The following is a 57671-nucleotide window of genomic DNA, read 5'->3' on the forward strand; positions in this document are numbered from 1 at the left end:
CGCTCCTTTTGGACAGGACGCCAATATCAAGAAGTTTCATGGTTGACCTCAAGTCGACTTAAAGTGGCAGGATAGCTCCTCACTGGCACATGAGACAAGAGAGCCTACGATGACTGATACAGTGCAGACGCAATCTTCCATTCCCATCCTGATCACTCTCGCTGCAGCGACATTGCGCGACAACCATAATGTGCAGATAGCCTGAAATGAGGTTATCCCCTTGGAATTGGCACATGAAAAGAGCTTGTCGGAGCGATCAAGTACCGAGAACAAAAGCGAATTCCGAGACTTCACCATGGCGTTCGCCAATGTTCTGATGAGATCAATCCGGCTCGGCCGTGCGCCTATAGACCTCTTTTCTAGTGTCGCGTACCCGGCACAACAAAACCCTCGCAGCATCACCTCAATGGAACGGCCTTACCGCGCTTCTTCGATCGCCGTACGCCGAAAAACTCACGGTTTGATCGCAACCATTCTAAATCGCCGAACAAACCTGTTTTCTATCAAAGGCGTATACGAGAAGCGTTAGGGCAGGGCACCTTTGATGCAAGAACTAAGATCCGAGCTCGAGCCGGAGCAGAACAATGAAATTGATCGGCTATTACTGCGGTTCCCGGCAAAGTGGTTTTGAAAACACAGGGCGGAAAACGGACTTTCGCAACGAGTGCTAACCAATGAGGGTGCTTTCAAGAAAGCCGACATTCAAATGGTGAACATTTCAGAATCTAAGCTGCACCATCGTAAGTCGGATCTTAACCCAAATGCGTACTAAAACTAGCGAATGACTGACTTGCAGGTTGTTTGCGGAGGAGATCATCAACACTAAACCTTTTAGGTTTGCAGCATGGAAATGGCTCTCGAAAACAAACGAAATGACTCTTTGATTGCTAGGCATTCGATTAGCTTGCAATGTTGCGTGGCAGCTCTTTTATCGGAAAAGGACCTCCCATGTCTCGACTTTCAAAACGCAAAGATTTTGCCATCGAAGTTTGTGAGGAGGCTGGGGCAATTGCCGAAGAGTATTTCGCGGATAGGGGTAATCTTGTCGTTGATCAAAAAGGCGCTCAGGACTGGGTTAGCGAGGCGGACAAGAATGTTGAAACCTTTATTCGTAAGAGGATTGCAGAGGCGTGGCCCAACGATGGAATTTTTGGTGAAGAGCACGGCGCTACCGTTGGTAAGAGCGGTTTTGACTGGGTGATTGACCCAATTGATGGGACAACAAATTTCGTCAACGGCATACCTGCATGGACTATTGTTCTGGCTGGCGTAACGGAAGGGCATACTGAGATCGGTGTGATACGTGATCCAAATGTGGATGAGACCTTTGTAGCGATGCGCGGAGAAGGTGCGACGCTTAACGGATCACCAATGCGCGTCGCGTCAGGGGTGGCGCTGCGGGACGGAACAGTCGCCGTGGGATATTCGAACCGGATTGAGACCCGGCATATTTTACCTATTGTCGAGAACCTAATCGAGTACGGGGCTATGTTTCACAGAAACGCCAGCGGAGCGCTATCATTGGCCTACGTCGCTGCTGGGCGACTCTTGGGATACATGGAAGAACACATGAATGCCTGGGATTGTCTGGCTGGGCAATTGCTGGTCTCGGAAGCGGGTGGCGTTGTTGAGGATCAGAACGCCGATGTGATGATCCGCGAAGGTGGGCGCGTAATCGTGGGTACACCAGATGTGTTTGAGACCTTGGTTGAAATCGCTGAGAACGCTTGGAACGACTAGGGTTTATGCCAACGAAACCCAGCCCGAATAGGGTTTGAGTGTCAATAGATCTGCCTGCCAGAAATGGCCTTGTGAGGGCTGATCGTACTTGCGGTCTATCGAACAATCCGAGAGTGCGCACCACAGCAATGTGCCGACCGCGCCGTGTGTCACGATTGCAATATCTCCCGCGCCATGCATCTGGACAATCTCGGTGACTGTCCGATGAATACGACTCTGCGCCTCGACAGCTGTTTCCCAACCGCGATAGCTAACTTCCGGCTGAGCAAAGAAAGCATCAGCTGCTGCCTCGAATTCGTCCCGAGGCAAATAACCGGTGCCGCTGCGGTCGTTCTCACCAAGACCCAAGTGGTAATTTACAGGTAGCGTTCGGGATGCAGCAAGAATCTCGCCTGTTTCGCGGGCCTTTCGCTCACCACTGGTCCAAATTTGTGTGACTTTCGATAAGACTTCATTGGATGCAAATTCAGCAGCGCGTTTGCGGCCCGTCGCACTCAAGCACCACTCTGTTATCGGAATGACCGGATCGATAGAGACCTCGGGGTGTGTGATGATCGTAAGATTCGGCATTTAGTCAGGCAAAAGCACGGGCCCTTTGTCAGCAAAACCCATCATGATTTCAGTGCCGGGTTCTAGCGGTGCATCGACATCATCTTGAACGGCAAAAACCTGACCGAATGCACCTTTCAATGTGTATTCCATCCGAACGCCAACATAGGTCGCCTTGGCCACTGAGGCTGGAATACCTTGATCTGAACCGATCACCAAACGTGAGGGTCGTACGGCGATCGTTGCCGGTCCTTCGGACAGACCGCGGCGTGGCAGCGTGTGGCGATAGCCTTCGACTTCGATGGTTGCCATATCGCCATCAATATTTACGATTTGGCAGCTCAGAAGGTTTGCCTCACCTATGAAATCGGCGACAAACCGGTCATTCGGCGCATCGTAAAGCTGGCGCGGAGTGCCTATTTGAGCGATCGCTGCGTTACGCATAACAACTATCTCGTCCGAGACTGCCAGTGCCTCTTCCTGATCATGGGTAACGTAAACAACTGTTAAGCCAAGGTCTTGCTGAATTGCCCGAATATCTTCACGAACTTGACGGCGAAGCTTGGCGTCGAGGTTGGATAGCGGCTCGTCGAACAACAGCACTTGCGGCTCAAGAACCAGTGCGCGCGCGACGGCGACACGCTGCTGCTGGCCGCCCGATAACTCTGAGGGAAGGCGGTTGTCGAACCCCTGCAGGCCAACCAGTTCCAAACCATGCAAGGCGCGACTGCGGGCCTCGTCCTTCGCAAAGCCCGAGAATGTGAGGCCATACTTCACATTCTCCAACACGCTCATATGAGGGAACAACGCGTATGACTGAAACACCATAGATACATCACGGTCGGTAGCTGGCAGTTTGGTCACGTCCCGATCACCGATCAGGATCTTGCCCGAACTTGCCATCTCCAACCCTGCAATCATGCGCAGTGTCGTTGTTTTTCCGCAGCCTGACGGGCCAAGCAGCGTAACGAGCTTTCCTGCGTCTACGTGAAGGTTGATGTTATCGACGGCGACCACATCCTTGCCGAACACTTTCGACACGTTCTCAAACCGTACCGGGGCGGCCTTGGAACCGATTTTGGTGTCGGTCATGGCGATGTCTCCGTTCCGTGCTGGGTGCGTCGACCAATCTGAACCCGGCCAACGAGAAGTTGCAATAAGCCGACCGTCGCGAGCATCACGAAGATCAGCGTCGTCGAATAGGCGATAGCAAGGCCATAGTCGTTATTCTCGACCCGGCCGATGATATAGCTGGTTGCCATGTCATACTCTGCGCTGACCAGAAAGATGACGGCTGAGATTGCCGTCATGGCACGAACAAAACTGTAGACAAGTGCAGCAAGTATCGCAGGGCGCAACAGCGGCAGGATGACATTCCGGAACGTCTGCCACGAGTTTGCGCCAAGAGTAAGCGAGGATTCATCAAGGCTGCGGTCAAGCTGTGACATGCTCGCGATGCCAGCGCGAACACCAACTGGCATATTGCGGAAGATGAAGCTGACAACGAGGATGACACCTGTGCCGGTGATTTCGATTGGCGGAACGTTGAAGGCAAGGATGTAACTAACGCCGATGACCGTGCCGGGGATGGCGAAGGACAACATTGTTCCAAATTCGAAAGCGTTCTTGCCTGCAAAGCTTTGCCTGGTCAGCAGATAGGCAGTTACTAGCCCAACAGCGGCAGTCAATGGCGCTGCTATGGCCGCGATGGTTATTGTGGTCCAGAAACTGTCCCAAGCGGCCCCAGTCCAGCGTATACCCTCTTCTTCGAAGCGGACTGAGAATGCAGTGATGTAGTGCTTGATCGTCAGCGAATTATCGACTCCCCACAGCTCAACCACACTGCCGTAGATGATCATTGCATAGACAACAATGGTGAACAGCGCCCACCCCAAAGCGATGAGCAGAACGGGAACCGATAGGCCCGTTGGCATTAGAGGATGCACCCCCGCATCACCCTTGCCGGTGACGGTAGTGTAGCTCTTCTTTCCCAGCCAGACACGCTGCGCGTAAAAGGCGGAAAGGGTAAAGAACAGCAGCACCATTGCCAGAACCGCAGCACGGCCTTGATCGTATTGAGCGCCGACAATTGCGAAGAAAATCTCAGTCGACAGCACGTCGAAATTTCCACCCAATACAAGCGGGTTCCCAAAGTCGGCCATGCTTTCGATGAAGCCCAGAAGAAATGCATTTGCAAGACCGGGCCGCATCAGGGGCAGAGAAACCGTTTTGAACGTCTGCCACTTGCTGGCCCGCAGGGTCTGGGCCGCTTCCTCCATCGAAGGTGAAACACCTTCCACCACGCCTATTAGTACGAGAAATGCAATGGGAGTGAACGCGAGTGTCTGCGCGATCAGAATGCCTGGCATTCCGTAAAGCCAGCGTGTCGGTTGTGTGCCAAATAGCTCGGCAAAGAACCGGGTTACAGAACCGGACAAGCCAAAAAGTAGGATAAGCGCCAAGCCGATCACGAATGGCGGGGTGATTATTGGAAGAACAGTCAATGCTCGCAGCGCCCGCTTATAGCGAAAGCCTGAGCGCGTCACGACCAACGCGAAGCACAGACCCAGACCCGTGGTGATGACGCCTACAAGGATGGCTAGGAACAGTGAATTCCACGCAGCACCGCATCGCGCACCTTGTAAACACCCCAATCCCCACAACCGGTCGTCGAAGAACTTCGAGAAGAAAACCGCAATGGAATAAGCGCCGTCTTCGGTGATGAAAGCAGCAAAAAGCATCTTGGCGATGGGGAAAAAGACAAAAGCGGTAACGATGGTAATCACACCGCCAATAGCGCTTACGACGAAGACATCACCATTAATAGCACCCCTCGCCGCGATGCCTTGAGTGAGCAGGAACAGAAAGCTTGATGCGCAGATCATCGCGCCATAGCCCATTCCGAACTGACGGTCGCCAAGCTCACCAAACAACGCGTCCAACCAATCGAAGTTGAAGCCTCTGATACCGATGCTGAACCCCTGAGCGATCAGCCAGCCGAACCCCAGCGCTCCGGACAGTATCAGCATACGGGCGTAAAGCGGATCAGATTTGGTACGCTTCAACACCAAAAGCGGCAGGGCGAGGGCGATAAGGAGCGGAGCGAGCCACAGCTTCTCACCTTGTCCAATCAAAAACGCAGCGGGGGCATAATCCTCATCGAACGGGTAGCCGTCCACGAGCCACCCGAACGACCACAGGCCGCCGTCGACCATGTACCAGGGCAGCAGGCAGAATCCGACCCACCCGGCGATGATCCAGAAGATCAGGACCGGATGGGTCGTTTTTGATGTAGTGTCAGCCATTTACTGCGGCAGAACCGAAACCTCTTCGTCCCATTTCTGCAACAGACGCTTCCGTTCGTCTGAGGAGCCATATTTTTTGAAGTCATAATCGATCAGCTTGATCTGACTCATGTCAGGCGCGCTATCCGAAGTTTCCGCGCCCTTGTTCGATGGCACCTGAAACGCGTTTACCTGAAGAGCAAGGTTCTGAGCTTCGGGCGACAGGGCCCAGTCATAGAACTTCTTCGCTTCTTCTTCGTTACGAGCCCCGTCTATAATCGACATTGAGCCAATTTCGTAACCGGTGCCTTCGCATGGCGCGACGACTTTGATCGGGAACCCCGAAACGGCCTGCTTTACGGCGTCATGCATAAAGACGATACCAATCGTGTTCTCGCCACGACCGGCGGCCTTGATCGGCGCCGAGCCAGACTTGGTGTACTGGTTGATATTCGAGTGCAGGCCCTTCATGAACTCAAAGCCTTCATCCTCGCCGAAGATCTGCACCATTGAGGCCAGCGTCGTATAGGCCGTACCCGACGAGTTCGGGTTCGCCATCTGAACGTGTCCTTTGTATTCGGGCTTCAAAAGATCCTTCCAGCAGGCAGGTTCGGGCAGGTTGTTTGCAGCGACAAGGTCGGCATTGTAGCCATACCCAAGCGCGCCTGAATAAATGCCGATCGTCTTGTTGCCAGCACTTTCAGCCTGAGATATCGCCCAATCATGAAGCTGGTCGCGCATTGGGGACATGTATTCCATCGTCAGGCCTTCTTCGGCGGCCTGCAGATGCGGGTCGCCCGTACCACCCCACCAAACGTCACCTTTCGGGTTCGAGCTTTCGGCACGGATTTGCGCAAATGTCTCGCCCGAGGACTTTCGGGTCATGTTAACGTCGATGCCAGTTGCATCTTCGAAGCTACGTGCCATCAGTTGACACCAATCCTCTTGAGCTGAGCAATAGAAAGTCAGCTTATCGGCATGCGCTGCGGACAATGACGCGGTCAAGGCAATCAGTGATCCCACGGCAGTGGATGTCAATTTCTTCATTATTTTTCCTCCCTTAGGGTTTAATTCGTCCGGGTTTCCCGGATCTATTTTGCCCTTCCTCATGCAGCCTTACGAAATTTTTCTTAGAGTGTTGAGGCTTCCTAATTATCTGTCAAAACCTTTGGAAAATGCGTCCGGATACTTTTACAACCACCAACTTCACCAAGAGAAAACCAACGATGCGCCCAGCCTTTCTTTTTGAAATTGATCAGCCTGCGTATATTGCTCTGTCCCTTGAAATCTTTGATGTCATGTGAATTTTCACAACGGAATGAGGATTATGCAACAAAAAATATTGCAAAATGCCCGAAACCCCACAAAATTAAATTCTGAAAATATTCGAGTCGTTGAATGTCCAAAACCAAAACGCGCGGCAAGAAATCTGAAAAGAGTCCGGGTCGGGTAAAAAAATCCGACAGACGCCAGCAAATCCTGCTGGAATTGAAACTGCGCCCGCACGTTCGCATCAACGAGTTGGCACAGCGTTTCAACGTTTCGAATGAGACCGTGCGCCGGGATTTCGAAGCCCTGTCCAATGAAGGCCTGATCGCGCGTGCGCACGGTGGGGCATCAGCCCCAGTGCAAGGGCATTACCCAAGTCTGGAAGAAAGGACCAGCGCGAAGATCGAGGAGCGCGAGCGTATAGGTATCAGCGCGGCGGGACTTGTTCAGGACGGCGAAACGGTCATGGTCGATTCCGGCTCGACGACTGTCGAGATGGCACGCGCGCTGGCATTTCTCGATATCCATTGCACGGTGATCACGAATTCAATCCCCGTAGCGATGACCCTTGGCCATGGTACTGCCCAGGTCTTGCTGTGCCCCGGAGAATACCTGGCAGCTGAATCTGCAACGATCGGAACCGAGACACTGGAATTCCTGTCTCGTTTCAACGTTGACAGGTGCATGATCGGTTCTTCGGGTTTCTCAGTAGAAGGCCCGTCAGAGACGGTAAGGGGCTTTGCGGCGATCAAGAGGATGATGCTGACGCGTGCTGCGAAACGCCACCTTCTTATCGATTCCGGGAAATTTGGTCGCAAGGGTCTGGCTCAGGTAGGTGATCTTGCCGAGTTGGATTCCATTGTCACCGACACAAAACCAACCGGGGAACTGCTCAATGTAATAGATGGTGCCGAGGTCGATATTCTCGTCGCCGGTTAAGAACGAAAAGGAATGACTAACAGCGGCTGATAAAAGCCGCACATAACTGGGAGGAAAACATGAAGATTGACATCAAACTATTGGTTGGGGCTTCCGCAATTGCGCTACTGTCGCTGTCGGGGACAGCCTCGGCGCAGGATTGTCCACGCGGTGACCTAGACGAGCGTTTTTGTGACGCCGATGGGGATTTGATCGCGGATATTCCAACAGATGCCTCCGAGCAAATTGATCCAGACACCTTGATTTTTGCATATACACCAGTCGAAGACCCGGCCGTTTACAAAACCGCATGGTCAGACTTTCTTGAGCATTTGAAGGCGGAAACCGGCAAGGACGTCGTCTTTTTTCCGGTTCAGAACAACGCAGCTCAGATCGAAGCGATGCGTTCGGGGCGTCTGCATATTGCGGGCTTCAACACCGGTTCCAACCCACTGGCTGTAAACTGCGCCGGGTTCCGGCCATTCACGATCATGGCTTCGAAAGACGGTAATTTTGGCTATGAGATGGAGATTATTACCTTTCCTGGTTCGGGCATCGAAAAGGTTGAGGACATCAAAGGCAAGCAACTGGCCTTTACGTCCCCCACATCCAACTCAGGTTTCAAAGCGCCATCAGCAATTTTGAAGAGCGACTTTGATCTTCTGCCGGAACGCGATTTCGAACCTGTCTATTCGGGCAAGCATGACAACTCGATCTTGGGCGTGGCCAACAAGGATTACCTGGCGGCTTCGATTGCAAATTCGGTAAAATCACGGATGATCTTGCGTGATGTCATCAACGAAGACGACGTTGTTACGATCTATAAATCGCAGACTTTCCCGACCACAGGATTTGGCACCGTTTACAACCTGAAGCCCGAGCTGCAGGAGAAAATCCGCAATGCTTTCTTCAATTTTGACTGGGAGGGCACGACACTTGAAGCTGAATTCTCGAAGTCGAACGAAGGCCAGTTTCTTGAAATGACCTATCAGGAATTCTGGGATGTCATTCGTAAAATTGACGCAGCAAATGGCGTCTCCTACGCCTGCCAGTGACCCTTGGCCAATACTGCGGGCCCGAAAGGGCCCGTTATTCAACCTAATCTGGGGCATTTTATGCTGCGTCTTCAAAAGCTGACGAAAACATACAAGACCGGAGATCAGGCGCTAAAGGCCATCGATCTTGAGGTGCCCAAAGGACAGGTGCTTGCGTTGATCGGACCCTCGGGTGCAGGCAAGTCGACCATGATCCGCTGTATTAACCGCTTGGTCGAACCCACAAGCGGTGGTGTCCTTTTGGATGATGTGGACCTGACCAAACTCGGATCGGGCGCTCTACGTAAAGCGCGCCGCGAAATGGGCATGATCTTTCAGGAATATGCCTTGGTAGAACGCCTCACAGTGATGGAAAACGTATTGTCGGGACGGCTGGGATATGTGGGATTCTGGCGCAGTTTCCTACGGCGATATCCGCAGTCGGACGTTGACGAGGCTTTCCGCCTGCTTGATCGGGTGGGGTTGTTACACATGGCTGACAAACGCGCCGACGAGTTGTCAGGGGGGCAACGCCAAAGAGTCGGCATCTGCCGCGCCCTGATTCAAAACCCAAAATTGCTGCTGGTCGACGAGCCAACAGCATCGCTCGACCCGAAAACCAGCCGTCAGATCATGCGACTAATAACCGAGCTGTGTCAGGAGCGCGGATTGGCGGCGATCATCAATATCCATGACGTGGCGCTTGCCCAGATGTTCGTTCCTCGCGTCGTGGGCCTCCGCTTTGGCGAAATCGTTTATGATGGTCTTCCAACAGGCCTTACCCCCGAAAAGCTGACTGAAATCTATGGCGAGGAAGACTGGGAAGCGACCATCGAAAAAGTGGACGAAGATGAAGATATCGAGGCTGCAGAATGAGCCATCGAGAGTTAGACGACATGCTGGGAAAAGGCTGGCGTAAACCTGCCTTTGTAAAAAAGCCGTTGCTCCGCTGGGCATTGATCTTGGGCTTTTTCGCCTACCTGATCGCGGCTTTCATGACCATCGATGTTGATTGGGGCCGTGTCTATGAAGGGCTGGATCGGGGGTGGGCATTTGTACTTGCGTTTACCAGCCCGGACTTCGTTTCGCGGTGGTCAGACATTTGGAGCGGTCTTCTGGAGAGTATCATTATGACCGTGGCTGCGTCGGTCGTGGGTATCTTGATCTCGATCCCAATAGGGTTGGGCGCGGCACGAAATATCGCCCCTTTGCCAGTCTACATGATTTGCCGGGGCATTGTTGCCATCAGTCGAGCCTTGCAAGAAATCATCGTCGCCATTTTGCTGGTGGCTATCTTCGGTTTTGGTCCGCTGGCCGGATTTCTAACCCTTTCCTTCGCCACTATCGGATTTCTCTCAAAACTTTTGGCCGAAGACATCGAAGCGATGGACAAGGTTCAGGCCGAGGCGATCAAGGCCTCTGGTGCGCGTTGGCCGCAATGGATCAACTATGGCGTTCAGCCACAGGTTATGCCGCGACTTGTGGGCCTTTCCATGTACAGGATCGACATCAATTTCCGAGAAAGTGCAATTCTTGGTCTGGTCGGTGCCGGCGGGATTGGCGCGACGTTGAACACTGCGTTCGATCGATATGAGTACGACACAGCGGCGGCCATTCTCATCCTGATCATCGGGATCGTCATGGCACTTGAATACCTTTCGGGAATTATCCGCGCGAGGGTTCAGTAATGCCTGTTCTTGAACAAAACGATACGCAAATCTGGCGCAGACGGACGACGGGTCAAAGTCTTGTTCGCTGGTTTGGCTGGCTTTTGGGTGTGGCTGTCTTTGTTTATTGCTGGCAGTTCATCTCGGAATCGACGACCTGGTTTTTCGTTTGGGATGCCCCCCGCATTGCCAACGATATCTGGACCCGCGCAACGCCTCCCAAATGGGATTACATCACACAACTGGGCCGCCCGATTTGGGATACGCTGAACATCGCCACCCTAGGTACAATCATCGCCTTGTGCATGGCAGTGCCTGTTGCCTTCTTGGCCGCGCGCAACACCACACCGTCGACATTAGTCATTCGACCCATAGCTTTGTTGATCATTGTCTCGACCCGCTCTATCAACTCGCTGATCTGGGCGCTTCTATTGATCGCAATTATTGGCCCAGGCGTCTTTGCTGGTGTAATTGCAATTGCCATCCGTTCAATCGGGTTCTGCGCAAAGCTTCTGTATGAAGCCATAGAGGAAATTGATCACACTCAGGTCGAAGCGATCACGGCGACCGGTGCGTCGCGCTGGCAGGTCATGGCTTACGGGATTGTTCCACAGATCCTGCCCGCTTTTGCAGGCATTGCCGTTTTTCGTTGGGACATAAATATCCGCGAGTCCACGGTTCTGGGCCTGGTTGGCGCCGGAGGTATTGGATTGCAACTGTCAGCTTCGCTCAACGTTCTGGCTTGGCCACAGGTCAGCCTTATCCTGATTGTAATTCTCGTCGCGGTTTTGATCAGCGAATGGGTCTCGGCAAAAGTTCGAGGGGCGATCATTTGACCGGGTTCTCTGCGCAGGAGGCTTTTGATGCCTATGAAGCTGTACGACATCGCCTTCCGGAAGCCAGACCTACTGAAGTGACATATCGTCAGGTTGAAACGCTCGATGACATAGCTCATGAGTTCGATGTATTCCTCCTCGACGCCTTCGGGGTTCTTAATATAGGTGACACGGCAATCCCGGATACACCGGATCGGGTCAGGTCGCTGAAAGCCGCCGGCAAACGTGTTTTGGTCGTTTCAAATGCTGCTGGGTTTCCTCACACAACTCTGTTGGAAAAATATTCTAGGCTTGGTTATGACTTCGCGCCCCGAGACGTGATCACCAGCCGGGCCACGTTGCTATCAGAAATAAACGGTCAAAGTGGGTTGCATTGGGGCTTGATGGCGACCCCCAGCGCCGGTCTTCGCGATTTGGAAGAGCTGAAACTATCCTACCTCGAGGATGACCCGGAGCCCTACGAAACCGTTGACGGGTTTCTAATGATAGGATCAGCGGTTTGGACTGAATCGCGTCAAGCTATGCTAGAGACTGCCTTGCTTGAACGGCCTCGTCCGGTAATGGTCGGCAACCCTGATATCGTCGCGCCCCGCGAATACGGGTTTTCAAAAGAGCCCGGTCTTTTCGCGCACAGGCTGGCAGACCGGACAGGTGTTGTTCCTCAGTTCTTTGGAAAGCCTTTCGCCAACATCTATGATCTTGCTTTCCAACGTCTCGGGCACATCGACAGGTCCCGGGTTCTGATGGTTGGCGACAGCCTGCACACCGACATTCTGGGCGCATCCAGCGCTGGCATAGATTCGGCACTCATTTCAGGATATGGATTCTTCGCAGGGCATGATGTTGAAGCAGCGATCAAGAAGGCGGGGATAGTGCCAAACTTTGTAGTAGGCCGGCCTTGAGTCTAGAGCATTCGTTTTCGATAAGTATCCCGTTCAAATCGAATGTCCTGCAAGCCCGCATTTCGAACATGCTGACCATGGAAATACTGCGCTGTGGACCAACGGCAGCTTTGCCCCCCTCGCGGCAATGCGACCCCCGGTCTAAAGTCTGGATTGGGCTGTGATGCGACGTGTCGGCTCAGCCGTTGAACCAAATCGGAGCATCGCCTTCTGACCAAGTTGTGTACTTTCGCATCACTAGCAAAAATACTTCACTGTCCAGGAATTGATCTAGCCACGCCACTAAATTCGGCCACTCCTGTGCGTCAAACCGCGCCCGGTCTATATGCGCAAACTGGCGAACAAATGGTAGAATCGCCAAATCGGCGAGAGTGGGGCGATCTCCAAAAAGCCAGGCCCTCCCGACTAACCGCTCGTCGAGGTTGAGCAAGTAGCTCGCCGCTTTCCTGCGCTCCTTTTGGACGTCTAAGTCCGGATACCGCACGACGTATTTTGTGTGATCTAATGCATCCTTGAATGGGCCATCATTTGCCGCGATTAGGCCCCAACCTTCTTGAGGCATATCCAAAAGTCGCTGCGGATCATTTTGTTGAAGCGCCCAAATCATGATTTCCAGGCTTTCATCTATTACTTTGTCTGGAAGTCGAAGCGCGGGCACTGTTCCGGACGGGGATGTTTGTAAGAAAGCCTCAGGTTTGTCCTGCAAAAGAATCTCGCGCAGCTCGACTGTGACTCGTGAACTCGCCAATGCGAGACGGGCCCTTATGGCGTATGGGCAGCGACGGAACGACCATAAGATAGGGTATTGAGCCATACGAAGATATATCTCCAATCTACCAGCGTGGTTAAACCTCCCGTCGTTTCCCAACTGGTACTTCTGCTTGAACGCTGTCTGATACTATCGGATGGGCCATTGCTTCACAAACATCGGCCTCAGTAGCCGTCTGGTTTGGAGATTCAGAACGAGAAAATGCGGAATTGAGTACAAGTGACTTGTCTTGCGAAGTTGCAACGCGAAAGTCCCCGAGATCTTAGAAATTGGCCCTGGGCCGGTCGCGGTGGTTATGGATTGATCGAAGAATTAGTCTATCATAGCTTGCAGCATATGCCCAAGTTTCTCCATCTTGTCGTCTTAGAGCGCCACAGCGCTCATCGCCGAAAACGTTTTGCCGGATAGCTGGTCTTCCATTTGTGACTTAGCCAATAAAACAATTTTGGAGACCTCAGATGACTGAATTCACTGAAATCCCGGTGCTTGATCTTGCACCGCTGATCAATGGAGAGGATACGTCCAACCTCGCCTTGGAATTCGCCGAAGCCTATGGAAAAACCGGATTTGGCTATGTTGTTAATCACGGCGTTGATCCTGACTTGCGCGCTGCCGTGTTTGCCGCCTCGACGGAATTTCATGCACTGCCGGAGATCGAAAAACAGGCAATTGCACTAAATAAATGTCATCGTGGCTACATCGCGATCAACACCTCCACGGACGTGAACTCTGACCTGGCCAAGGTGACTAAACCCAATCAGTCCGCATCGTTCATGATGATGCGCGAGGATGCAGAGGTCGACCCTGCCGTCTATCTGTCCGGACCAAATCAATGGCCTGCTCTGGAAGGTTTCCGAGAGGCCTGCGAGGCTTATGCCGACGCGATGACAAACCTGGGTTACAAACTCATGGGTCTTGCCCTTGACGCTATTGGCGCCGCGGATCGTTCGATCCTCAGTGCATTCCAGACGCCAACGATTTGGCTGCGCCTACTCCACTATCCACCACAACCGCCACAGGCTTTGGGTGATCTTTACGGATCTGCACCCCACAAGGACTTTGGATGTCTGACATTGCTCGCACAGGACAATGTTGGTGGTTTGCAAGTCCAGACGCCTGAGGGTCATTGGGTGGATGCACCGCCTATCGACAATGCCTTCGTGGTCAATGTAGGCGATATGCTGCACCGACTCTCCAACGGAAAGTTGTTGTCCACCCCGCACCGGGTTATCAATGCGACTGGACAACAGCGCTATTCCGTACCGTTCTTCTTCGACCCACATGTCTCTGCTGAAATCGCGCCGCTCCCTGGGACAGGGACTGCGAGATTCGATCCCCTGAAGTTTGGACAGTTTCTGAGAGGAGAACTGGAAGCAAGCTACGACGCACATCAGGTTGGCCATTCGGATACCTAAAAGCACGCTGCGTTGGCAGTGACAATTCACTGACCGATATGAAACGAACGTCCGCATTGCAGTTGCTGCGACGCAGCTGTGCGGCTTCAGATCAAAATCCTCAATGGGCCGTTTCGGTACATGTGAGTAACGTCTGCCGTCCGGATGCTGCGTTCGGTCCGAGGTCCGTATTGAGCCCAAAGCAGAAATCGCGGTTTGCTCCATCGTTGCGACAATTTATTGTTTTTGCGCAAGGACGTCGATTATCGCAGTGAGAGCCTTGTCTTCAAGCCCTTGATCCATACCCAATTGTGCCATCTCAACAAACAGTCGGGGCAATTCATCCCGGGCGCCTAGAGCCTCAAAACTTGCGAGAACATCTTCCAAAGCTGCGGCGTAAGTACTCATCGAGGCTGGTGGGTTGTCATAGGTGGCTTGAGGCGCTGTCGCGGCAAAGTAGTCGTAATAGGGTTTCATCATTCCCATAGATATGGGCACAAGATCAGAGAAGGTTTGCATCGGGATACCTGCTTTCTTCGCTGCCAGCGCTCCGTAAATCATTCCCCACATGAAACCTTGGCGAACTGTAAAAAGTCCCGCAAAGAGTGCAGCCAGCATTCCGGCTTGGTCACCCACATGGACAGAGCTTCCGCCCAAATCCCTAATGATTGGACCGTGGATCTTCCACTGTTCTTCGGTTCCAACGACCGACAGGACGGTATCCTTATCTCCGATCATATGCGGATAAGCATTGATGATGCCAACCATCCACGAGGCGCCAGCGTTTTCCACGAGTTGCGCTAAGTCTTCAGCATCCTCTGCGCCTCCAGTTGAGAGTTCGATTATGGTCTTGTTGGGCAGCGAATTAGCCGCATTGGACAAGATTTCTATTGTCTGCGGGTGCGATTTTACGCAGGTAATCGTTACAGGACTGGCAGATATCGCCTCAGAAACAGTGGCCGCCACAGTTGCTCCTTCGGAACCAAGAGCGGTCGCTTTCTCAGGTGTCCTATTCCAAACAGTTACAGATCGGCCTGCTTTCATTTGAGCTCGGGCAAGCGCTGTACCCATGGACCCAAGACCTATTACTGAAATGTCCGTCATGCTGAACTCCTCCCTAATAACCAATTGCAAACAACGGCGCGGTTTTGTCTCGCCGAAGTGCCAACGGGGCGACCAATCAGATCACCGTACTTGGAAAACGGTTCGCTATACTAAGGTTTTCTGAACAGGTCTTTAGGGAAACGGGTGCTTCACAGTCGCATCACCATTGACCGATGGTCAGGCACTAACTACCGCATTCTCGACGAGTGGTGAAAACTCGGCGCGGCATTTTAGACAATTCTACTGGCCTGACTGACACTGATTGCAACTTGCATGGCAACGCCTTCAGTTAGAAAATGCTCCGATATTTAATCTGGCTGCCACAATACTAAAAAAAGGAATTTGAAGTGGCCCCTGTCAGAGGCCACTTCTAAGCGTATCACTCAAAGTTGTACGGCGCACCGGCTTGGTTGATCACACTGTTGTATTCTCGGAAAATTCCAACGATTTTCTCATGCACTTCGCCTTCCTGGGCAATTTCTTCCCAGAACTCTTTGGCTGCATTCTCAACCTCGGCCCATTCGGACGCTGGCACTGATCGCAATTCCAGCTTATCGCCATTTGCGCGCAGTGCCGCTTCTCCGCCCCAATACCATTGATTGCGATAGGTGTGACCTGCTTCGATACCCGCCATCACGATGGATTTGAGGTGATCCGGTAGCTCTGCCCAACGCTCCTGGTTTGCAAACCAAGATCCGATCCACGCGCCCGAGATGTTGTTGGTCAGGAAATAGTCCGTCACATCAGCCCAACCAACCGTGTAATCCTCGGTAATGCCGGACCACGCCATGCCGTCAAGCTCTCCGGTCTGTACGGCGACTTCCGCGTCTTCGTAGGGAATGTTCACCGGCACGACGCCAAACTTGGCGAGGAACCGACCAGCGGTTGGGAAGGTGTATAGTTTTAGCCCATCCAGATCAGCAACCGATGTAATTTCCTTCTTTGTGTTGAAGTTGCACGGGTCTTGCCCAGCTGCAGACAACCACTGAACGCCAACTTTGGCATACTCGTCGCGCCAAATGTCCGCCAACCCGTATTGATTGAACAAAACCGGCACGTCGAGAATGTGCTTTGTCGCGAAGGGGAAGTACCCGCCAAAGACGCGAAGCGGTGTCGGTGACGCCATCGAGTCATCGTCCGAATGAACCCCGTCGATTGTTCCGCGCTGAAGCGCTTGGAACAGCTCGCCCGTGGGTACAATCTGATCTGCGAAGAACAGCTCGATTTCCAGCTCGCCGTTGGCATTGGCGTTGATGTAGTCAATTGCAGGCTTGGTCACATGCTCGCCCAACGCGCCTCCGGCATAGGTCTGGAACCGCCATTTGATGGGGGCCTGCGCCTTTACTATAGCCGGTGCAGCAAGCGTCGCGGGCGCGGCCAAAGCGGCGGTCCGCAAAAATCTACGTCTTGTAGTCATGGTCTTCCTCTCCTGTGCTTTTCATTGAACTTGATCCGGTTAACCCGGTTTCTCGTTCTTTACGTGCTCAGTTTCCGTAGACGATGCCCGGAAGCCACAATGCGATGTCTGGGAAGGCCATCACCAATCCCAAAGCCAATGCCATCACTGCCACAAACGGTATGATGGACCTGTAAATATCTCCAATCGTCACCTCTGGCGGGGCCATGGCCCGCATCAAAAACAGGTTGTACCCAAAAGGCGGGGTCATATAGGCGATCTGACATGTGATCGTGTAGAGGACACCGTACCATATCAGATCAAACCCCAGCGCACCGACCAGCGGCACGTATAACGGAGCGACGATGACCAGCATGGCGGTGTCATCCAGAAACGTACCCATCACCAGAAAGCTGAGCTGCATCAGGATCAGGATGATCCACGGGTTCAGACCAAGCTGCACCGTAAACAGGTTTTCGATCGCCTTGACCGCGCCCAGCCCGTCAAAAACCGCGCCGAAGGCAAGGGCAGCAAGGATGATCCACATGAACATGCAGGTAATTCCAAGCGTCTGTTTGATCGAGGTCTCAAAGACCTGCCACGTCATGCGGCGTTTCAGAACCGCCGCCATCAAGGCCGCGATTGCCCCCAAGGCTGAGCTTTCGACCAGTGAGGTCCAGCCATTCACGAAGGGCACCATCATCACCGCAAAGATGCCTATGGGCAGCAGACCAGCCCCCAGCAGGCGGAGTTTTTCGCTCCAGGTGACCTGCGCGCGTTCTTCGGCGCTCATCACAGGGCCGAGCGATGGGTTCAGGCGACAGCGGATAGCGATGTAGATTATGAACAACGTGGCCATCATCAAACCGGGAATAACGCCTGCCAGCCAAAGCTGCCCGACCGGTTGACGGGCAATCATTGCGTAAAGGACCAACACAACGGAAGGCGGCACGAGAATTCCCAAGGATGAACCGGCCTGTATGACCCCCGTCACCATACGCTTGTCATAGTTCCGACGCAGCAATTCGGGCAAAGCAATTGTCGCTCCAATCGCCATACCTGCAACGGACAATCCGTTCATGGCTGAGATCAGAACCATCAGACCGATTGTGCCTATAGCCAGCCCGCCGGAAAGACCGCCCATCCAGACATGGAACATACGATACAGGTCATCCGCGATCCGGGATTCCGACAAAACGTATCCCATGAAAATGAACATCGGCAGCGTAAGCAGGGGGTACCAGCGCATGACCTTGATCGCTGCCGCAAACCCCAGATCATAGCCCCCCCTGTCGCCCCACAGGAAAAAGGCGGCAATCACTGCTACGAACCCGATAGCCCCGAATACACGCTGCCCGGTTAACAGCATCAGCATCATGGTCGAGAACATGAGCGCGGCTATCAATTCATAGCTCACCCGCGGTGTCCCCCTTCAAGGTCTTCGGGGGCCATATGCACCGGCTCATCATCTTTCGGACCCATATCATGTCCTCGCAACCGCAAGATGTCTTTGAACAGTTCCGAGATTGACTGCAACAGCATCAGCAGAATGCCAACCACCATGATCGTTTTGATGGGCCAGATATAGGGGCGCCACGCGGACGAGGACCTCTCGCCGCCATATTGGAACGAGTACATCAAACTGTCCCAACCTCCCCACAATAAAAAGGCCAGATACACGATCAGAAAAAGCACCGTCAGCACGTCAACCTGGCTTTTTCGGCGGTCTGTCCATTCTCCATACAGCAGGTCCATCCGGACATTCGCACCCATCTGCATCGCATAAGGACCGCCAAGGATGTAGTAAGCGACCATGGCAAACTGTGCCATTTCAAGGGTCCAGAGCGAGGGGACAAAGAAGGTCTTGGACACAGAGGAATACAGCAGGATCGCCATCATAAGAAAAATGCCATACATGATGACCCGCCCAATCGTCCTGTTGGCACGGTCCACAAATCTGACATAGGCCTTCATCACACCTGTCACGAAGCCGCCTTTACATAATGTGATTTGTCATGTGAGCCAGCGTAGAGCGAAAATTTCTCCGAGCGACTAAGAACTAACATCCCGCATTCGCGCGGAAAACCGCTATAAAATTCACGCATGTTGAGCTCTACCCCAATACTTTCCCTCTTCATCAGAGCGACATGTCGGATAGCTGTCAAGTTGGTACCAGGCATAATTGGCTGATTAAGGTGATGGTTCTAGAGCTTCATGGCAAACCTATTGTTGCAAGTCGCCCTTACTTGCTACTTTTTCATTTCGATGGATGCACTTTTTTGTGTGAGAACAAACCTTTCAGAGGGACAAAAACAGAGAATTAGGCGCGAAGTAGCGTAACTTAACATTTCATTCAAATACGACCTTTATTTGAGATCGAAACCGAACCTGGGGAGGCTAACAATCTTCCCGATGAGATGCCTAAGGTCCTTAGTGATTTTGTGACGTCCTAGGGGCGCCTGCAATTGAAGTTGTATCTTCTTGCCGAGTAACAGTTATAGCTATCGACAAATCGCTGCGCGGCCCATCCTTACCTAAATGAATGTTCATCAGATAATACCAGTTGCAGCAGTGCCTGCAGTTCGAGAGTTCGACAGGCCTCCTTTTTCGCTAGTGCAGCGAATGGCGGTAAAGCGAGCTGCGACCGCAGCATCTCGGTTGGCGGCTGGAGGTCGGCTTTGGGCCGAACGCTGAGGCAGGATATTCTGCTGATCAATCACGCCCAAGTAACACACACTGCGCCGGTTTCCAGGTTGCGAAGAGGCTCATTGGCTTACTATTTTACGTCGAATTGAAGCGCTTGAACCGTCGAAACACTCTCAAAGCGCAAAAATCTCAAGGTGTTGAATTCAATGGCAGGCGAGTCTCACTAATTCAGTCCCATTATTTACGTACTCCGACAATTCTTGTCGGATCACCTTAATGGTGAGACTGCGGTTGCAATAAAATCAATTACTTATAGGTTTGAATTTTTGAGACTCTAGAATCCACGATTTTCTAACCGAACAATTAGGAAGCCGCCTTTGATCACGCTTCGGTATATCGCGAATGCAGCAAGTCGCGAACCGCAGATTCCGGACGTTCAAAACCAAGTTTCAGATGGCCGGTGAGCGGGACAAGGCGTGAATTCGCTATGGGTGCTCGCACGGCAGCTGCTGGCGGATCGCGACGGCGACCCCTTGCAAGTCGGGCGGGAAACTGACGTTCTCTGCGGGCTCAAGTTGAGGGGTCTTATTTTAGCTGAGCGGACATTCGGATTAAACGCAGAACTGTATGCCGGTTCTAACCCAACCGCCACCTGATCCTATGCGTTGTCGCAAGAAACCCGAAGGCCGCAAAGCCAACTATCAAGAGAACTTCCCCCGTAGTTCATAAAGCGGAACGCCGCTCAACACACCGTCCAGATCATGTTCATCTTTTGGCATAGAGAACGTTCGGCGACCTTAGTCAGCCAAATATTCTTTGCTTGATATATAATAGATGAAAGAATGCACCGACCGAATAGGTTTGCATGGCCTGCAGCAGACTGCGCTTTTGAACATTTGTCGCGATGCGGACTGAACTATTCGACAATCAAAACACGCGAAGGTGCAAGGGGGAATTTTGACTAAGGTTCTGTTGATAGAAGACAACGAAATGAATCGCGATATGCTTTCGCGAAGATTGGCGCGCAAAGGGTTTCATGTCATTACCGCAAAGGACGGTTTGGAGGGCGTTTCCATGGCGGGAAGCGAAATTCCGGACATCATTTTGATGGACATGAGCTTACCTGAAATTGATGGGTGGGAGGCTACACGGCGTATCAAGGGAGCGCCCGAGACTGCGACGATCCCAGTGGTTGCCCTCACCGCGCATGCGATGGCCAGTGATCGGGAGAAAGCCCTGGATGCAGGTTGCGACGACTTCGATACCAAACCTGTTGAGCTTAGCCGTTTGCTGGAAAAAATGGAAAAATTGCTACCTGCGACGTGACGAAGAACCGCTCAGTCCACAGCAGTTTTGCGTTGCGTGACATAATAGGTTCTGACTTGACCCTTGCCTTTTATCCTTGTGTCGACGGGTTCAGAAACTTCAAAGCGATGCTCAACCCGTTTGGCAGTGGCGTCGGATATCTGTACCCGGCCCGGCGCGCCGGTTGATTCAAGTCGGCTGGCAAAATTAACCGTGTCCCCCCAGACATCGTACAGGAAACGGTGCGATCCAATTATTCCTGCAACCACCGGCCCGCTATGCACTCCAACCCTGATGTGCATTGGGTAATCCGTTTCAAGGTTCAGCGCCTCGACCTTATCGAGCATCCTTAGAGCCATTTCGACGATCACTTCGGCATGGTCTTCACGACCGTTTGGCACCCCAGCGGCGACCATGTACGCATCGCCAATTGTCTTTATCTTTTCGACGCCCAGTTCCCTCGCTGCCCTGTCAAAATCCGAGAAAATCCGATTTAGATAATACACCACGTGCGACGGTGGGAGATTGGCCGACATCTGTGTAAATCCAACGATATCGGAAAAGAGGACCGTAACGTCGTTGTAGCGATCGGCGATTGTGGTCTCACCGCCATTCAGGCGTGTCACGATCTGTTGTGGCAGAATACTGTGCAGAAGGTCTTTGTACTTTTGTTTCTCCGTTTCCACCTGCTCAAGAAAATGGCGTTCGCGTTCCCGCCAGCGTTTTTTCTCCAGCGCCGCGCTGATCCGGGCTTGCAACAGAATGGGGTTGAATGGCTTGGGCAGGTAGTCCTCGGCTCCGGCCTCAATACACCGTGCGACGCTTTCGATCTCATCCAGAGCTGAGATCATAATGACGGGGATATCACGTAGGGTGTCATCTGCTTTCAATCGGGCCAAAACGTCAAAACCATTGATATCCGGCATCATCAGATCAAGCAGAACCAGATCGAATGGATGACGGGACATTATTTCCAAGGCGGTATACCCGCCGTCGGCGGACCAGACGCGATGTCCATCCCGTTCTAATCGACGGGCAAGTAAATCCCGGTTGGCCTCGACATCATCAACGACAAGGATGTTGCCGGTGAGTGCAGCGGTATCGGTGATTGGGGCCAGAGGTTGCATACTCTGTACCAGATTTGCGAACATTGCGACGGTTTCGATCGGTGCATCAGGGACTTCAAATGCTGCGCTCGCCGGGTCGTCGGACAAAGCCGCAAGCTGGTCGATTTGTTGTAGAAGAGCGTCGGAATGTTCGAGAAGCCCAAGCAAATCTGCTTTCAAATGCCCTGCATTCAGGTCATCCAGATCCTCCAGCAACATCTCGCTGTAGCCTTTGATCGCGTTCATCGGGGTTCGCAGATCATGGCGCAACCGATTCATGCCCTCATCGCCACTGGCCGTCAGCCTCAGGGCCATGTCCGGGTGCAAAAGTTGGTCGACCAAAGCGTTCAATTCGGTCGTTGCCTGGGAAATCCGAGACAGATCCGAAGCAGACTCAACCAGCTTTAGATTCCCGGCTTCGCTTTGAAGCAGTTCGCTTATACCGACGATGGCACTGACCGGAGAGATCAGGTTCTGGCGCAAATTCGCCAGCCACACGGCCTGCGCGTGTTGTGCTTCGGTTTCCGGCCCGCCATTCACAGTTTATGTTTCCTTTGTGGGCGCAGGCCGGGACGCAACCAGGACATCGTTCAACTGGTTCAAGATTGTTTCGATTTCATCCCCGTCCTTGCTAATCAGTGTCTCGACCGATCCACTCAACCGCGCGCGGTCCTTGTTTGACAGGATTTTCGCGGTGACGACGATGACGGGTATGTCCTTCCAGTTCGGGTTTTTTCTCATCCCCGCCAGAAATTCGAACCCGTCCATCTCAGGCATCATGAGATCCAACAGAATGACGTCCGGAACGGATTTGGAAAGATTTTGAAGGGCGTCCAACCCGTTGATTGCCTGCTCAACTTTCCAGCCCTCCTTGCTCAGGACGCGACAGATCAATTCGCGCGTTGTGGCCTCGTCCTCCACGACCAAGGCTCGAGGGGTTGGCAGGGCCGGACAATGCTCCTTCAGCGCGTTCAGGAGTTCGACGGTATCGATGGGTTTGCTCAGGTATTCACTGGCCCCCAGGGATAATCCGCGGGTGCGGTCCTCTGCGAATGTCAGCATGATGACCGGTATGTCTGCCAGCTCCGGATCGTCTTTCAGTTTAGACAATACAGCCCAGCCATCAATCTCAGGCATGAACACATCCAACGTGATGGCGTCTGGTTTGGTCTTTCGGGCAAGTTCCAACGCATTATCGCCCCTTGTCGAGGCAAGTACACGGTATCCCTCTCTGCGCAGCCGACGCCCCAAAAGGTCATGCACCGTCGGGTCGTCATCCACCAGCAGAACCAGTGGAGCGTTTGGATCGCCGTTTGGATCGTCCTCGGAATACCCCGCGTCCCGTGACAGATCTGTTGATGGGTCGCAGCAGATACGCGGCAGACGAATGGTGAAAGTCGACCCTTTGCCTAGAGAACTAGTACAGTGAATATCACCGCCCAGCTGCTCACAGAAGACTTTGGTGATCGACAGTCCCAAGCCGGTACCACCATAGTTACGCGTCGTGGACGAATCCGCCTGTGTAAATGCGTCAAAGACTTTGTCGACTTGTTCAGGCGACATGCCGATGCCCTGATCGATCACCGTAAAATCCAGTTGATCTGGTTCATTCGATCGACGAACCGACAGAGTGATCGTCGCGTTTTCTGTGAACTTGCAAGCATTGGAAAGCAGGTTGAGCAGTGCCTGACGCACCTTTGTCAGATCGCAGACCATTTCGCCAACGTCCTCGGGGCACGCTATCTCAAGGATATTACTATTCTTCTCGGCCAAGGGTCGCACCGTGGTATCGACGTCCTTGACCATCTGGAAAACGTCGAACGTTTCCAGATTGAACTCCATCTTGCCGGCTTCGATTTTGGACAGGTCCAGAATGTCGTTGATCAGCGCCAGCAGGTGTTTCCCAGCAGATTGAATTTTTCGGAGATCGCTCAGGTTTGCCTCATCATTTTGGTCGATAGCCTCCTCGAGCATCAACTCACTGTATCCGATGATCGCGTTCAAAGGCGTGCGAAGTTCGTGGCTCATGTTAGCAAGGAACGTGCTCTTGGTCTTATTGGCAGATTCAGCGATATCTTTTGCCACACGCAGTTCGCTTTCCACTTGCTTTTGGGTGGTAATATCGCGGCCGTAGATATTAGCATAACCGCCCTCTGGAACCGGCCACAGCAGAAGCGCATAGATGAGGCCACCGGCCTCATATTCGAAATCTTGCCGTTGATCCTCGTGCAAACCTTTGGCAACACGCTTGCGCCAACCTGTTCCTACACGGTCGCCAACCTTAAGCTGCAATGCTTCGATCAATGGAGCGCTTGCCTTATTGGCATAAACCAGTTTGCCTTCATCGGTGATGCGCATGACCGGGTTGGGGTTCTCTTCGGGAATTCGCGCTAATTCGCGCATCCGCTTTTCGGCTTGCTTAAGTTGCGTGACGTCCCGCCCGTAGAGGTTGACGTGCTTGGCGTCCGGTACCGGCCAGAGAAGCAACGCGTAGACCATGCCATCGGCGTGACATTCAAAGTCATGTCGCTCGTCTTCCTGCAGCCCCTTCTTGACGCGGGCTAACCAGTCCTCAGTAACGTCCGCCCCGACTTTTAGACCCAAAGCTTCCAGCAAGGGATCGCTGGCCTTGTTCGCAAAGAGCAACTTGCCGTCACTGCCGATACACATTACCGGATTGGGGTTTTCCTCTGGAATCTGGGCAAGCTCGGCATTGCGGGCTTCGACCTTCTTCAGTTCCGAGACATCGCTGTAGATAGCGACCGTTCCGTTGTGACGGGTCTTGCGCTCGCTGATCTTGATCCAACCGCCGGATGTCCGGCTTTGCATTTGGGTGCCTTCCGGATTGTCGTGACGTTTCAGGCGTTGCGCCAGCCATTCTTCTTCTCGACCGATGGCATCCGAGATCACGTTGAGAGACAGGGCTTTTCGAACGACCTGTTCGAATGTCATGCCCGGTTTCACCAGATCTTCATGTCCCGGATACAGCATCTTTCGATAGGTCTCGTTCGCCAACACCAAACGATCATCGGAATCGTATAGGGCAAAGCCTTCGGGAATGGTGTCTATGGCATCGACGATCCGGTCCAGTGCCCGTTTCGTACCATCCGGTTCTGACACACTGTGATCGTCGGATTGGTTCATATTTGCGCTCTCCATTGGGCGAGACCAGCACATCGGTAAAACACTGTTTTCAGTTTTCCCGACGTCTTTGCAGTTGAATAGAAATGCAGAAGCAAAACAAGGCTGTTTCGGCCTCCATGTCCGCGTCGGGGGGCTGAGGCAATTATCGTAGCAGGGTTTTCGTCGGCTTCGAGGCTTCTCAGAAATTCAGGATATTACCTCGGAATGCAGCCAAAACGACGGCAAGCCAGGAAAGACATCAATGAAAATCGTCGGGGAACTTTGTGGATGGCTCCTGCATTGCACGAGGTTTTTGTGATGACGGCGGCCTGTCAATACAGTTGTGTGCGCCTCTAACCTAAAGGGCACTCGTGTCACCACCAATATTCTTTTTGCCGTGCACTTTCTCTCTGAACCGCTGCGCAATGATGTAAAGGGACGGGATGACAAATATTCCTACAAGAGCTGCTGCGATCATCCCGCTGAACACTGGTGTGCCCACACCTCGGCGAGCGAGCATGGAGGCGCCGTCGGCCACAACCAGCGGGTAGAGCCCGGCGATGAATGCAAAGCTGGTCATCATGACCGCGCGGAAACGCGCGCGAGCACCCTGAATGGCGGCATCAACAGCGCTCAGACCCTGCCGGTATCGATCCATTGCGAACTCGACAATCAAAATTGCATTCTTGGCGGCAAGCGCGATCAGAACCACCAGCCCGATCTGGGCATAGAGATTGTTCTGTAGACCCAATAACAGCAGTGCGCCCAATGCGCCGCAGATCGCAAAGGAGACAGAGAATAGAACAGCAAGTGGTATCGTCCAGCTCTCGTAGAGTGCGACAAGAAAGAGATATGCGAAAAGCAAAGCAAGCCCCAGAACAATGGGTGTCTTTCCGGCGGCCTCAATCTCTTGCTGTGCGGTTCCCGTCCAATCGTAGCTGTAGCCTTCTGGCAGGGTCTGTGTTGCAATTTCCTCCATCGCTGCGATGGCCTCGCCCATAGACACGCCCGGAGACGGTCCACCGTTAATGGTGACGGCCTGGAAATTATTGTAACGGGTCAGCAACTGCGGACCCAGAATGAGCTCTACCTTCGCCACAGCGCGCACAGGCACCATGTCTCCGTCGCGGTTTCGGACATGAATGCGCGCAATATCTCCGACATTGGCCCGGTATTTCTCATCTGCTTGTAAATTGACCTGCCATGTCCGACCGAACAGGTTCATGTCGTTCACATGATACCCACCCAATGTGACCTGCATGGCCCGGAACAGGTCGTCGACGTTCACGCCAAGCGTCTGCAGCCTTTTGCGATCGAGGTCCAGGTTCAGCTTTGGAGACTGAGCGGAAAATGTTGTGTAAACGCCCGACAATCTGGGATCGGTGTTGGCGGTTGTGACCAACCCCGCCGCAGTAGCGCCAAGATCCAGAACATTGGCACCATGCAGGTCCAGAAGTTCGAATTCAAACCCAGCGCCCGTACCCAATCCAAGGATCGGCGGAAGATTGAAGGGAAAGGCAATGGCATCTTCCAATCCGGCAAATTCGTGCCGGACGTGCCGGATCGAGGATCTTACGGACAACGCTGGGTCGATCCGATCTTCGAACGGCTGCATGATTGCTATGCCAAACCCGCTGTTCGACTTGTTCAGGCCATCGACAAAGCTGAAGCCCGTGACTGTCATGACATCCTGCACTCCCGGCGCGGATTTTATGATGGTCGATACGGTCTCCATCACTTTGGACGTGCGATTGATCGAGGAGCCATCGGGCAGTGCGACCTCTACAAAGTAAGCCCCTTGGTCTTCGACCGGCAGGAAGCCAGACGGCGTGATCTTGAACAGCCAGCCTGTGCCAAAAAGGGCAAAACCCAGCAGTAGAACAGCCAGGATTACCCGTCGGGCAAGAATTGAGACCGCATAGGTATAGCCATCGCGCGCGTTGTCTATACGGCGCGATATCCAGGCAAGTGGCCCGCGTCTGGGGGTGCTCCCACGGCGCAGCAGCACCGCGCACAGGGCCGGGCTGAGCGTTAAAGCATTCAGCGCAGAAATCAGCATTGAAAAGGAAACAGCTACGGCGAATTGTTGGAACATTGTTCCCGTAATGCCGGGAATGAACGCAACCGGTACAAACACGGACAGAAGCACACAGGTTATGGCCAGAATGGGGGCCGTGATCTGTTTCATGGCCTCGCCGGTGGCCTCGGGCACGGACATCTCCGGATTTTCACCCATGACCTTTTCGACGTTTTCGATCACCACAATCGCGTCATCCACGACGATGCCGATTGCAAGTACCAGCGCCAACAGCGAAACGGTATTGAGCGAAAACCCCAAAGCGAGAATGAAAGTAAGCGCACCAACGAGCGACACCGGGACCGCGATGAGAGGGATCAAAGCCATCCGAAGATTGCCCAGAAATAAAAAGACGACAATCACCACCAGAACAAATGCCTGTATCAGCGTTTTCACGACCTCTTGGATACTGGCTCGGACAAAGGTCACGGAGTTGTAGGGTACACTCCAATGGACCCCGGCAGGAAAGGCACTCTGCAATCCAGTTAGCGCTTTGTTTATGCCATTTGAGGTATCAAGGGCATTGGCCCCAGGCTCAAGATATATGCCAATCATCGCGGCAGGTTTGTCGTCAAAAGAGGCAAAGGAATCTTGAGTTTTTGCACCTAGTTCCACCCGCGCGATATCGCTGATAAGAACAAATGAACCGTCGGGAAGGGCGCGCACGACAACTTCTTCGAATTCGGCGATGCTGCTCAACCGGCCCTGGGTCTGGATGTTCAGCTGAAAAGTTGGATCGTTTGCCATCGGCTGCGCGCCGACACGCCCCACTGCTGCCTGAACATTCTGTGCATTGAGCGCAGCGATCACATCGTCAACAGTCACAGAAAGATTGGTCATCTTGTCGATGTCCAGCCATATGCGCATCGAGTAGTCCAATTCCCCGAAAAGGGTGGCATCACCCACGCCGGGGGATCTTTTGATGCTGTCCAGAACGTTGATTGTTGCGAAATTCGACAGGAACAAATCGTCATTCTTCGGATCGTCAGACGTAATGGCCACGACCTGCAGCAGCGCTGACGACTTTTTTTTGGTATTGACGCCAGCACGCGTGACTTCTTCGGGTAGGGCGGACATGGCCAGGCTGACGCGGTTTTGCACGTTGACGGCGTTTATATCCGGATCGGTCCCGGGCGCGAACGTGACCTGTAAGTTATAGCTGCCATCCGAACCGCTCGTTGACTTCATATAGAGCATGTCACTGACGCCGATCACCTGTTCTTCGATGATCTGGGCAACGGTTGACTCGACCACTTCGGCCCCGGCTCCGGGGTACTTTGTCGAAACCTGGACCTGCGGTGGCACGATGTCTGGAAGTTGTTCTACTGGTAACTGCGTGATCGAGATCAGACCGGCCAGTGTGATCACTACCGAAATGACAATGGCAAATCTGGGGCGGCGAATGAACAATTGCGAGATCATGGGATCAGTTCCCGCTGGCGCTTGCGGGGACATTTTGTGGTGTCGAAATGCTGACCTCAACACCGGCATGGACCTTTTGCAGGCCATCGGTGATAACCTGATCGCCTTCGCTCAGACCGTCTGAAATGACGGCTTCGGTACCTTCGGTCCGGTCGAGTTGGATTTGCTTTTTTTCAACTTTGCCGTCGCTTCCGACTGTGAAAACAAAGAAGCCAGACTGATCTCTCTGCAAGGCCTTGGCGGGGATCACCAGAGATTTGTCTTGCGTGGGATCGGTAACAATGACCCGCACCAACTGATTGTCGATTAGCGATCCATCAGGATTGGGAAAGGAACCGCGGACCAGAACGGAATCTGTTCCGGATTGCACCTGTGTATCAATCACTTCGATGCTGCCCATTGCACCGTATGTCGTGCCATCGGCGAGGATCAACTGCAGTTTCAGCGGTTCGGTGCCGGACGCCTTTGCCCGGCGCGCGCGAAATTCAAGCAGTTCGGCTTCGGTTACCGGAAAGGTCACGTGGATGGGGTCGATACTAGACAGCGACAGCAGGGTTCCGCCCTCCGGGCTGACAAATGCGCCAACGGACAGGTCCGTCAGTCCAATCCTGCCGTCAAATGGCGCAGTTATTTTTGTATAAGACAGATCAAGTTGTGCGTTTTGGAGGCTGCCCTGCAGCTCTAGCACATGTCCATCGGCCTCACCTTGCTGTGCCTGTGCTTTCTGAACGACAGCTTCAGGCGTATCACCTGTTGAGTAGAGTTTTTGCTGTCGATCAAGCTCGATATCGGCAAGTTTTTTTGCCGCTTGTGCGGCTTGGATTTGTCCCTGAATTTCGGTGACGGTCGCCTCGTAGGAATCCGGTTCGATCTCGATCAGGACATCCGCCGCTTTAACGCTTGAGCCGTCCTTGAAGTTGATGGACTTCACAAATCCCGGTACGCGCGCAATCAGGTCGACACGATTCAACGCCTCGATCCGGCCGGTGAACACTTCGGTCAAAGATACCGCCTTCATTTCTGCTGTCGTCACGGTCACTTTGGGCTTCGTTTGGCTGTCCTGCGCAATGACAAGGGAGGGATTCAGGCCTAAGTGCAGAATCATTGCGGCGATTAACAGCCTTACTAACAAGGTTCATCCTCCAGAAGAGTTTGGTCTGTGTTCTCGTTGAAACCACGGTAAAGTAATACAGTAGAAAATCCAGCAATTGACATTAAGCGCCTTTTCCAGCAACTCAACCAATTGAAAGTATTTGCTAATTAAGCAAAGCGGCTTGATCTCATACAGCCGTCACTGATACGTCGAGACTGTTGCGCAACCTATGAGTTCGACAGGTCTACAATACCGTGGGTGCAGCGAATGTCAGCGGAGAGGGTCGCAACCGCAGCATTTGAGACATAGGTCGCGTGACCGCTATGGGCCACGTTCACCTTTTCAAGCCCGCTGCGCGCAAACCCCGTTGATAGCGCTTATGATCCTCCGATCGAGCGAATGGGTGTGTGCGCTCTGCCAATTTAAGTGAGGCACCAGGGTCAAGACCCTTTAGGTCGAGAACTGCTTGCCTCGCCTCATCTAACTTGCCGCTAATGGCATTGTTCACGGCGAGATCAAGATAAGAACTGCTGCGGTTTGGCTGGACCCGGATTGACGCCTCGGCCATACGATGGCTTCTTCATACCGGCCTGCAACAAACCCGCACAGCGAGCGAATGGAGTACCACAAAGCCATCAAAGGATCGCGCGGGCTGAGCCTGATCGCGGCCTTGATGTTGGTGAGTGCTTCTTTGCTGTCGCCCAAATAAACTTGGGATCTGGCAAGCAAAGCGTAGGCATGGGGGTCGTTGGGGTTGAGGGCTATAGCGACCCGCAACTTCTTTACGGCGTCCTGATGATGGCCTGAAAACAAATCCGCCGCACCAAGTAGGGCTAACGCATACGCGTCGCGGTCGTTCATCGAAACCGCCCGTTGCGCCAGTCTTACCGCCTCGGAATTGGAAGCTTCAGGGTCATCACTCCAGCCGTTCACGCATTGCATCAGATGCGTAAATGACAAGTCCGCCAGCCCGAATGAGCTGTGCGGGTCCAACTCGACGGCTTTTATTAGCAGGTTCTGGGCTTCGGCTACGTCTGCTTTTGAGAACTGCGAGATATGCCAATGGGCGCGCGCAGACAATTCCCAGGCATCCATCCGCGGAACCTCATTACGTAGTGCGCGTTGCATTTCTGCAGTCAGGTATTCAGGTGCGACTGCGCCAACAATTTTTCGCGTGATATCGTCCTGCAGATCGAAGATATCTTCAATCACGCCGTCAAATCGCTCGGTCCAGACGTAATGGTTTGCAACGGCGTCGATCAATTGTGCTGAGACGCGAACCCTGTTGCCGACCCTTCGAACGCTGCCCTCAAGAACGTATTGCACACCCAGATCGCGGGCGATTTGCTCTGTCCCGACAGCGCGATTTTGGTAGGAAAAGCTTGAATTTCGAGAGATCACGAAGAACCAGTGAAACCTTGAGAGCGCAGAAATGACATCTTCAGCTATGCCTTCGGCAAAGAATGTTTGATCAGCTTCGCTGGACAAATTGTCGAAGGCCAAAACCGCAATCGAAGGTCGTTCCGGTAACTCAAAAAGGTACCTTTGGATGGCTGATGCCGACATGTCCCAACTATATGCAACCAAAGGTTCCGCGATGTTTTTGAGCTTCTGAGAACCAAGGCAGATGAAATGTTCTGAAAGCTTAGTATCAAGGCTCCGTCGCGCAGTTTCGGAAATCACGAGCGATCCGGGTTCGGCCAGGTCCTGGAGACGTGCGGCCACGTTGACGCCATCACCAAAAACGTCCTCATCGGCAAATCTAACATCGCCGCTGTGCAACCCCATCCTCAACTTGAACCGAGGACTATCGTTCAGTTCGTTTTGAACAGCCATTGCACACTCGATGCCACCGACCACGCTGGGAAACTCAACCAACCAGCCGTCTCCCATGCTTTTTATTACCTTACCGTCATGCTCACTAATTGTTGGTGTAAGAATGTCTTTTCGAAAATGACGCAGCGCGGTCAATGTGGCAGCTTCATCCTCCCCCATGAGTTTGGAATAGTTTGCCACATCCGCTGCCAGAATTGCGGCCAGCCGTCGTTCAGAGGTGTTTGACATGGATAAAGCATAGCCGAGGGCAGGCGTAGAAGAAACTTCGGTGGTATTGGCAGCTGAGTACCAATGTATTTGGGCGTTTATTAAGCTTGGCCGAGCTTCAGTGTTGGTTCGGCGAGTTGTCGCTGGTCGAAGGCTTGACCCGCGCGGAGGTTGAGAACATCATCGCCTGGGTAGAAGAGTTGAAACAAGACAACGGGATGTGCTGAGCGGTGCTTTTGGACAGTCGCAGATGGATCGGGCTGATGTTCGTCGCGGCAGGCGTTTTCGTCGCTGCTTTGCTTTTGTCCTGCGGTGTCGCTGAGGCCCATGGAAAACATGAGCCCTCGGTCGTTTCCGTCGAGGTTCAAACGCACACTGAACCTTCCGCGAAGGACCATCAGGGCCATTGTCACGGTGGGGCGTTTTGCAGTGGACCTGCGATCGTCCAACTGTCAAATCTGAACGCGGATTTATTGGGATGCAGTGAACGGTATAGTCTTCCGTGCGCGACGAATGGCATCCCGGTGGTTTCGAATTTTGATCCGCCCCCACCCAAAATCCTGATCTGATCCGTATCCGCACACGTCCTTTGGCGTGATGAGATAACTCAGACAGGGAAATCCGATGAAAACTGAAAAACTGTTGCTGGGCGTGGTGTTTGCGTCCCTTCTGGCTGTGGCAAGCCAATCGGTGTTTGCGCATGGCGGAGCTACCGGCGTTGTCAAAGAACGCATGGACGGCATGGGCGTGATGAAAGAGGCGATGAAAGTGCTGACCCCGATGATGCGGGGACAGGTCGACTATGATACCGCTGTGGTGCGCGATCGGTCTGAGGATATCAGCCGCCATGCCGGTGAGGCGCTGACCAAATTGTTCCCCAAAGGCAGCCTTGATGCACCCTCCGAGGCGAAGCCAGAAATTTGGCAGGACTGGGAGGCGTTTTCGACCTTGGCCGATCAGCTGCGTGTGATGGCAGACGGATTGGCAGAAGCTTCCGAAAACGGGTTGATGATGGCGGGCGAAGCACCTGCAGTCGGCGATATGATGGGCGGTCAGGGTGGCTCAATGATGGGTGGCAGCACGATAGGAACCGGTGTTGGTGCCAATATGATGGACCTGTCGCAGATGCCGGTCGACGGGGTTTTCACCATGATGGGACAGGTCTGCTCGGCCTGCCATACACGCTTTCGGGTCGAGAAATAGGCCAGGACGATGCGTATGTTCTATCGTCTGGGGCTGGCTGGCGCTGTTATCGTCGCAGTTAGTCTTGCAAGCCTGATGGCCTGGCCGATCGGCCAGCCTCTTGCGCCCATCACCCTGGAGGGGGATGTCGACCGCGGTGCTTATCTGGCCCGCGCTTCCGGCTGCATCGCGTGTCATACCGATTTTGCGAAAGGCGGAGCGCCACTGGCGGGTGGCATGGCGTTGGAAACCCCGTTTGGCACGTTGTATTCGCCGAACCTCACCACCGACCCTGACCACGGGATCGGAGGCTGGAGCCAGGCACAGTTCGCCCGCGCCGTCCGCGAGGGGGTTTCGCCCGAAGGGCACGCCTACTATCCAGCCTTCCCTTATCCTTTCTATGCCAACTTCTCGGATCAGGAGGTTGCCGATCTCTGGGCCGCCTTCCAAACCGTGCCACCGGTCGCAGAATCATCGCGCGCGAGCCAGATGAGCTTTCCGTTCAACCAACGGTGGGGGCTGAAACTCTGGCGCGCCGCCTATCTTGAGCCTCCAAGGACAGAGCCGGTGGTAGGTAAGGACGAGATATGGAACCGGGGTCGCGAACTGGTCGAGGGGGCCAGCCATTGCGCGGCCTGCCATACGGGACGCAACTTCGCCGGCGCGCGGAAATCGGACACGGAGCACTTCAGGGGCAGCGATGCGCTGCCAGGCGATGAGAAAGCACCAGCCATCGATCACCTGACTTTAGCTGAAAGGGGATGGGATGTGGCCAGCCTGACCTATGCTCTGCGCACCGGCATCACACCCGAAGGGGACGTCTTTGGCGGTTCCATGGGCGAGGTCGTGCTTTACGGCACAAGTTTCCTGACCGAGGCCGACCGGACGGCTATCGCGACCTATCTGATGGACGAACATGAAGGGGGATGAGTCAATGAAAACCGGAACCATCTTTGCATTTGTCCTGGCCGGGATAGTCGTCACCGGTGCTGCGGTCGTATGGCTCGCACCATCAGGCACGCAGGCGGGTCCGCCAGTGCAGCCGAGAACGACCAATGTTGAGGAAGGTGCAGTGCTTTATGCTGAGTTCTGTGCTTCCTGCCACGGAGCTGAACTGGAAGGGCAGCCCAACTGGCGTGTTCCTAATGAGGACGGCACCTTGCCTGCTCCGCCGCATGACGAGACCGGCCACACCTGGCACCACGGAGATGCGCTGCTGTTTGACTACACCAAACAGGGTGGTGAAGCAGCGCTGGAAGCTCGTGGCGTGTCTGACTTTGCCAGCGGCATGCCGGGATTTGGCGACAGCCTGAGCGATCAGCAGATCTGGGACATTCTGGCCTATATCAAATCCACTTGGCCCGAGCGCATCCGCGAGATGCAGGCGGTGCGCACCGAAAGCGAACAAATGCAGGGCGGCTCATGACCGCCCACTTGACACATATCATGACACTTGCCCGCGGTTTCGGTCACAAGAACCATCGTCACACCGCAGGCGTGAAAAGGAAAGGAAATGACATGACCACCCTGACAATCGACCGCCGCCTCTTCCTGGCTGGCCTCGGTGCCTCCGGCGTCGCTCTGGCCACGCCGGCCCTGGCAATCACCAAACCACTGGTGCAGGTCCTCAAGGACCCGAACTGCGGGTGTTGCGGCTCCTGGATTGACATCATGCAACGCGACGGGTTCGAAATGGAGGTGCAGAACGCCTCGTGGGAGATATTGTCGCAATATAAAGCCACCAAGGGTGTCCCGGAGGAGATGGCCTCCTGTCACACCGGCATGGTCGAGGGCTACGTCATAGAAGGTCATGTACCGCCAAAAGATATCCGGCGCCTTCTGACCGAGCGCCCCGATGCGGTGGGGCTGTCTGTTCCCGGTATGCCCTTCGGCTCACCCGGTATGGGGCCAGAGAGCGAACGCGAGGCCTATTCAGTCTTTCTGATCCTAAAGGACGGCACCCACGAAGTGTTCAACCGCTACGAGGCGGCCTGATCGGCGGCCTCCATACTAAATGTATCGCGGCAGCGGTGCTTGCCCCTTTTGGGGATTGCAGAGCGTCAGCAGTTATACCTGTTGTCGCTCGGTACTTTCTTGCTTTGGAGTCTCCGGCGAAACCGAGGAGTTTCGCCGGGGTGACTTCGCCCAAAGAACTATCGAGGGTCTTGTGCAGTTTGTAGTTGAGACAGCATAGGGCAGGAAACATTTCCGCTGTCATGTCTGACGTCAGCGCCCATAGGACAGTTTAGGTCGATTTGATAAGAGAGGGTTTCTGGCAGTCGACCTTAGCGGGAAGAGCAGAGAACGGCGTCTCTTAAGCCCTAATTGCAAGACTTCTGCGCTGCAGCGAATGACGGCTTTGTTGTAGTAGGTGAATCAAAATAACTGCTGCGTCAACGAGCTAAAAGAAGAACTCTTACTGAAAAAATGGATGGCCAGCGAAGTACAACGCTCCACCGGCCAAGCCATTGTCAGACCTTCACATGGTCCTTGGCGATGGCGTTGTAAACTGCACCGCCAAGGAGCGCGCCAATCACCCAGTTGAAGCCGGACAGGACCGAGAACCATGGAACCCAGACTGTCGCAACGGAGAAGACCGCAGCAATACCGAAGGCTTTGACCGCGGCGTTGTTCCAGCCGTTGTCATAGTGATAGATACCGCCGCTCATGTTGTAGAGATCGGCTTCACTAAGTTGTTCCTTTCGGTGGGCATAGTAGTCAACAATCATGATGCCAAAAATCGGGGCGAGTACCGCGCCAAGCGTGTTTACGAAACCGCTGATCCCGAACTGGCTGATGAAGCTGTTCCAGAACCCGCCAATCACCAAGGCAAAGATCGATGTAATCAAGCCGGCTTTACGGAAGCTGATCTTCTCAGGCGACAAGTTGGCGATGCCGTTGACCGCCGGGATGAAGTTAGCCACTAGGTTGATCCCAACAGTTGCGGCAAAAAAGGTCATCGCCGCTATGACTCCCAGAAGTACGCTGTCGGTACGTTCGACAATCTCGGTCGGGTTGATAATTGCCTCGCCATAGACCACTGCAGCACCGCCAGTTGTCAGAAGCGCCAGTGCCGAAAACAGGATCATGTTGAAAGGCAGGCCGGCAAGGTTACCCAATTTCATCGCCCGCTTGTCTTTGGCATAGCGAGAGAAGTCGCTGAAATTAATCATCACGGCCGCGAAATACGCAACCATTGTACCGACGATGGCGACGAACCCTTTGAATTCGGTCCAAGCAGTACCTTCGGGATTGGCGAAGATCGTCGCTGTGGCCGAGAGAAGCTGACCATCAGAACGCTGCCAAAGCACTATCACAAGGCCGATCATCACCAAATAGACGAAGGGACCAGCAATGTTCAGGAAAGTTTCAACCCAGTTCATGCCCCGCCAGAAGATAACGATGTGGAAGCCCCAGACAATAAGGAAGGAAATCCAGTCAATGCCAGTCAGGCCGAGAATTTCTTCCCCGCCACTCACACCCGTGATCGAACGGATCAGCAGGGCTACAGCCGTTGAGGCAAAATAGACCTGCACCCCGTACCAGAACACCGCGACTATCGCGCGTAGAACGGCCGGAAGCTTGGCGCCCTGGGTTCCCAGGCTGGCGCGAGCCAAGACCGGATAGGGGATGCCGTATTTTTCACCTGGGGCCCCAGACAGGTTGACCATCCACATTACAAAAAGCCCGGCCGTGATCAAAGCCGCGAAAGCAGTCCAGCCTCCGACACCAAACGAAATGAACAGCGATGCCACAAGGGAATACCCAAAGAGAGACTGTACGTCATTTGCCCAAATATTGAAGATCGCGAACGGCCCCCAGGATTTTTCATCGGCACCGACTGGGTTGAGAGTGTTTCCTTCCGGATCCATCGTGCCGCCATGCACGACGGGTGTGTTGTCAATTGAAGCCATTTTTTCCTCCCTGTGCCCGAGATCCGAGCGAAAATTTGAATCTCGGCGAATCTTCGCGCGAAATTGAACTTGCAAGTAACATTTTAGAAGATATATCATGTAGTCGACTATCAAATACTTCAGCCAACACTTTACTGTTCTGGTTGACAATAGCGCAGACGAGGAAATCGATGAGCCATTTTACCGAAGGCACATTGTCAGCGGATAAAGCCCAGCGCGCCCTTTGGTCCGCACTTCGATCCGGGGAGTTGCGGGACGGTCAGTTCGTCTCAATGTCGCAACTTGTCGGCATACTTGATTGCCCGATTGCAGCCATCCGCGAAGCGGTGAAACAGGCCAGCGCACTTGGATTGGTGTCCACATTGCCAAAGCGCGGTGTAAAAGTTATGGAAGCGCGGCCTGAAACCATCCGGGAGTGTCTTGATTTTCGCATGGTACTGGACCAGGAAGGCGCGCGGCGGAGAATTGCTGGCGGCGCGATCTCGGAATTGAAAGCCTTGCGGAAGCAGCACGATGAGATGCGTCTCGCGGCCCGCAGCGGTGCGGGAAATAATCTTTCGCCAAAAGCCGTCGAAGTCGACTTGACGTTGCACGATTTTCTGGCCGAGGGGCTGAACAATCCTCAACTAGCGGCCGCTTATGACGCCAACCGGATGCGGATCGCAATTATCCAGAATGTGCGCCCGTTTATTCAGGACCGGATCGTCTCTGCGATGAAAGAGCATATTTCGATCATTGACGCCCTGGAAAGCCGTGACGTTGAAGCCGCTGTGCAAGCTATCCGGTATCACTGCGAACAAACCCTACGGTGGTGGGGCGTTGCCTGACATCCGTATTTGTTGAGCCATTCGACCCCGCGAAGCGGTTTGATCGTGGAATAATCCTCCATGACCTGACCGCAGGATTGTTAAAGCAGACCTTTATGGCTGAACTTGCAAAGGGCGCTTTGTCCGCAAAGCCGTCATCCGACATTTTTTGTCAGATGACCGCGTTGAGCCCTGAGCAGACATTTCCGTCGAATTGGGATGCTGCCCATGCGCTAGGCAGCTTGCGGCGCAATGCAGCCATTCAGAGTACCATTTTCCGGGGTTTAGAATTGTCCTTTCGCCGCACTTAGGTTCGGCATTCGAGAATGCGCAACTTTCCCTTTATTCCCAATACAGCCCGAACTGATGTCAACGACCCATAGCTGCCGGGGAGCCGGTGATTGCAGTGCTGCAGCGCGGTCCGTCGGGCCGGTCATTCGCGGCAACAGCGGAATCAAGGAATGCTCGAACTTTAGCTTCGCGGTTTAGTGAAGACCTGAACTTCAAGTTAATCAACCTCCGATCCGGGCTATTGTAGCTTGAACCGCGTAGTATCTTTGAGCGTTAGGTGGATGCGTCCCTAGAAAGCGATCACCAGGATCGGGAACTCGTGCGAAGTAGAGCGCACCTTTGATGGGATCATATCCCGCTTTGTAAGCTATCACCGTGCCTAGCCGATCAGCTTCCAGCTCAAAGTCCTTTGAGTAGCTGCGCCCACCAACAAAGGCTCCAAGATCCTGTGCTGCGGCAATGTCATTCGTTCCAGTTCCGGCGATTGTTGCCAGACCGGCAAAAATGATCGCACCAGCGGCCGCGTTTTGAGCACGGCGCGCTAAATGCCCTTGAATGTGGTGAGCAGCTTCATGCGACATAACAAATGCGAGTTCATCGTTATTGTTCACATCTTTTATGAGAGCCCGGGTCATTGTTATTACCGGGCGCCCCGACTTGCTTAGACTCTGATAGGCGTTAGAGGGTGCTTGCGTGTTTGAATGAATGCGGATCAGGAAATCGCAATTCACGCCCTGAGTGCGGCGGCGACATTCTCGCTCTGCCGCGGGCTCAACTCGAGAGGCTACTTGACGAAATCTCACTTGTGCCTGCTGTGAATTGACCGGGGTGCTTACGTGATCTGGTTTTGGGATGGGTGCTGAGGGAGGAGGCGCAGTTGACACGCATCCTGCCAGCATCAAAATAGCCAACACCAATACAGTTCGCTTCATTAACACGCCTTTCCAACAAATTAGAGCACTGAAACAGAGTCGGTAATCTTCGATACACCAACATCCAACTTCGAGATTAGGGCCTGTGTGAATTGATATTCAATAACAGAGGAGATTGTCCGTAGTGGCACCCCGATTCAGCTGTCGCCAAAATTGAAAGCACCGCAATTGGCCTTCAAACGAACGGGCCAATTGATCCGCGAACCTGTCACCAGCGACCTGAGCCGCGTTGAACAACGCATCAACCGCCGCTATTCCCGCTGCCCCACGGCTTGAAACCTGTCTGCCTCGCGGCAAAGGGAATGCTCAGGTCGGCGACCGCATCCAACCAAAAACGATCGTTAGAAGTGGCTGCAAAAATAGGAAACTGACCTGAGTTTCATAATTGCACCCTTGTTTACTTGATCTGGCGAACACGATCTTCAGCCCAACAATTTTGCATGTGCCAGTCTTCAAAAAGTTTGGGTTCTGCGCAGAAGCGTTGGGTTGGTTCATTTGGTGGATACCGGCATCGAGGCAAAAAACCTCACAACATGAGTGTCGGCGTTGCGCAAGCCAACGGCGAATAATGCTGCAAAATTAACGTGTTTCTGATACGCCTGTTTTGATTGTTACTAATTTGTTTTTGGTAGGCTGGCACAGCCGAAATCGTAGTGGGGAGAATTCTATGTCTGCAACTGCCCGACGCGCCAACGCAGCCGCGCGATCAATCCGGAAAGTCGAATCCTTCTTTACAGCTTACCATGCAGCGGTGAGAGAAACACCTGCGGTCGCTGATTTCACATTTGGCAACCCGCACGAAATGCCTTTACCCAAACTCATCGATGCGCTGAAGACACACGCCGAACCTCAGAGCGTCGATTGGTTCGCGTACAAGACCAATGAAGCAGACCCGTGTGCGTTTCTGGCGGCCGCGTTATCTGAGGAGTTGGGTCTACCTTTCCAGACGGAAGACATTGCGCTGACCAAAGGCGCCTTTGGGGCGATCAAGATGTGTTTCACCATGCTTCTTGAGCCCGAAGACGAATGCATCGTGCCATTGCCGGGCTGGTTCTGTTATGGGCCGATGCTGGCCGCTGCCGATGCCAAAGAGGTACAGGTGCCTCTGGACCCAGGCAATTTTGACCTCGACCTTGAGGCGATTGCCAGTGCCATTACCCCACGTACCAGGATCGTGGTTGTCAATACGCCGCACAATCCGACAGGTCGCATTTATTCGCGTTCTGATCTGCAACAGCTGGCCGACCTACTCGAGATCAAGTCTGCCGAGATCGGTCATCGAATTTGGATGCTATCCGACGAACCTTATCGCCGCATTCGGTTTGACGGTATGGACTTTACAACTCCTGCTGCTGTCTACCCGCACACGCTGATCGACTATTCTTACGGGAAGATTCTCCTCGCACCGGGGCTGCGCCTTGGGTACCTTGCGATCTCTCCAACCTTACCTGAAGCGGAACGAAAAGAGCTTCAAGCTCTGCGGTTTGCCGTACAGATGGCGGATGGATGGAATGTTCCAGACGCTCCATTGATCTATGCGCTGCCGGATCTTGAAAACGTCTCAATCGACATTGCTGCGCTAGCTCGTCGCCGCGAGCGAATGCTTGGTGCATTGGGTCAATGGGGATACAGGATGACGCAGCCAGAGGGTACCTTCTATCTGTGGGGGCAGGCCCCGGGTGGAGACAGCGATGCTTTCGCCGAATTTCTTCAAAAAAGTGGAATCTACGTGATGCCCGGAACAGTCTTTGACCGACCAACGGACTTTCGTATTTGTCTTACTGCTACTGACGAAATGATAGAAAACGCATTGCCCGCATTTCAGGTGGCCGTAACTCAAATGCAGGAATGAGAATTGGTGTCAGCTCGAGTTTTTGGCGTATCCATTGAATGACAGCATAATTGAGCATTGCTGTCGTTGGATAAGATCAACAATGCAACCGCAGCGAATGGCGGCTGCGTGGCCACGCGCGTTGCTCCGAGCCCCAACCGGTCATTGCTGCAAATTCTCGCATTTGCAGGTGCGGCATAATCGTCCGGCCCCAACCGGACATCCATTATAACCAAGATTGCTGCATCGCGGCGGCACATGGCAGCCTTTCGGGCAAGATGCAGCATTTGGGAGGTATGGGCTCGAAGCAGTCGTTCGCCTTTTCGCTGTTATTGCGTCGCGGCAAAGTTAGAGTGGGCAACTACGTACCATGCGCCTCCGATTTCACGGAAGACGGTAAGCCGTGGTGCACGCCGTTGCATGGTCTGGCCGTCGACACTGGCTTCAATCTCAAGGATGTAGGTGACAACCATCACACCGTTGTTTTCGGTTGCTTCCAGGAGCTCAAAATCGGGGGCTTTTGCGATGATGGGAAGTTCGCTTGTAACATAGTCCTCATGGTTCATCTGGGCGCCCGATCCGCGCAGGATCTGAAACTCTGGGGCCAGGATTTCGTCAACGCGCGCGGGGTTTCCGCTAACCACCGCATCGCTCCAGGCGGCCACAATATCAGCAGGATCATTTGCATTTATTCCTTCGGCCGCTAGCGGTGTAGCAAGCATTAATGAGGCAAGTACTAGCAGTCTTTTCATGGGGTAGTCCTTTGCTTAGGGCTCACAGGGGTCGTCCGTCCGTCTAAACTGTCTTTATCGGTATAGTACGGCTTCTTCGCGGGACTAACCGGTCCTTCAGTGGATGAAAATAACAGCCTGCTTTGCGTGTTTAGCGACTGTCGGCACTATCAAGTATGGAAGTTGCGTTTCCGCTGGGTCATCAGAACGATTGGGCAAGCCATAGGTAGAGTGGCAGGCCAACCGTGATGTTGAAGGGAAAGGTCACGCCCATAGAAAGTGTTAGATATATGCCTGACTCGGCTTGTGGCAGTGCAATCTTCATCGCTGCGGGCACTGCGATGTAAGAAGCTGAGGCCGCCAAAACCATCATCAAGAATAGGCTGCCGGTCTGCAACCCAATAGCCAAGCCAAGGCCCATGGCAAGCATCGCGCTGATCATTGGCATTATGATTCCAAAGGCAAACAGCCCCACGCTCAAAAGGTGCCAGTTGCGCAGCAGGCTGCGGCCCGCAGACAGGCCCATGTCCAGCAAAAACAGGCAAAGAATGCCGGTAAAGGGCGTCACTACAAATGGAGCGATCATCTCCATACCCTTGTCCTGCGTCAGAGCGCCGATCACGAATGCACCGGTCAGAAGCACGATAGAGCCATTGGCAAAAAGCTCCCGCATAGACACGCATCTTGTTGACCCATCACGTCCAAAGCGATGTGCGATCCACAAGGCCGAAAGGATCGCTGGAACTTCCATCGTTGCAGCTATGGCCACCATGTACCCATCCCAAGCAATGCCGGAAAGGTCCAGAAGGCTTGTGGCAGCGACAAAAGTTACGATCGAGATGGATCCGTAGTGCCCTGCCACGGCGGCGGCGTTCAGCGCGTCTAATCGAGTCATGCCGCGCAGCAGGGCGTAGGCGATAATTGGGATCAGGAAGGATAGTGCCAGCCCTGCACCAAGGGCGGTGAAGACCTCTGTATTCAACCCATTTTCTGTTAAGCTGTGCCCACCTTTAAAGCCAATCGCCAACAGCAAGTAGAGCGACATGAACTTTGCGGCGCCTTCGGGGATCGACAGGTCGCTACGTACGATTGCGGCCAGAAGACCAAGGACAAAGAATAAGATCGTAGGCACAATCAGGTTGCCCACAAGGCTATCAAAAATCAGCATTATTTGCGTCTCCGGGACATGTTTTCAGCCTGTTGCCCGGATTTATTGAATAGTTTAAATACATTCTAACATCGCAAAAAATAGTCTGAGGTTATGAATGCGCCCTACGTTGCGTCAGATGGAGTACATCGTCGCCGTCCATCAATTGGGCAGTTTTGGTCTTGCAGCAGAAACGCTGCATGTCAGCCAGCCCAGTCTGTCGAGCCAGGTGGCAACAGTGGAAACAGATCTTGGTGTTCGTCTTTTTGAACGTGGCCGGGCTGGGGCGCGCACGACGGCACGGGGCCTGGAGTTTGTAACCCGTGCCCGCCATATTCTTTCCGAGGCCGAAGCATTGCGCGGCTCGATGCTCTCGGACCTGCCTTTTGGCGGAAGGCTGCGGTTAGGTGTGCTGCCTTCAATTGGACCATATCTTTTGCCGCAAGCGATTAAGTCACTACACGAAGCTGAGCCTGACTTGCGTGTTATCGTTCGCGAGGAAAACACATTGAGCCTGGACGAAGGGATAAGAAACGGTCGCTTCGACGCGATCATCTCGACGCCCGAGGATCACCCGAACACGTTCCAGCATCAGCTGTTCATCGAACCACTCTGGGTCGCGGTCGCGCAGGATCATCCGCTAGCAGGCAGCGCACAAGTCGCGGCAGAGGACCTTGAAGGACAACGGCTGTTGACGCTTGATACAGGCCACCGCCTCGCCCGAATTGTCTATGGTATTGCCGGAGCGAGCGGGGCCACAGTTTCCAACGACTACGAGGGCACAAGCCTGGACTCTATCGTGCTAATGGCGGCAACCGGAGCTGGGATAGGTATCCTTCCCGACCTTTTTGCGCGACGCCAGGGCATCCACCGCAGTGAAGTCTGCGTGATGCCGCTAGTTATGCCGGACGCCGATCGAACGATTAGCATCCTTGTACCGTCCGATCGTCCGGAGCATTTTTCTGGTGTTCTCGCGACGATCCTGCGGAGTGCCGCTAAAGTGCTCGAGCTGGAAGTGACGCAGGCTTGAAGAAACCCTCGGAGATTGCGGACACTCATAGTGGGGAGCAGCAAACGACTCGTTTTTCACTGAAGAGACAAAAAAATCATGTTAATACAATTGGAGGGCTACATGGATGTGCGATTTCACCCAGAGCAATAGAGCCAAGTTCCAAATGGAGAGACATGTGCCCTTTCGTAGTTATGCTCTCATTCTAGTACAGACATTCGTGCGCAGTGCAACATCTGTCAAATTGGGCTCGCAGCCAACATCCGATCATTTCACTCAGACAATGACGGGCATCTAGGCGACCAAGGTCGACAATGCGCGGAGAGCAGACAAATGCACCCGCAGCACTCAGTTCTCATAGCAATGGCGGCTCCGGGCTCAATCTGCTTGTCCAAACTCGCCATAGAGAAAGTCGGCAACGAGACCAAAGCTACCTCTCAGGCTCCTTGCTGATCACGGTCGTCACAGTTCGAGTTGAGCGACTTTGAGTGAGAGCTATCGCGCCCAAAACCAGCGCGCAGGCCAGCGCCTGTGTACCCGTGATTACTTCACCGAATGCAAGAACGCCAACAGCAAACATCGTGGGTAGTTCAATACTTCCGACTACAGCAGTGCGCGCTGCCCCAATAATAGGCGAACAGATCGTGTAAATCAGTTGCGGAATTAGCGCCGTCACAAGGCCCAACCCGACAACTAGAACCCAGTCGTCCCCACCTTCTGGTAGAATTTCGCCGACCTCGGATGAAAGAATGAGAGGGGCAAGGCCAATGACCGACCCAAGCGAGACTGACGCCATTCTGGCTAAAGGCGCAATACGTGACAGGCGGTGCACGAGAACACATATGCCGAAGCCAAAACCGAAAGGTGCCGCTAATGAGACGAGAAGGATTGGAATTTGGTCCGGTGGCACAGATGCCGGAGAACCTGCGAATATCGCAGCAGCGACGATCAATCCAGCCGCAACAAAGCTGCGCCGCGTTGGTTGATCACCAAAAAGCGCCCATGCGATGGCAATCGTAAACACCGGATAGGTCATGTAGAGTACGCCAACCGTCGATGCAGGAACAGTCTCAAGAGCAGTAACATAGCCGACCCATCCAAGACCCATCACTGCGCCCGCAACCATACCCCAGACGATTTCTCGCCACTTTGAGTGATGCATTACAAGTGCGGGCAAAAGGACAACCGCTGCCAAGATGTACCGATAAAAGGCAACCGCATAGGGAGCGAGACCCTGATCGGTGAGCCCACGGCTAAAATAGGGTACAAGGCCAAAACAGATGGATGCAAAAAGCACACCAACGACCGCAAGGGCATAGGGTATGGCGTTCCGCTTGGCTGAGGTTAGTTGGTTCATTGCTGACAACTAACACGCTATGCTGCGGTTGACATCGTCAAGACAAATGAACGGCAACTTTGTACGCGTTCGCGACCTGTTGCATGAGCGAAAGACCGAGGTGTGATCAAGGTCTGGTAAGGGGATTCTGCAACGCTGCATTGACTTGGATTGCAAACGGCAGCAAGGGGCCGTGTGCTGGGACAGCGCATTCTGCTGATCAACCAAACTCAAGTAAGACACACTGCGCCGGTTTCCAGGTTGCGAAGAGGCTCACTGGCGTTCGTTTGACGTAGACTTGAAGCGCTTGAACCATCGAAACATTAAATACGCGCAAAAATCCTAAGTTGTTGAATTCAATGGGAGGTGAGTCTCAATAATTCGGTCCCATTATTTACGTACTCCGACAATTCTTGTCGGATCGCTTTATTAGAGAGACTGCGTTCGCAATATTTTCAACCACTTAGGTGATTGAGTTTCTGAGACACGTAAACCCACCAGTTTTAAACCATCGACAACCTGCCGATAGCCCATCATGCGGCTAAGGCGTCAAAAGTGCCCGCGCTGGCCGGTCCACATTTGGGTCTGTCACAATAGAACAATCAAGGTAAGGGCTGCGAGTAAGAGTGTTCATTAACCCGCGCAGCAGGAAAGCTTGCCGACATCCTTCTCAAACGTCTGCGCGGCTAGTTTTAGCCCCTCGACGGTCGTGAGGTAGGGAAAGATCATATCGCCCAATTCATCATATGTCATGCCCATTTTCAGTGCCATTGCCGCGGTCTGGATTGTGTCTGATCCCTCGGGCGCGATGATATGAGCCCCAAGCAGCTTCTTGCTCTGTTTGTCCGCCACAAGCTTGATGAGACCACGTGTGTCGCGGGCCGCAAGCGCGCGCGGGACGTGTTCCAAGCCCAATACGGACGTGATAACTTCATGGCCCTGCGCGGCGGCCTGCGCCTCTGTTACACCGACGCTGGCGATTTGAGGATCGGAAAAGACCACAGAAGGCATGACGCTATTGTCATAGCTCAGCGAGTTGCCATTCATGGCATTCTTTGCGGCTAGCTTCGCCCCATAGGCCGCCATGTAGACGAACTGGTCAGTGCCGGTCACGTCACCAGCGGCGTACACGCCGTCGCGGGAGCTGTTCATCGCAGGATCAACAACAACCCCGCCCTTTGCATCGGTGGCGATCCCGGCGACATCGAGCGCCAGTGATCCCGTGTTCGGTACACGCCCGGTTGCCAGCATCAGTTTTTCCGCATCAACGGTCACGGCCTGACCGTTTCGGGTAGCGTGTAGCCGAACTCCCCCATCTGTGGTATCCAACCGGTCATAGGACAGGCCATCGAGAACCGTAATGCCTTCCGCTGCGAAGGCTTCGGTGAGTGCAGCACTGATCTCTGGTTCGGCTTCGGGCAGCAGTCCCCTGCGCGTTACAATCGTGACTTCCGCCCCGGCCCGCGCAAAGACCTGTGCAATTTCGACGCCGATGTAGCCTCCGCCCATAACCATGAGGGACGCAGGCCGTGCGTCGAGCTGCAAGGCAGACGTGCTGTCCAGCCATTCAATCTCGGCTAGTCCGGGAATGTCAGGCACATGCTGAGATGATCCAGTTGCAATGATGACTTTCTCGGTTTTCAGGTTGCGGTCGCCAACCTGTATAGAACCGTCATTCTGAAATACTGCCTGACCTTCAATATAGGTTACGGCATCGTAGTTTGGCAGCACATCGATGTATTTTGCAGCCCGAAGATCATCTACCAGGGCTTGTTTTTGAGCGATCATCGCTTTCCAATCAGTGATTTGACCGGATGCCTCAACCCCGTCAAAGCGACTGGCCGCTTTTGCCGTGTGCAGCGTTTCAACAGCGCGGATCATGGCCTTGGACGGGACACAGCCGACGTTCACGCATGTGCCGCCAATCGTGCCATATCCGACCAACGCGACACGCGCGCCTTCATCCGCAGCCGTGATGGCGGCGGAGAAACCGGCAGACCCCGCGCCGATGACAACAAGGTCAAAGCCGTTAGGCTCAGGTTTTTCGGGTTTGCAACAGTCAGACATTGGACGGCCTTTCAGGAAGTCGTGTTTCGTGCGCGACGGATCAGCGCGTAGATTGTAATCAGGATAAACACCGCGAGGGCAGGCATGAGAACGTAGTCAAGATAGCCAACTACAGCGGATAGACCGACGATGCTGAGAAGACCAACCAGCAGGGGTGTGAAGCAGCAAAGTGCGGCGATGACGGTGCCGATAATACCTGTTTTGAGAAGTTTGTTATTCACGAGGTTTCCTTAGTATCTCGATTTTCCGTGTCGCGATCCCGGCGACTTCGAAGGAAGGTCCGAATGGAAAGAATGGCCACACCGGTTCCAACGGCAATCAACAGGGTGGTGAGAACATCTAGGCCGGTCGCTGTGCTGATTGCTCCGCTCAGCATCGACGCCAGCACAGCGGCGTGCCCGCCGCAGCAGATCACGACCACCGGGGCCGCAACGATGAATGCTAGAATGCCGCCTGCCGATCTGTCATTCATGGGCTGCGTTCAGGAATCGGACGGTGCGGTGACAAGATCAGCTTTGTACCCGGCTGCGGCTGATGCGAGGGCAATATCCTCGGCACTCACAACGGCGTCATCAAAGACAACTTCTGCCGTCAAACTGTCAGAATCCGCCGTGACTTGCGTGACACCTTCGACGCCGCCCATCGCTGATTCAACGATAAATGGGCAGCTCGGGCAGTGCATTCCAGGCACCGAGAATGTCACGGTTTGTTCGGCTGCGAGTACAGGAGCAGCGCCCAACAGGCCGATGAGGGTCAAGAGGGGGGTGTAAAATTTCATTTTGGTTCCTTTCACAGACCAAGAAGAATGGGGGCGACGACCGGCGCGATCCAGTTCCAGAACAACGCAATCATGATGAGAACTGTCGACACCCAAAGCGCGGATTTCACCAGCCGGTTGGGAAGTGGTCGCGCGCAGGTTTCACCTTCGGCGCAGGCCTTGGGCTTGCGATAAACCATCCAGAAGCCGTAGCCGAGGAATCCAAGTGTGACTGCAATAAAGATAGGCTTGTAGGGCTCAAGTGCAGTCAAGTTGCCAATCCAGGCACCGGAAATGCCAAGACTGAAAAGGATCAACGGAACAACGCAGCAGGTTGATGCTGCAAGAGCACCAAGGACACCACCAGCCGCAATCATGCGGGCTTTTTTAGTTTCGGGGCCGACCTGTTCGAGATCGACTTCAATTACGTCAGTCATTCAAGAACCCGCTTTTCAAGTTTCGAGATGCAAGATACGATCTGTAGTAACTACAGAAGCAAGGGGGTTTTCGATGGCTGAGTTCACGAACGCGCGAGGCTATCCAATAGGTGCAATGTCGAAGCATACGGGCGTCAACATTGAAACGATCAGATATTACGAACGAATTGGGATCATGCCAAAACCCGACAGAACAGCGGGCGGCAACCGGCAATACAACCACGACCAACTCAAGCGTCTTTCCTTCATCAAGCGTTCACGGGAAATTGGATTTGGTATCGAAGAAATCCGGGCATTGCTGGAAATGGTGGATCGACGAGACTTCACCTGCGGCGAGGTTCACAGCATGACGGTCAATCACCTCGCGTCGGTCAGGGAGAAGATACTGGCGCTACATCGGTTAGAGAATGCGCTGGAAGCGATGGTGGCAGAATGCAGTCGTGGTGATGTTCCCGACTGCCCGATACTGGATACACTATTTGAAGTATCCGAAACAGGATGAATTCACCGAAGAGGGCATTGAACGAACGACGGTTTAGTCCCGCGTCTCGATTGTTGATGACATGTGCGGCGAACGCCCGCTCGCCGACAAACTGCCGCAAAAAGGACCCTTTTTGCGGCGCTTTTTGTGTTCCTGATAAGTCATTGAATTCAATTGCGCTGGACTGCTGCAAAAACCTTGTGCAAAAAGATTGCATGAAAATCGGCTATGCACGGGTATCCACAACCGAACAGAACCTCGATCTACAGATCGAGGCGCTGACCGAGGCTGGGTGTGACCGGATCATAACCGACCTGGCGCAGAGCGGTGCGACGGCGGCCGAGGGTCGCGAAGGTTTTGCCGAGGCCATGGAGTTATTGGGCAAAGGCGATCTTCTCGTTGTGTGGAAACTTGATAGGGTAGGGCGCTCCATTGCCGACCTCATACACCTTCTAAAGCTCTTCGGAGAACGAGGGATCGAGTTCCGTAGCCTGACAGACGGAATTGACACGACGACCGCGGGCGGGCGGTTGGTTTTCCACATTATGGGGGCTTTGGCTGAGTTCGAGCGGGATTTGATACAAGAGCGTACGAAGGCAGGGCTTCAAGCCGCGAAGAAACGTGGCAAGCGGCTTGGCCGACCGCCAGCGCTATCGCCCGCGCAGGTCGCTCATGCGAAGAGGGCAATCGAGGCAAAACGCGAGACCGTTTCCGGCATGGCGGAGATCCTTGGCGTGAACCGCAGCACACTTCAGCGTGCCATAAATCGGTACGTTTCGAGCTAGAACTGCGAGACCTGTTTTCTCTGTGGTCCTTCCCAGAGAAGTATTCCAGCAAAACATAACGATGTTTAGGATAGTTTTAAGTGTTGTTGCGCCTCGGATGTTTAGCTATTTTAGCTATACTATCCAGCGCTCTATTTTACGGGCCAGGTTAACTCGAATGGGAAGAAGCAGTGCCATGCGACAGTTTTCCGCTACAGATCTTGCCAATAAGACCGGAGATGTTCTGGCCTTTGCCGCGCGACACCCTGTTGCCATCACGCGCCATGGCAAACCGCGCTTCGTAGTCCTGTCCACGGAAGAGTTTCAAGCCTTGCGTCAATGCAAAGATATCCAATCTGCGCATCATGTAGATGATCTGGATGATGTCGAAGCCACCCGCCTTGCGAATGAATTGCAGGCCAGCATCGAAAACGACTGAAAGCAAATTTGTATTTCGCGCGCTAACGGCGATGGGCCTTGGGGTGACCTCATCCTCTCTTCTGGTTCGTAAATTGTAGCCTGTACGTGGAACCCATGATGCACTTTCCTACTGGTAATTCTTCTTCGCTGAACAAATGAAGGTAACTTCTAACGGTGTTACAATGCGAGCCACGACATTGTAATATTGTTTAATAACAAAGTCTTGACTCGAATCCATTGGAAGCTTTCACTCCGCAGAGAAGCTGCGAGAGTTCAAGATGACCAACACATATTCAGAGCTGAAAGCGGACTTAAAGTCCGCCGGAGTGACGCTCAGATCCATTGCACGCGATGAGGGAGTGTCGCACACGGCTGTGACGGATGTTGCGCGAGGGGCCCGTCGTTCAAGACGAATAGAACAGGCCATCGCTGATCGCCTGAACACGACACCCGAATTGCTTTGGCCTGATCGCTATGGGCAAGAGGGAGGTGCAACATGACCTGGCCCTAAAAAAGCAAAAACCTATGTGCGCCAACACATAGGCTTCGCATGATCGAGTGACTATTCGTTCCAGTCATATCGATCATCTCCAATCAAATCTCAAAGTCAAGGCTGCCACTCGATTTTTCGGGCCTGTTGATGTGCCTTGCTGTCAAGGAGACGATCATGTCGACCAACGACATTGCGCGCGATGAGCGCGAGTGGGCAAGGGCGTTTGCGCTTCGCAAAGACCTGGCTCCATACATTCATACCGGTTTTCAGTCGAGCGCGATTGTGAAGGATATTTGTAGAGCACACGAAATCTCGAGAGCGTCCGCTTATAGATTATTAGATCAGTTGCGGGTCGATGACCGTGCAACAGCCCTAAGACGTTCTAAACCCGGTCCGAAGAAGATGAGTATCAGGCTCTGCGATGAGACCGAGAAAGTCGTCTATGACTACCTTCGCAAGGAATTTCTTGCTCGAAACCAAATCTCCGTTGCAAAGGCTCTCAAGCAGATCAACGGTGAACTATCAGATTTGGGCCTCCCTGGGATTTCAAAGACAGCTTTAATGAACCGGATTGAAACAATCCCAGACCGAGTGCTTAAGCTAAAGCGTCATGGCGGGAAGGCAGCTCGGCAAGCATACCAGATCATCCGAGGCAGATATGTTGTGAAAGACCCGCTTGCTGTTGTTCAGATTGATCACACTGTGCTGGACGTAATGGTTGTCGACCCAGACACATGTGAATGCATAGGACGACCATATCTAACGGTTCTGCTTGATATCGCGACGAGGATGCCGACCGGAATATTCCTATCGATGGAAGCGCCATCGGCTATCAACCTCATGCAAGCCTTTCATCGCTCTGTTTTTCCCAAGGCGGAATACCTCGCTGAACTGGGAATACCGTATGAATGGCCTGTCTATGGGCTGCCACTTGTAATCAGCAGCGACAACGGGACCGATCTCAAATCAAAAGCCTTTAACGGGGGGCTGGAACAGTACGGCGTTGAGCACATATTTCGCCCTGTGGCACAACCTCACCTAGGTGGACATGTTGAACGTTTCATCGGAACGATTCAAACCTTCGTTCACACGCTTCCAGGAACCACATTCTCAAACATCAAAACAAAGGGAACATATCAGCCTGAAAAGCAGGCGACGCTCACCTTGCGTGACGTTGAAAGACTCCTGCTCGAATTTATTCTTCGGGATTACGTTCACGATAGAAAGCGCCGGTTGCTGACTTCGCCAATGAACGCCTGGAACGTCAGATGGCGGGAGAGCAAGTCACGGCCGCATCTACCATCTGATCCGGATCGTTTCCGGCTTGACTTTTTGCCATTCGAAAACCGCAATATCCAACGGGAAGGGCTGGAACTATTCGGGATGTTTTATCGCTCAGAACACCTTCAGAAGATGAAAAACTGCGGCGTTCAAAACATCACTGTCAAATATGATCCAACTGACATCCGCACAGTTCAATTCAGCGCAGATAATGAAACATACTACGAAGCGCGAGGCGAGCACTTTCCGCGCAACCCGTTGTCGGTTGATGACTTCCAAGAACTGCGCAAAGCACGCGAAGAACGACTAAACGCCTCTCTGAGCGCTCCAGATCCTGCAGAAGCGCATGACTTCCGAAAACAAATCCTGGCTGACGCGCGCAAACGCAAGAAAGCTACAACCCCATCTAAATTGGGCTCCTTGCCGCAAGGTCGAGATATTCGCGATCTTGATGGATTTCGGCATTACTCTGAGCGGGGGAAATTGTCGTGAGCAGGGTCCCAACGCAGCAGTTTCCCGATATGTCAAAGGCATCGGTCCCGGAGCGCATTCACTACATTCGTGAGGGTGCCTATTTCGATACGTCGGCAAGGCGTGCGCTTCGAAACCGTCTCGACGAATTGGTTCAAGCGCCGTCTGATTGCGACAACAAGCTTGTGTTCATAACCGCGCCAGCGGGGATGGGTCTCACACGCATTCTAGAGGAGTTTGCAACACAGCACCCTCAGGTGACCAACGGGCGAAGCGGAAGACAGATAGTCCCCGTCGTGAATGAGCTTATCCATCCGAGTGGTGACATCATCGACTATTGCGACGCGCTTCGCGCCAATCTTGATATCCCGGGATATGGCCCGCTCGTTCGCCAAACGTCATATTCAAAAACCCTCGAGCTTCTCGGCCATTTGGGCACACGTCTTGTTATCCTGGAGGATTTTCACCGTATCTACAGCTTCCAGAAAAGACAGAGGATTTCGTATCAAAACTACGTCCACTATCTGATGTCCAAATATGACATCCGGGTTGTCCTGACGGGAGCACCACGCATTTGGCGATGGGCCATGGAAGACGAGCAAATTCTTGGGCGATCTCTCCAGCTTAAGTATCGAGCGTGGACACCCGCAGAAGATGACTTCATTGAATTTCTAGAAGGGTTCGAACGATGGTGCCCTGTTAAGGAGGAGGGGGGATTATCCAGTGACCCCAAGCTGAGAAAGGCCATCATCACCAAAACGCATGGCATCTGCAAAACCGTTATGCAGGTTCTTACCGGCTTTGCGATTTACGCAATCGTGTCTGACAATGAGCGTTTGGATCTCGACACCTGGTTAAAATATCGCGACCAGGACCTGCCTGTATGAAGGTCACGCCCTATGACATGGAAAGCCTGACATCATTCGTAAGTCGTGCCGCCGCCATGAACTCAATGGATGTCCGTTCATATCTTCGCAGCCTTTTCCAGTCTGATGACTACATGAACCCGATTGCGCTGCCTGAGGATCTGGATGCGTTGGATCACGGTGTTGTTCTAGCCGGCCTCAATGATGCGCTGGACCCCATCAAACGCAGGCTGGAGCTGCTCACGCTACCGTCTGCCAAGCCCGGCGTTCATACAAAGTGGCTGAGGCGGGCAGGGGGCATCAATATGGGTGGTGACCGCTTCAGCGGGATACCGGCCTTCGCTTGGTGCCCACGCTGCCTGCTTGTGGATCAGCTCTACGGTCACGATCAGTTTCTGCGTTTGTCTTGGCGTCTAATCACTCGGACGTTCTGCTGGAGGCATAGAAGGCCACTCACAACGCATTGTTTGGCCTGCAATGATCGCGAAGCAGGAACGGCATTCGTGTTTAACGGAAGCAATGTCGCGCTCACATGCCGTGCGTGCGGTTCCCCTTATGCGACACAGCTTGGACTACCTGACATGTCTGCATCAACGACAATACAATTGCGCGACAACCATCGTGTGCAAGTTGCTTGGGATGGTGCAATCCAATTGGAGGCTGCACTCGAGCGGAGCTTGCCTGAACGGTCGAAGCACAAGAACAAGCGAGAATTTCAAAACTTTGCGCTGGCATTTGCGAACATCCTTATGAAATCCAACCCACATAGTCGCGCACCGATCGACCTCTTTTCGAGTGTCGCTTTCCCGGCGCGACCAAATCCACGTAATATTACATCGATGGATCGACCATACCGCGCATCTTCCGTGGCCGTACGCCGTAAGACACATGGCTTCATGGCAGCATTACTGAAGCGGCGCGTGAACCTGTTTTCAATCACAGGCGTGCATGAGAAGCGATGGGGCAGGGACCCTACTATGCAGGAGCTCCGTTCCCAACTCGAACCTGAGCAAAACGATGAACTCGATCAGCTATTGCTAATGTTCCCGGCTAAGTGGTTTTGAGGGTGCGGGCGGGAAAGCTGACCTTCGCTGCAACCATTAATTGCTATCCCGATTTCCTTTAACTGGACATCTACCCGACATGTTCCAGTGGCCGTCTTATGCAAGTATTCACAAGCTATGCGAGACCAGCTCCTCTAATGAAGCGCGACGGTACGTTTCGATAATGCGTTTGGTCGGAAAAAACCATGAGGTGCCTCTTGGCACGCGTGATGCCGACATAGAATAGTCGGCGCGCTTCATCGAACTCAGACTGCGTTTTTGCAGCAAAATGCGGAATGTTGCCTTCATTGGCGTGTATGATTGCGACCGCTTCAAACTCACGTCCTTTAGAGTTATGAAGCGTAATCAATTTCAAGGCGTTGTCAGGATTGGCAAACAGGCCGAGGTCGGCGATCTGTAAGTTTTCAACATCGACATCGTTCCTCGCCATGTCCGCAGCAATTTCTTCAACCGAGTGTGTAAGCGCGGTTGCTGTTACGTGATCGATCCATTCATCGCGCACAAGGATATCACCTACGATCTGTGCAGAGGCGCGAAGCCAGTCCAATCCGCCGGGGTTATCAATGGCACTTTGCTGCGCTGCGTATACCAACGCCAACGCCGAACACCGACCGGAATAGGAAAAGATATCGAAACGAGTCTGCCCCATTGCTTCGCTAACTAACCGAAAGATAGCTTTTTCCACACCCGGTAGCTGTGACAGATTTTGTGCTTCGACGGCAGCTCCTAGTTGCTCGGCTAGTACAGCGTAAAGCCGTCTCCTTTGATACGGGCGGGCACCCGGTCCAAAGACCGGCACATCGAACTCGCGCAGCCTCCTCGCGACAGGTATCAAATGCCTCCACCAAGGAGCGACGATAGCCGCCTGACCAAGTGGGATTCCTTGTGCTTCGAGCAACGGCAAGAAGTAGTCAGTAATCCCTACAATGGGAGACTGGACGTGGCGGTATTCGACGGTTCCGGCAACATTTGCAGCCGCGCCTGCCGAGTGCATTGCAGGCATGCGCGGTGTAAGTGTTTCGGCGGGATTAACGATCTGAGGCGCGCAACGGAAATTGCCCGTGAGAACAAAGTTCTGCTCAGCTTGCACACCGATTGCGAACGCTTGACCCAAGTCTGGACGAGCGCCCGCGAAGCCATTGATCGATTGGTTTTCGTCACCAACAAGAAAAAACCTGCTTCGAAGATGCCGCTCTAACTCGCCCAGAATTGCAATCTGAACATCGGTTGTGTCTTGAAACTCATCGACAAGGAGCCAAGCAAACCTGCATGAGAGACCATGCCCAACAAAGGAGTGCTCGCGTAGAATTCGAAGCGAGTAGAAAAGGATCATTGCAAAGTCGATGTAGCCATTGCGACGCATCAACTCCCAATATCTTGCGGCATTGGCCTCGCTGACAATTCCCCCATCAATACCAACGCCTGCGGCTCGGCCCTCTGAGTCCATCCGCAAAGAAGCGTAATCCTCAAAGGTTCGAAACTGTATTGCCCTGCCAATCTCATCTTCGACCGTTCTAACAAGGCGGTCGAAGAGGCTCATCTCACGTGTCAAAACCTTGAAACCATCGGGCAGTTCGGGAATGAGCCAGCAGTAGGGCTTTAAGATAAATCGTAGGCAGAATGCATGGATGGTTGCGATCTCGCAGCGCTCTAGTAGCGATTGAGAGCCGTTTTGCTTTATCCTGCTTTCAATCTCCTCCACGGCGGCATTGGTATAGGTGATACAACCAACCGAGCGCGGAGTGTCTTCCAATTGTTCGGCGAGCAACAGTAACTTCGCCATAATGACCCGCGTTTTTCCACTGCCGGGACATGCTGTAAGGAGTAAGTTTCCATTGTGCTCAACTGCTTGCCGTTGTTGCGGCGTCAAAGTAGTCATTCTTGAAGCCAATCAATCGCTTGCTGAATGTACTGAGGCAAGCCTGAACATAGGTGCGCATGACGCGCTGCGACCTGCGCGAACCGGCCTTTACCAAATCGTTTGGCAGTATTGAGGACAGATGTTCCTAGGTCTTCAATAACCTGACTTTCAATCTCTGGTCCCAGATTGTCGTTTTGAAGAGAAGCGAGACCGGTCTCGAGTTGCACTGTGATCTGAGGCGCTCCAAGCTGCCTACAAGCTTCGATGAGCATTGGCAGTGTTTCAACTGTCACCAGCTCACGCTCGAACGTCGTTGCGCCAGCAAATACCCGGACGAACTCTCCTTGGAGGGCAGCAAGGTTCGGCTTTTCTACAACCAAATCAAATTCATCGCTTGCGTCCGACGGCCTTAAATCCGCGTCAGTCACAACTGCGCATTTTTTCTCCAGGTTTCCTGTGCGGAACAAACGAGTAAATACATCGAAGTGCACCCCGTGAATAGCAACAACAGAAATTCCTTCCCGCTCAAGGTTCCCGCCATGTACTGCCTCATAAAGCGCTGGGAGAAGAAAGAGCTCAGCGGCCCCTTCAACAAGCATTACTTTTCGTGCAAACAGCAAGTCGCTTTTTGTGGAGTCCAGATACCGCTCAAGATCGGCGATGGCATTTGCATCCAATTGATCGTTAGCGGCCAATGTGCACGATACGACAGAAGCGTCGGCGCGTTTGGTAAGAGATATAAGCGTATTGAAGGGTGCAAGCGAGGTTATCTGTGTACTGTGGCTCGTGAGAAGAGTTTGTACGTCCTTTGATCGCAGTGCAACAAGCAAGGAAGCTTGAAGTTGAGGGTGCAAGTGCGCCTCCGGTTCCTCGACAAGTACGAGTTGTCCTGCTGAGTTCCCGCGAGCACGCCGTCTTTCCAGGTACTCCATCAAAATGGCAATATACAGAATGTTGTTCATACCCAGACCATTTCGGCCAGGTTCAAAAGACGTCATAGCCAAGTCGGAAAGCAGTATTTTTAGGTTGCGAACAATTGCCTGAAATGTTGCAGCGGAAAGTCCGAGCGTCGCATCCATCTCAAATGCTGGCCCTGACACATCCTTGAAAGATGCGTCGATAGAGTTTGCAATGTCTGCAACTGCAGCTGATGCCTCTATTTGTTGATTAGCGTTGTCAAGAATTGCAATCAGCGCATCCTGCTCCCCTTGGTCAATCTCGCATGCTTCGATCAACCGGACCAATGGGGACGTTCTGAAGTTACGCAGCTCATTTTCGACATCGCGCAATGCCGGCAAGCTCACCACCAAATACGATTGTAAATCCGAGAAGCGGACAGCTTCACCGATTTCATCGTCCCAATCGATTTCCGTGAGATCGATTGCAGGGTTGCCTCCGCCTTTTAGTTCCCACTGATAGTCCTCCAAAGTCAGATCACCGGCAACGATTTCCTCTGTCCCTAGCGCCTCTCGCACGCTCAGCCTCGGGCGAAACCGATAGAAAATGCGCGCCTTGTTAGCCTCTGTTTTCCAAGTTGCAACCAATGCTTCCTGGTTCACGATTCCTTCAAAACCACTCAATTCAACACCGATAAGAACTTGATTTGGATGAGCGATGTCGACGCTGGTATGGATGTCTTCCCTAACAAGGGAGCGGAACATGGAAGGAAAGGATACATCGAGGCATATTTGCACAGCACGAAGTAAAGCCGTCTTGCCAGTGTTGTTTTCGCCAATAATGCAGGAGAGATCGTTGTCGATGCTAACATCAGCACTCTTTAAACCACGATAATTTTTAACAACAATTCTAGAAATTCGCATCCGAAACTTGCCTCTTGGGTTGTTCTGTAGAGA

General features: G+C 53.3%; 50 protein-coding genes. 23 read left to right on the top strand and 27 right to left on the bottom strand.

The features are described from left to right. Window positions 1–948 precede the first annotated feature (948 nt). On the top strand, window positions 949–1740 hold the full coding sequence (locus ACR0JB_RS20945) for an inositol monophosphatase family protein (RefSeq protein WP_170507837.1): 792 nt from the start codon (window positions 949–951) through the stop codon (window positions 1738–1740). 3 nt (window positions 1741–1743) lie between these two features. On the opposite strand, the gene ACR0JB_RS20950 is transcribed toward ACR0JB_RS20945, so the two are convergent. From ACR0JB_RS20950 to ACR0JB_RS20965, 4 genes are read right to left on the bottom strand one after another with little or no spacing between them, the layout of a single operon-like run. Further along, window positions 1744–2310, bottom strand: coding sequence for a histidine phosphatase family protein (locus ACR0JB_RS20950; protein ID WP_170507835.1), 567 nt, complete (start codon window positions 2308–2310; stop codon window positions 1744–1746). Beyond that, window positions 2311–3381 carry an ABC transporter ATP-binding protein gene (locus ACR0JB_RS20955; RefSeq protein ID WP_170507832.1) on the bottom strand — a complete coding sequence of 357 codons (1071 nt, stop codon included), beginning with the start codon at window positions 3379–3381 and terminating at the stop codon, window positions 2311–2313. It abuts the gene before it with no gap. After that, entirely contained in the window at window positions 3378–5594 is a 2217-nt protein-coding gene (locus ACR0JB_RS20960) for an ABC transporter permease (protein WP_170394431.1), read from the bottom strand. Before ACR0JB_RS20960 ends, ACR0JB_RS20955 begins: the two co-directional genes overlap by 4 nt. After that, window positions 5595–6620, bottom strand: coding sequence for an ABC transporter substrate-binding protein (locus ACR0JB_RS20965; protein WP_170352083.1), 1026 nt, complete (start codon window positions 6618–6620; stop codon window positions 5595–5597). It lies immediately after the preceding gene. Window positions 6621–6971: 351 nt separating this feature from the next. Between ACR0JB_RS20965 and ACR0JB_RS20970 the strand changes: the two genes are divergently transcribed. From ACR0JB_RS20970 to ACR0JB_RS20995, 6 genes are read left to right on the top strand one after another with little or no spacing between them, the layout of a single operon-like run. Continuing rightward, complete coding sequence (locus ACR0JB_RS20970; protein WP_170394428.1) at window positions 6972–7781, top strand: DeoR/GlpR family DNA-binding transcription regulator; 810 nt, start codon at window positions 6972–6974, stop codon at window positions 7779–7781. Between the two features lie 59 nt (window positions 7782–7840). Beyond that, a complete protein-coding gene (gene phnD / locus ACR0JB_RS20975; protein WP_170352081.1) occupies window positions 7841–8815 on the top strand; it encodes a phosphate/phosphite/phosphonate ABC transporter substrate-binding protein in 975 nt (324 codons plus the stop codon). Window positions 8816–8875: 60 nt separating this feature from the next. After that, on the top strand, window positions 8876–9670 hold the full coding sequence (phnC, locus tag ACR0JB_RS20980; RefSeq protein WP_170394425.1) for a phosphonate ABC transporter ATP-binding protein: 795 nt from the start codon (window positions 8876–8878) through the stop codon (window positions 9668–9670). Beyond that, on the top strand, window positions 9667–10482 hold the full coding sequence (gene phnE, locus ACR0JB_RS20985) for a phosphonate ABC transporter, permease protein PhnE (RefSeq protein WP_170394422.1): 816 nt from the start codon (window positions 9667–9669) through the stop codon (window positions 10480–10482). Before phnC ends, phnE (ACR0JB_RS20985) begins: the two co-directional genes overlap by 4 nt. Next, on the top strand, window positions 10482–11297 hold the full coding sequence (gene phnE / locus ACR0JB_RS20990) for a phosphonate ABC transporter, permease protein PhnE (protein WP_170394418.1): 816 nt from the start codon (window positions 10482–10484) through the stop codon (window positions 11295–11297). The genes phnE (ACR0JB_RS20985) and phnE (ACR0JB_RS20990) overlap by 1 nt, the downstream gene beginning before the upstream one ends. Then, entirely contained in the window at window positions 11294–12199 is a 906-nt protein-coding gene (locus ACR0JB_RS20995) for an HAD-IIA family hydrolase (protein ID WP_254437345.1), read from the top strand. Before phnE (ACR0JB_RS20990) ends, ACR0JB_RS20995 begins: the two co-directional genes overlap by 4 nt. Before the next feature lie 178 nt (window positions 12200–12377). Here the strand turns inward: ACR0JB_RS20995 and ACR0JB_RS21000 are convergent, their stop codons facing one another. After that, window positions 12378–13013 carry a glutathione S-transferase gene (locus ACR0JB_RS21000; RefSeq protein WP_170379849.1) on the bottom strand — a complete coding sequence of 212 codons (636 nt, stop codon included), beginning with the start codon at window positions 13011–13013 and terminating at the stop codon, window positions 12378–12380. 413 nt (window positions 13014–13426) lie between these two features. On the opposite strand from ACR0JB_RS21000, the gene ACR0JB_RS21005 reads away from it, so the two are divergent. After that, complete coding sequence (locus tag ACR0JB_RS21005) at window positions 13427–14383, top strand: isopenicillin N synthase family dioxygenase (protein WP_170379847.1); 957 nt, start codon at window positions 13427–13429, stop codon at window positions 14381–14383. A gap of 216 nt (window positions 14384–14599) precedes the next feature. Here ACR0JB_RS21005 and ACR0JB_RS21010 read toward each other — a convergent pair whose 3' ends face one another. The 4 genes from ACR0JB_RS21010 to ACR0JB_RS21025 form a co-directional block, all read right to left on the bottom strand. Then, window positions 14600–15466 (bottom strand): NAD(P)-dependent oxidoreductase, encoded by an 867-nt coding sequence (locus ACR0JB_RS21010; RefSeq protein ID WP_170394410.1) that lies wholly within the window; start codon window positions 15464–15466, stop codon window positions 14600–14602. 379 nt (window positions 15467–15845) lie between these two features. Then, entirely contained in the window at window positions 15846–16883 is a 1038-nt protein-coding gene (locus ACR0JB_RS21015) for a TRAP transporter substrate-binding protein (RefSeq protein WP_170350253.1), read from the bottom strand. A gap of 67 nt (window positions 16884–16950) precedes the next feature. Next, window positions 16951–18279 (bottom strand): TRAP transporter large permease, encoded by a 1329-nt coding sequence (locus ACR0JB_RS21020; RefSeq protein WP_170350254.1) that lies wholly within the window; start codon window positions 18277–18279, stop codon window positions 16951–16953. Continuing rightward, complete coding sequence (locus ACR0JB_RS21025; RefSeq protein ID WP_425082651.1) at window positions 18276–18848, bottom strand: TRAP transporter small permease subunit; 573 nt, start codon at window positions 18846–18848, stop codon at window positions 18276–18278. The genes ACR0JB_RS21020 and ACR0JB_RS21025 overlap by 4 nt, the downstream gene beginning before the upstream one ends. A gap of 1617 nt (window positions 18849–20465) precedes the next feature. Here ACR0JB_RS21025 and ACR0JB_RS21030 point away from each other — a divergent pair. Further along, window positions 20466–20834, top strand: coding sequence for a response regulator (locus tag ACR0JB_RS21030; protein ID WP_170394407.1), 369 nt, complete (start codon window positions 20466–20468; stop codon window positions 20832–20834). 11 nt (window positions 20835–20845) lie between these two features. Here the strand turns inward: ACR0JB_RS21030 and ACR0JB_RS21035 are convergent, their stop codons facing one another. From ACR0JB_RS21035 to ACR0JB_RS21060, 6 genes are all read right to left on the bottom strand, one after another. Beyond that, entirely contained in the window at window positions 20846–22459 is a 1614-nt protein-coding gene (locus tag ACR0JB_RS21035; RefSeq protein ID WP_217354365.1) for an adenylate/guanylate cyclase domain-containing protein, read from the bottom strand. A 3-nt stretch (window positions 22460–22462) separates the two neighbouring features. After that, complete coding sequence (locus tag ACR0JB_RS21040; protein ID WP_170394404.1) at window positions 22463–25063, bottom strand: response regulator; 2601 nt, start codon at window positions 25061–25063, stop codon at window positions 22463–22465. A gap of 337 nt (window positions 25064–25400) precedes the next feature. Then, window positions 25401–28541 carry an efflux RND transporter permease subunit gene (locus tag ACR0JB_RS21045; RefSeq protein WP_170394401.1) on the bottom strand — a complete coding sequence of 1047 codons (3141 nt, stop codon included), beginning with the start codon at window positions 28539–28541 and terminating at the stop codon, window positions 25401–25403. A 4-nt stretch (window positions 28542–28545) separates the two neighbouring features. Continuing rightward, window positions 28546–29580: an efflux RND transporter periplasmic adaptor subunit gene (locus tag ACR0JB_RS21050; protein WP_170394398.1), complete on the bottom strand. Its 1035-nt coding sequence runs from the start codon at window positions 29578–29580 to the stop codon at window positions 28546–28548. A gap of 558 nt (window positions 29581–30138) precedes the next feature. Beyond that, complete coding sequence (locus tag ACR0JB_RS21055) at window positions 30139–31698, bottom strand: adenylate/guanylate cyclase domain-containing protein (RefSeq protein ID WP_480790263.1); 1560 nt, start codon at window positions 31696–31698, stop codon at window positions 30139–30141. A gap of 80 nt (window positions 31699–31778) precedes the next feature. Beyond that, window positions 31779–32051 carry a hypothetical protein gene (locus tag ACR0JB_RS21060; protein WP_170394392.1) on the bottom strand — a complete coding sequence of 91 codons (273 nt, stop codon included), beginning with the start codon at window positions 32049–32051 and terminating at the stop codon, window positions 31779–31781. Window positions 32052–32301: 250 nt separating this feature from the next. On the opposite strand from ACR0JB_RS21060, the gene ACR0JB_RS21065 reads away from it, so the two are divergent. The 4 genes from ACR0JB_RS21065 to ACR0JB_RS21080 are packed head-to-tail and all read left to right on the top strand — an operon-like array spanning window position 32302 to window position 34854. Next, window positions 32302–32880, top strand: a complete 579-nt coding sequence (locus ACR0JB_RS21065) for a c-type cytochrome (RefSeq protein WP_170394389.1) — start codon at window positions 32302–32304, stop codon at window positions 32878–32880. 15 nt (window positions 32881–32895) lie between these two features. Continuing rightward, the gene (locus tag ACR0JB_RS21070) at window positions 32896–33789 is read left to right on the top strand and encodes a c-type cytochrome (RefSeq protein ID WP_254442435.1); all 894 of its coding nucleotides are present in this window, start codon (window positions 32896–32898) and stop codon (window positions 33787–33789) included. A gap of 4 nt (window positions 33790–33793) precedes the next feature. After that, complete coding sequence (locus tag ACR0JB_RS21075; protein WP_170394384.1) at window positions 33794–34285, top strand: c-type cytochrome; 492 nt, start codon at window positions 33794–33796, stop codon at window positions 34283–34285. Continuing rightward, entirely contained in the window at window positions 34282–34854 is a 573-nt protein-coding gene (locus ACR0JB_RS21080; protein ID WP_254437343.1) for a DUF411 domain-containing protein, read from the top strand. The genes ACR0JB_RS21075 and ACR0JB_RS21080 overlap by 4 nt, the downstream gene beginning before the upstream one ends. A 476-nt stretch (window positions 34855–35330) precedes the next feature. On the opposite strand, the gene ACR0JB_RS21085 is transcribed toward ACR0JB_RS21080, so the two are convergent. Then, window positions 35331–36731 carry an NCS1 family nucleobase:cation symporter-1 gene (locus ACR0JB_RS21085; RefSeq protein WP_425081595.1) on the bottom strand — a complete coding sequence of 467 codons (1401 nt, stop codon included), beginning with the start codon at window positions 36729–36731 and terminating at the stop codon, window positions 35331–35333. Window positions 36732–36943: 212 nt separating this feature from the next. Between ACR0JB_RS21085 and ACR0JB_RS21090 the strand changes: the two genes are divergently transcribed. Continuing rightward, entirely contained in the window at window positions 36944–37600 is a 657-nt protein-coding gene (locus ACR0JB_RS21090) for a GntR family transcriptional regulator (RefSeq protein WP_170394381.1), read from the top strand. 491 nt (window positions 37601–38091) lie between these two features. Here the strand turns inward: ACR0JB_RS21090 and ACR0JB_RS21095 are convergent, their stop codons facing one another. Beyond that, the gene (locus tag ACR0JB_RS21095; RefSeq protein WP_170394378.1) at window positions 38092–38802 is read right to left on the bottom strand and encodes a M48 family metalloprotease; all 711 of its coding nucleotides are present in this window, start codon (window positions 38800–38802) and stop codon (window positions 38092–38094) included. A gap of 604 nt (window positions 38803–39406) precedes the next feature. Here ACR0JB_RS21095 and ACR0JB_RS21100 point away from each other — a divergent pair. Continuing rightward, the gene (locus ACR0JB_RS21100; RefSeq protein ID WP_480790264.1) at window positions 39407–40654 is read left to right on the top strand and encodes an aminotransferase class I/II-fold pyridoxal phosphate-dependent enzyme; all 1248 of its coding nucleotides are present in this window, start codon (window positions 39407–39409) and stop codon (window positions 40652–40654) included. A gap of 308 nt (window positions 40655–40962) precedes the next feature. Here the strand turns inward: ACR0JB_RS21100 and ACR0JB_RS21105 are convergent, their stop codons facing one another. Both ACR0JB_RS21105 and ACR0JB_RS21110 read right to left on the bottom strand, forming a co-directional pair. Beyond that, on the bottom strand, window positions 40963–41385 hold the full coding sequence (locus ACR0JB_RS21105; protein WP_170394372.1) for a nuclear transport factor 2 family protein: 423 nt from the start codon (window positions 41383–41385) through the stop codon (window positions 40963–40965). 181 nt (window positions 41386–41566) lie between these two features. Beyond that, entirely contained in the window at window positions 41567–42532 is a 966-nt protein-coding gene (locus ACR0JB_RS21110; protein WP_174821697.1) for a sodium-dependent bicarbonate transport family permease, read from the bottom strand. 97 nt (window positions 42533–42629) lie between these two features. Between ACR0JB_RS21110 and ACR0JB_RS21115 the strand changes: the two genes are divergently transcribed. Then, window positions 42630–43541, top strand: coding sequence for a hydrogen peroxide-inducible genes activator (locus ACR0JB_RS21115; RefSeq protein ID WP_170394370.1), 912 nt, complete (start codon window positions 42630–42632; stop codon window positions 43539–43541). 409 nt (window positions 43542–43950) lie between these two features. Here ACR0JB_RS21115 and ACR0JB_RS21120 read toward each other — a convergent pair whose 3' ends face one another. From ACR0JB_RS21120 to ACR0JB_RS21145, 6 genes are all read right to left on the bottom strand, one after another. Then, window positions 43951–44877: a DMT family transporter gene (locus ACR0JB_RS21120; RefSeq protein WP_170394367.1), complete on the bottom strand. Its 927-nt coding sequence runs from the start codon at window positions 44875–44877 to the stop codon at window positions 43951–43953. Between the two features lie 612 nt (window positions 44878–45489). Next, window positions 45490–46923 (bottom strand): mercury(II) reductase, encoded by a 1434-nt coding sequence (merA, locus tag ACR0JB_RS21125; protein WP_480790265.1) that lies wholly within the window; start codon window positions 46921–46923, stop codon window positions 45490–45492. 11 nt (window positions 46924–46934) lie between these two features. Continuing rightward, window positions 46935–47144, bottom strand: a complete 210-nt coding sequence (gene merF / locus ACR0JB_RS21130) for a mercury resistance system transport protein MerF (protein WP_480790266.1) — start codon at window positions 47142–47144, stop codon at window positions 46935–46937. Next, entirely contained in the window at window positions 47141–47395 is a 255-nt protein-coding gene (locus ACR0JB_RS21135; RefSeq protein ID WP_480790267.1) for a hypothetical protein, read from the bottom strand. The genes merF and ACR0JB_RS21135 overlap by 4 nt, the downstream gene beginning before the upstream one ends. 9 nt (window positions 47396–47404) lie before the next feature. Beyond that, entirely contained in the window at window positions 47405–47701 is a 297-nt protein-coding gene (locus ACR0JB_RS21140; RefSeq protein ID WP_480790268.1) for a heavy-metal-associated domain-containing protein, read from the bottom strand. A gap of 11 nt (window positions 47702–47712) precedes the next feature. Beyond that, entirely contained in the window at window positions 47713–48117 is a 405-nt protein-coding gene (locus ACR0JB_RS21145) for a mercuric transporter MerT family protein (protein ID WP_480790269.1), read from the bottom strand. Window positions 48118–48190: 73 nt separating this feature from the next. On the opposite strand from ACR0JB_RS21145, the gene ACR0JB_RS21150 reads away from it, so the two are divergent. From ACR0JB_RS21150 to ACR0JB_RS21180, 7 genes are all read left to right on the top strand, one after another. After that, window positions 48191–48619, top strand: a complete 429-nt coding sequence (locus ACR0JB_RS21150; protein WP_480790270.1) for a MerR family transcriptional regulator — start codon at window positions 48191–48193, stop codon at window positions 48617–48619. Window positions 48620–48813: 194 nt separating this feature from the next. Continuing rightward, entirely contained in the window at window positions 48814–49383 is a 570-nt protein-coding gene (locus ACR0JB_RS21155) for a recombinase family protein (protein WP_480790271.1), read from the top strand. A gap of 175 nt (window positions 49384–49558) precedes the next feature. Beyond that, window positions 49559–49801, top strand: coding sequence for a type II toxin-antitoxin system prevent-host-death family antitoxin (locus ACR0JB_RS21160; protein ID WP_480790272.1), 243 nt, complete (start codon window positions 49559–49561; stop codon window positions 49799–49801). 259 nt (window positions 49802–50060) lie between these two features. After that, a complete protein-coding gene (locus ACR0JB_RS21165) occupies window positions 50061–50282 on the top strand; it encodes a helix-turn-helix domain-containing protein (RefSeq protein ID WP_480790273.1) in 222 nt (73 codons plus the stop codon). A 167-nt stretch (window positions 50283–50449) separates the two neighbouring features. Then, entirely contained in the window at window positions 50450–52048 is a 1599-nt protein-coding gene (locus ACR0JB_RS21170; protein ID WP_480790274.1) for a transposase, read from the top strand. 29 nt (window positions 52049–52077) lie between these two features. Then, complete coding sequence (locus ACR0JB_RS21175; RefSeq protein ID WP_480790275.1) at window positions 52078–52914, top strand: TniB family NTP-binding protein; 837 nt, start codon at window positions 52078–52080, stop codon at window positions 52912–52914. After that, entirely contained in the window at window positions 52911–53957 is a 1047-nt protein-coding gene (locus ACR0JB_RS21180) for a TniQ family protein (RefSeq protein WP_480790276.1), read from the top strand. Before ACR0JB_RS21175 ends, ACR0JB_RS21180 begins: the two co-directional genes overlap by 4 nt. Before the next feature lie 115 nt (window positions 53958–54072). Here ACR0JB_RS21180 and ACR0JB_RS21185 read toward each other — a convergent pair whose 3' ends face one another. Together ACR0JB_RS21185 and ACR0JB_RS21190 are read right to left on the bottom strand one after the other, a co-directional pair. After that, window positions 54073–55836 (bottom strand): UvrD-helicase domain-containing protein, encoded by a 1764-nt coding sequence (locus ACR0JB_RS21185; RefSeq protein ID WP_480790277.1) that lies wholly within the window; start codon window positions 55834–55836, stop codon window positions 54073–54075. Beyond that, window positions 55833–57638: an ATP-dependent nuclease gene (locus ACR0JB_RS21190; protein ID WP_480790278.1), complete on the bottom strand. Its 1806-nt coding sequence runs from the start codon at window positions 57636–57638 to the stop codon at window positions 55833–55835. Before ACR0JB_RS21190 ends, ACR0JB_RS21185 begins: the two co-directional genes overlap by 4 nt. Window positions 57639–57671: the final 33 nt, after the last annotated feature.

It is taken from the genome of Ruegeria sp. BI7, from assembly GCF_056537925.1.

Bases quoted from the DNA above. Each gene is read 5' to 3' on its own strand.
- ACR0JB_RS20945 (WP_170507837.1), top strand. From the start codon at position 949: ATGTCTCGACTTTCAAAACGCAAAGATTTTGCCATCGAAGTTTGTGAG.
- ACR0JB_RS20950 (WP_170507835.1), bottom strand. From the start codon at position 2,310: ATGCCGAATCTTACGATCATCACACACCCCGAGGTCTCTATCGATCCG.
- ACR0JB_RS20955 (WP_170507832.1), bottom strand. From the start codon at position 3,381: ATGACCGACACCAAAATCGGTTCCAAGGCCGCCCCGGTACGGTTTGAG.
- ACR0JB_RS20960 (WP_170394431.1), bottom strand. From the start codon at position 5,594: ATGGCTGACACTACATCAAAAACGACCCATCCGGTCCTGATCTTCTGG.
- ACR0JB_RS20965 (WP_170352083.1), bottom strand. From the start codon at position 6,620: ATGAAGAAATTGACATCCACTGCCGTGGGATCACTGATTGCCTTGACC.
- ACR0JB_RS20970 (WP_170394428.1), top strand. From the start codon at position 6,972: ATGTCCAAAACCAAAACGCGCGGCAAGAAATCTGAAAAGAGTCCGGGT.
- phnD (WP_170352081.1), top strand. From the start codon at position 7,841: ATGAAGATTGACATCAAACTATTGGTTGGGGCTTCCGCAATTGCGCTA.
- phnC (WP_170394425.1), top strand. From the start codon at position 8,876: ATGCTGCGTCTTCAAAAGCTGACGAAAACATACAAGACCGGAGATCAG.
- phnE (WP_170394422.1), top strand. From the start codon at position 9,667: ATGAGCCATCGAGAGTTAGACGACATGCTGGGAAAAGGCTGGCGTAAA.
- phnE (WP_170394418.1), top strand. From the start codon at position 10,482: ATGCCTGTTCTTGAACAAAACGATACGCAAATCTGGCGCAGACGGACG.
- ACR0JB_RS21000 (WP_170379849.1), bottom strand. From the start codon at position 13,013: ATGGCTCAATACCCTATCTTATGGTCGTTCCGTCGCTGCCCATACGCC.
- ACR0JB_RS21005 (WP_170379847.1), top strand. From the start codon at position 13,427: ATGACTGAATTCACTGAAATCCCGGTGCTTGATCTTGCACCGCTGATC.
- ACR0JB_RS21010 (WP_170394410.1), bottom strand. From the start codon at position 15,466: ATGACGGACATTTCAGTAATAGGTCTTGGGTCCATGGGTACAGCGCTT.
- ACR0JB_RS21015 (WP_170350253.1), bottom strand. From the start codon at position 16,883: ATGACTACAAGACGTAGATTTTTGCGGACCGCCGCTTTGGCCGCGCCC.
- ACR0JB_RS21040 (WP_170394404.1), bottom strand. From the start codon at position 25,063: ATGAACCAATCCGACGATCACAGTGTGTCAGAACCGGATGGTACGAAA.
- ACR0JB_RS21045 (WP_170394401.1), bottom strand. From the start codon at position 28,541: ATGATCTCGCAATTGTTCATTCGCCGCCCCAGATTTGCCATTGTCATT.
- ACR0JB_RS21055 (WP_480790263.1), bottom strand. From the start codon at position 31,698: ATGTCAAACACCTCTGAACGACGGCTGGCCGCAATTCTGGCAGCGGAT.
- ACR0JB_RS21065 (WP_170394389.1), top strand. From the start codon at position 32,302: ATGAAAACTGAAAAACTGTTGCTGGGCGTGGTGTTTGCGTCCCTTCTG.
- ACR0JB_RS21070 (WP_254442435.1), top strand. From the start codon at position 32,896: ATGTTCTATCGTCTGGGGCTGGCTGGCGCTGTTATCGTCGCAGTTAGT.
- ACR0JB_RS21075 (WP_170394384.1), top strand. From the start codon at position 33,794: ATGAAAACCGGAACCATCTTTGCATTTGTCCTGGCCGGGATAGTCGTC.
- ACR0JB_RS21080 (WP_254437343.1), top strand. From the start codon at position 34,282: ATGACCGCCCACTTGACACATATCATGACACTTGCCCGCGGTTTCGGT.
- ACR0JB_RS21085 (WP_425081595.1), bottom strand. From the start codon at position 36,731: ATGGATCCGGAAGGAAACACTCTCAACCCAGTCGGTGCCGATGAAAAA.
- ACR0JB_RS21090 (WP_170394381.1), top strand. From the start codon at position 36,944: ATGAGCCATTTTACCGAAGGCACATTGTCAGCGGATAAAGCCCAGCGC.
- ACR0JB_RS21095 (WP_170394378.1), bottom strand. From the start codon at position 38,802: ATGAAGCGAACTGTATTGGTGTTGGCTATTTTGATGCTGGCAGGATGC.
- ACR0JB_RS21105 (WP_170394372.1), bottom strand. From the start codon at position 41,385: ATGAAAAGACTGCTAGTACTTGCCTCATTAATGCTTGCTACACCGCTA.
- ACR0JB_RS21110 (WP_174821697.1), bottom strand. From the start codon at position 42,532: ATGCTGATTTTTGATAGCCTTGTGGGCAACCTGATTGTGCCTACGATC.
- ACR0JB_RS21115 (WP_170394370.1), top strand. From the start codon at position 42,630: ATGCGCCCTACGTTGCGTCAGATGGAGTACATCGTCGCCGTCCATCAA.
- ACR0JB_RS21120 (WP_170394367.1), bottom strand. From the start codon at position 44,877: ATGAACCAACTAACCTCAGCCAAGCGGAACGCCATACCCTATGCCCTT.
- merA (WP_480790265.1), bottom strand. From the start codon at position 46,923: ATGTCTGACTGTTGCAAACCCGAAAAACCTGAGCCTAACGGCTTTGAC.
- ACR0JB_RS21135 (WP_480790267.1), bottom strand. From the start codon at position 47,395: ATGAATGACAGATCGGCAGGCGGCATTCTAGCATTCATCGTTGCGGCC.
- ACR0JB_RS21140 (WP_480790268.1), bottom strand. From the start codon at position 47,701: ATGAAATTTTACACCCCCCTCTTGACCCTCATCGGCCTGTTGGGCGCT.
- ACR0JB_RS21145 (WP_480790269.1), bottom strand. From the start codon at position 48,117: ATGACTGACGTAATTGAAGTCGATCTCGAACAGGTCGGCCCCGAAACT.
- ACR0JB_RS21150 (WP_480790270.1), top strand. From the start codon at position 48,191: ATGGCTGAGTTCACGAACGCGCGAGGCTATCCAATAGGTGCAATGTCG.
- ACR0JB_RS21155 (WP_480790271.1), top strand. From the start codon at position 48,814: ATGAAAATCGGCTATGCACGGGTATCCACAACCGAACAGAACCTCGAT.
- ACR0JB_RS21160 (WP_480790272.1), top strand. From the start codon at position 49,559: ATGCGACAGTTTTCCGCTACAGATCTTGCCAATAAGACCGGAGATGTT.
- ACR0JB_RS21165 (WP_480790273.1), top strand. From the start codon at position 50,061: ATGACCAACACATATTCAGAGCTGAAAGCGGACTTAAAGTCCGCCGGA.
- ACR0JB_RS21170 (WP_480790274.1), top strand. From the start codon at position 50,450: ATGTCGACCAACGACATTGCGCGCGATGAGCGCGAGTGGGCAAGGGCG.
- ACR0JB_RS21175 (WP_480790275.1), top strand. From the start codon at position 52,078: ATGTCAAAGGCATCGGTCCCGGAGCGCATTCACTACATTCGTGAGGGT.
- ACR0JB_RS21180 (WP_480790276.1), top strand. From the start codon at position 52,911: ATGAAGGTCACGCCCTATGACATGGAAAGCCTGACATCATTCGTAAGT.
- ACR0JB_RS21185 (WP_480790277.1), bottom strand. From the start codon at position 55,836: ATGACTACTTTGACGCCGCAACAACGGCAAGCAGTTGAGCACAATGGA.
- ACR0JB_RS21190 (WP_480790278.1), bottom strand. From the start codon at position 57,638: ATGCGAATTTCTAGAATTGTTGTTAAAAATTATCGTGGTTTAAAGAGT.